Source organism: Bradyrhizobium sp. CAR08 (genome assembly GCF_052871955.1).
In genome coordinates, this window is record NZ_JBIXJX010000034.1 from 1 (window position 1) to 40,379 (window position 40,379).

33 protein-coding genes and 4 pseudogenes are annotated in these 40,379 nt (G+C 58.6%); 27 read left to right on the plus strand and 10 right to left on the minus strand.

The features are described 5' to 3' along the window. Together ACIPUD_RS37840 and ACIPUD_RS37845 are read left to right on the plus strand one after the other, a co-directional pair. On the plus strand, positions 1 to 467 hold a 467-nt coding region (locus ACIPUD_RS37840; RefSeq protein ID WP_446482750.1), incomplete at its 5' end, for a M16 family metallopeptidase. A 606-nt stretch (positions 468 to 1,073) separates the two neighbouring features. Then, positions 1,074 to 3,155, plus strand: a pseudogene (locus ACIPUD_RS37845) (prolyl oligopeptidase family serine peptidase). A 279-nt stretch (positions 3,156 to 3,434) separates the two neighbouring features. Here the strand turns inward: ACIPUD_RS37845 and ACIPUD_RS37850 are convergent. The 4 genes and pseudogenes from ACIPUD_RS37850 to ACIPUD_RS37865 form a co-directional block, all read right to left on the minus strand. After that, positions 3,435 to 4,463 (minus strand): aspartate-semialdehyde dehydrogenase, encoded by a 1,029-nt coding sequence (locus tag ACIPUD_RS37850; protein ID WP_446482751.1) that lies wholly within the window; start codon positions 4,461 to 4,463, stop codon positions 3,435 to 3,437. A 710-nt stretch (positions 4,464 to 5,173) separates the two neighbouring features. Then, positions 5,174 to 6,328, minus strand: coding sequence for a redoxin family protein (locus ACIPUD_RS37855; RefSeq protein WP_446482752.1), 1,155 nt, complete (start codon positions 6,326 to 6,328; stop codon positions 5,174 to 5,176). A gap of 775 nt (positions 6,329 to 7,103) precedes the next feature. Further along, a pseudogene (locus tag ACIPUD_RS37860) lies at positions 7,104 to 7,458 on the minus strand (transposase); the annotation flags it as partial. A 505-nt stretch (positions 7,459 to 7,963) separates the two neighbouring features. Next, positions 7,964 to 8,554 (minus strand): hypothetical protein, encoded by a 591-nt coding sequence (locus ACIPUD_RS37865; protein WP_377791392.1) that lies wholly within the window; start codon positions 8,552 to 8,554, stop codon positions 7,964 to 7,966. A 324-nt stretch (positions 8,555 to 8,878) separates the two neighbouring features. Here ACIPUD_RS37865 and ACIPUD_RS37870 point away from each other — a divergent pair, with 324 nt between their 5' ends. From ACIPUD_RS37870 to ACIPUD_RS37895, 6 genes are all read left to right on the plus strand, one after another. Further along, complete coding sequence (locus ACIPUD_RS37870) at positions 8,879 to 9,199, plus strand: iron-sulfur cluster assembly accessory protein (protein WP_446482753.1); 321 nt, start codon at positions 8,879 to 8,881, stop codon at positions 9,197 to 9,199. A gap of 39 nt (positions 9,200 to 9,238) precedes the next feature. Continuing rightward, the gene (locus ACIPUD_RS37875; RefSeq protein WP_446482754.1) at positions 9,239 to 9,532 is read left to right on the plus strand and encodes a NifU family protein; all 294 of its coding nucleotides are present in this window, start codon (positions 9,239 to 9,241) and stop codon (positions 9,530 to 9,532) included. Between the two features lie 18 nt (positions 9,533 to 9,550). Beyond that, entirely contained in the window at positions 9,551 to 10,744 is a 1,194-nt protein-coding gene (gene nifS / locus ACIPUD_RS37880) for a cysteine desulfurase NifS (protein WP_446482769.1), read from the plus strand. Continuing rightward, complete coding sequence (gene nifT, locus ACIPUD_RS37885) at positions 10,741 to 10,965, plus strand: putative nitrogen fixation protein NifT (protein WP_377791389.1); 225 nt, start codon at positions 10,741 to 10,743, stop codon at positions 10,963 to 10,965. Before nifS ends, nifT begins: the two co-directional genes overlap by 4 nt. 860 nt (positions 10,966 to 11,825) lie before the next feature. Then, positions 11,826 to 13,379 carry a nitrogenase cofactor biosynthesis protein NifB gene (gene nifB, locus ACIPUD_RS37890; RefSeq protein WP_446482755.1) on the plus strand — a complete coding sequence of 518 codons (1,554 nt, stop codon included), beginning with the start codon at positions 11,826 to 11,828 and terminating at the stop codon, positions 13,377 to 13,379. Positions 13,380 to 13,394: 15 nt separating this feature from the next. After that, the gene (locus ACIPUD_RS37895; protein WP_007600032.1) at positions 13,395 to 13,619 is read left to right on the plus strand and encodes a 4Fe-4S binding protein; all 225 of its coding nucleotides are present in this window, start codon (positions 13,395 to 13,397) and stop codon (positions 13,617 to 13,619) included. 717 nt (positions 13,620 to 14,336) lie between these two features. Here ACIPUD_RS37895 and ACIPUD_RS37900 read toward each other — a convergent pair. Then, on the minus strand, positions 14,337 to 14,561 hold the full coding sequence (locus ACIPUD_RS37900) for a hypothetical protein (RefSeq protein ID WP_446482756.1): 225 nt from the start codon (positions 14,559 to 14,561) through the stop codon (positions 14,337 to 14,339). A gap of 125 nt (positions 14,562 to 14,686) precedes the next feature. Here ACIPUD_RS37900 and ACIPUD_RS37905 point away from each other — a divergent pair, with 125 nt between their 5' ends. Genes ACIPUD_RS37905 through ACIPUD_RS37920 form a run of 4 tightly spaced genes read left to right on the plus strand, consistent with a single transcriptional unit; the run spans position 14,687 to position 15,891 of the window. Beyond that, positions 14,687 to 15,007 (plus strand): nitrogen fixation protein NifZ, encoded by a 321-nt coding sequence (locus tag ACIPUD_RS37905; RefSeq protein WP_446482757.1) that lies wholly within the window; start codon positions 14,687 to 14,689, stop codon positions 15,005 to 15,007. Beyond that, positions 15,004 to 15,243, plus strand: coding sequence for a nitrogen fixation protein NifZ (locus ACIPUD_RS37910; RefSeq protein ID WP_446482758.1), 240 nt, complete (start codon positions 15,004 to 15,006; stop codon positions 15,241 to 15,243). Before ACIPUD_RS37905 ends, ACIPUD_RS37910 begins: the two co-directional genes overlap by 4 nt. 11 nt (positions 15,244 to 15,254) lie before the next feature. Then, positions 15,255 to 15,614 carry a DUF3024 domain-containing protein gene (locus tag ACIPUD_RS37915; RefSeq protein ID WP_446482759.1) on the plus strand — a complete coding sequence of 120 codons (360 nt, stop codon included), beginning with the start codon at positions 15,255 to 15,257 and terminating at the stop codon, positions 15,612 to 15,614. Positions 15,615 to 15,624: 10 nt separating this feature from the next. Further along, the gene (locus tag ACIPUD_RS37920) at positions 15,625 to 15,891 is read left to right on the plus strand and encodes a hypothetical protein (RefSeq protein WP_085383482.1); all 267 of its coding nucleotides are present in this window, start codon (positions 15,625 to 15,627) and stop codon (positions 15,889 to 15,891) included. A 1,819-nt stretch (positions 15,892 to 17,710) separates the two neighbouring features. Here ACIPUD_RS37920 and ACIPUD_RS37925 read toward each other — a convergent pair. Next, positions 17,711 to 18,265, minus strand: coding sequence for a peroxiredoxin (locus tag ACIPUD_RS37925; protein ID WP_377791595.1), 555 nt, complete (start codon positions 18,263 to 18,265; stop codon positions 17,711 to 17,713). A gap of 534 nt (positions 18,266 to 18,799) precedes the next feature. Between ACIPUD_RS37925 and nifH the strand changes: the two genes are divergently transcribed. The 7 genes from nifH to ACIPUD_RS37960 all read left to right on the plus strand — a co-directional run bounded on the left by nifH (position 18,800) and on the right by ACIPUD_RS37960 (position 26,539). Continuing rightward, complete coding sequence (gene nifH / locus ACIPUD_RS37930; RefSeq protein WP_007600043.1) at positions 18,800 to 19,690, plus strand: nitrogenase iron protein; 891 nt, start codon at positions 18,800 to 18,802, stop codon at positions 19,688 to 19,690. A gap of 66 nt (positions 19,691 to 19,756) precedes the next feature. Then, positions 19,757 to 20,485, plus strand: a complete 729-nt coding sequence (locus tag ACIPUD_RS37935) for a nitrogen fixation protein NifQ (RefSeq protein WP_446482770.1) — start codon at positions 19,757 to 19,759, stop codon at positions 20,483 to 20,485. 698 nt (positions 20,486 to 21,183) lie between these two features. Beyond that, positions 21,184 to 21,516, plus strand: coding sequence for a nitrogenase stabilizing/protective protein NifW (gene nifW, locus ACIPUD_RS37940; protein ID WP_377791593.1), 333 nt, complete (start codon positions 21,184 to 21,186; stop codon positions 21,514 to 21,516). A 1,149-nt stretch (positions 21,517 to 22,665) separates the two neighbouring features. Continuing rightward, on the plus strand, positions 22,666 to 23,781 hold the full coding sequence (locus ACIPUD_RS37945) for an electron transfer flavoprotein subunit alpha/FixB family protein (RefSeq protein WP_446482760.1): 1,116 nt from the start codon (positions 22,666 to 22,668) through the stop codon (positions 23,779 to 23,781). Positions 23,782 to 23,792: 11 nt separating this feature from the next. Continuing rightward, positions 23,793 to 25,100, plus strand: coding sequence for an FAD-binding protein (locus ACIPUD_RS37950; RefSeq protein WP_204513351.1), 1,308 nt, complete (start codon positions 23,793 to 23,795; stop codon positions 25,098 to 25,100). 40 nt (positions 25,101 to 25,140) lie between these two features. Then, complete coding sequence (locus ACIPUD_RS37955; protein ID WP_085383486.1) at positions 25,141 to 25,437, plus strand: ferredoxin family protein; 297 nt, start codon at positions 25,141 to 25,143, stop codon at positions 25,435 to 25,437. 574 nt (positions 25,438 to 26,011) lie between these two features. Then, positions 26,012 to 26,539: a hypothetical protein gene (locus ACIPUD_RS37960; protein ID WP_446482761.1), complete on the plus strand. Its 528-nt coding sequence runs from the start codon at positions 26,012 to 26,014 to the stop codon at positions 26,537 to 26,539. Between the two features lie 823 nt (positions 26,540 to 27,362). On the opposite strand, the pseudogene ACIPUD_RS37965 reads toward ACIPUD_RS37960, so the two are convergent. Further along, a pseudogene (locus tag ACIPUD_RS37965) lies at positions 27,363 to 27,726 on the minus strand (RMD1 family protein); the annotation flags it as partial. A 375-nt stretch (positions 27,727 to 28,101) separates the two neighbouring features. On the opposite strand from ACIPUD_RS37965, the gene ACIPUD_RS37970 reads away from it, so the two are divergent. From ACIPUD_RS37970 to ACIPUD_RS37980, 3 genes are all read left to right on the plus strand, one after another. Further along, complete coding sequence (locus ACIPUD_RS37970) at positions 28,102 to 28,845, plus strand: energy-coupling factor ABC transporter permease (RefSeq protein WP_446482762.1); 744 nt, start codon at positions 28,102 to 28,104, stop codon at positions 28,843 to 28,845. A 67-nt stretch (positions 28,846 to 28,912) separates the two neighbouring features. After that, positions 28,913 to 29,308 (plus strand): hypothetical protein, encoded by a 396-nt coding sequence (locus tag ACIPUD_RS37975; RefSeq protein WP_446482763.1) that lies wholly within the window; start codon positions 28,913 to 28,915, stop codon positions 29,306 to 29,308. Then, the gene (locus ACIPUD_RS37980; protein ID WP_259217541.1) at positions 29,296 to 29,817 is read left to right on the plus strand and encodes a thermonuclease family protein; all 522 of its coding nucleotides are present in this window, start codon (positions 29,296 to 29,298) and stop codon (positions 29,815 to 29,817) included. The genes ACIPUD_RS37975 and ACIPUD_RS37980 overlap by 13 nt, the downstream gene beginning before the upstream one ends. Positions 29,818 to 30,290: 473 nt before the next feature. Here the strand turns inward: ACIPUD_RS37980 and ACIPUD_RS37985 are convergent, their stop codons facing one another. The 3 genes from ACIPUD_RS37985 to ACIPUD_RS37995 all read right to left on the minus strand — a co-directional run bounded on the left by ACIPUD_RS37985 (position 30,291) and on the right by ACIPUD_RS37995 (position 31,783). Further along, the gene (locus ACIPUD_RS37985; RefSeq protein WP_446482764.1) at positions 30,291 to 30,422 is read right to left on the minus strand and encodes a hypothetical protein; all 132 of its coding nucleotides are present in this window, start codon (positions 30,420 to 30,422) and stop codon (positions 30,291 to 30,293) included. Positions 30,423 to 30,485: 63 nt separating this feature from the next. After that, positions 30,486 to 30,800, minus strand: coding sequence for a quaternary ammonium compound efflux SMR transporter SugE (gene sugE, locus ACIPUD_RS37990; protein WP_219682360.1), 315 nt, complete (start codon positions 30,798 to 30,800; stop codon positions 30,486 to 30,488). A 92-nt stretch (positions 30,801 to 30,892) separates the two neighbouring features. Then, entirely contained in the window at positions 30,893 to 31,783 is an 891-nt protein-coding gene (locus ACIPUD_RS37995; RefSeq protein ID WP_446482765.1) for an SPASM domain-containing protein, read from the minus strand. A gap of 1,182 nt (positions 31,784 to 32,965) precedes the next feature. Here ACIPUD_RS37995 and ACIPUD_RS38000 point away from each other — a divergent pair. The 5 genes and pseudogenes from ACIPUD_RS38000 to ACIPUD_RS38020 all read left to right on the plus strand — a co-directional run. Next, positions 32,966 to 33,922 carry a hypothetical protein gene (locus ACIPUD_RS38000; RefSeq protein WP_446482766.1) on the plus strand — a complete coding sequence of 319 codons (957 nt, stop codon included), beginning with the start codon at positions 32,966 to 32,968 and terminating at the stop codon, positions 33,920 to 33,922. Between the two features lie 1,147 nt (positions 33,923 to 35,069). Beyond that, entirely contained in the window at positions 35,070 to 35,585 is a 516-nt protein-coding gene (locus tag ACIPUD_RS38005; RefSeq protein WP_446482767.1) for a hypothetical protein, read from the plus strand. Between the two features lie 151 nt (positions 35,586 to 35,736). Continuing rightward, positions 35,737 to 36,951: a TlpA disulfide reductase family protein gene (locus ACIPUD_RS38010; protein ID WP_446482768.1), complete on the plus strand. Its 1,215-nt coding sequence runs from the start codon at positions 35,737 to 35,739 to the stop codon at positions 36,949 to 36,951. Positions 36,952 to 37,490: 539 nt separating this feature from the next. Further along, positions 37,491 to 38,786 (plus strand): C4-dicarboxylate transporter DctA, encoded by a 1,296-nt coding sequence (gene dctA, locus ACIPUD_RS38015; RefSeq protein WP_377791592.1) that lies wholly within the window; start codon positions 37,491 to 37,493, stop codon positions 38,784 to 38,786. A gap of 1,149 nt (positions 38,787 to 39,935) precedes the next feature. Further along, positions 39,936 to 40,379: pseudogene (locus ACIPUD_RS38020) on the plus strand (transposase family protein); the annotation flags it as partial.

A 40,379-nucleotide genomic window follows, 5' to 3' on the forward strand; every position in this document is an offset into this window, starting at 1 on the left:
ATCGCGAGGTGCGCGAGAAGCGCGGGCTCGCCTATTCGGTGTTCGAATCGCTGCTTTGGATGGAGCATTCGGCGGTTTTCATCGGCAATACCGGCACCCGCGCCGACCGTGCCGGCGACACCATCGACGCCATCGACAAGGAAGTGCGCCGGATCGCCGAGGAAGGCCCGACGCAGAAGGAGCTCGACGAGGCCAAGTCCTACCTCAAGGGCTCGCAGATGCTGGCGCTCGACACCTCCTCGAAGCTTGCGCAGGCTTTGCTGCAATATCAGCAGGACAAGCTGCCGATCGACTACATCGAGAAGCGCAACGCCGTCGTCGATGCGGTGACCCTGGACGACGCCAAAGCGGCCGCCAAGCGCCTGTGGAGCCAGGGCTTGCTCACTGTCATCATCGGCCGCTCTCCACCGGCAGCAGCCGAGTCGACGACCGCCCCACCGGCCTCGAAGCCGGGGGCCCCCAATTAACTTTTCAATGAGTTCGGGCGGCGGAGCCGCGAAAGCGGACAGTGAAACTCCTGTGCTCAGTATCAAGTGTCACCTATGTCTCGGGCCGCTCAGAACAAGCGGCGGCCCCAGACCAAAAGTTCCGTTTAAGGGCGAGGTGGTCCGGCGCTGCGAGAAGCCCACATCATTCTCCATCTGGGCCCTAGCGTCGCCGGAGTCGGTTTGCTCGCGAAGAGCATGTCACTTCCCGCGGAGACTGCTGGAGTGAGAGATTAGGCGTTTGTGAGTGACGGCGAATTGGATCTGATGAAGCTTTTGTTGCCCGGCAAGCCGCGCGATGGAAAGGCCTTCCGTGGCGAGAGCTCGAACCCCTATTGAAGGCGGGCGTTTGGTTAGCACCTTTCGAACCTCTGGCAGCTCGCCCGCTGCATTCCAGTTGCGCAAGTCTTAACACCAATCGCCGCGACTGCGGCGCAACATTCAGTCGAGAGCCTCGAAGCTCGCGCGGCGTCGGGTTGTAGACGTAGAAGTCGTGATGCAACGTTCGTAATGCGAAGCCTTGAACCCTATCGAAAGTGCGCGTCAGCGCCAAACTTGGAGTGAATCGTGGTCAAGAAAGGTGTATCGTTGAAGTCGCGGATTGAAAGGCCAACGGCCTCGATTCCAGATGATGATCCCTATCTATGGTTGGAACAGATCGAAGGCGAGCGTGCGCTCGAATTCGTCGAACGGCAGAACCGGCTGACGCTGGACAAATTCGGTGGACCTGCTTTCGAACCCGATCGTGACACGCTCGCGGCGATCTACGACCGGCCGGACAACATCCCCTATGTCAGCCGGTGCGGCGGCCTGCTCTCCAATCTCTGGAAGGATGCCGGCAATCCGCGCGGGCTGTGGCGGCGGACCACGATGGACGAGTTTCGCAAAGGCGAGCCTGCCCGGGAAACCCTGCTCGACATCGACGAGCTCACCCGCCGGGAGGACGCAGACTGGCTCCTGAACTGGTCGAGCTCGCGGCCGGGCGCGGCGCAGGTGATCCTGGGCCTGGCGCGCGGCGGCAGCGACACCGTGAGCTTGCGCGAGTTCGACCGCAACACCAAAAGCTTTATGCCCAACGGGTTGGTAGTGGGGGAAGCCAAGGGCGGCGCAGCCTGGGTCAAGCCGATACCGTGCTGTTGTCCAGCGCCTTTGGCGAGGGCATGGTGACAAGTTCGGGCTATGCGCGGACGGTGCGGCCGTGGCGACGCGGCGAGCCGATCGAATGCGCACGCGTGGTGTTCGAAACGACGCCCCATCGCATGAGCGCCTATTGCCACGTCGACTTCACCGCTGAGACCCCACGGGTCTGGTTCATCGACCGGCTGGACTTCTTCAACTTCGACGTCTGGCTCGGCACCGAAGATGGGGCAACCGTCAAGCTCGATCTTCCCTCCGACATCTGGCTGCAGATTCGCCGCGACTGGTTCGTGATCAAGCTGCGCTCGGCCTGGACGATCGGCGGCGTGACGCACGCGCCGGACACCGTGCTTGGCATCTCGCTATCGGCCTTCCTCGCCGGCGACCGCAATTTGCGGTGGTGCTCGCACCAGACCCGCGCCGCGCTTTGCAGGGTTTCTTCTAGGCCCGACGGCAAGCTCCTTCTCTCCCTTCTCGACGAGTTGCGGCCAATGTTCGAGATCTGCACGCCGTCAGCGGCGGCCTGGAGTCGCGAGACGCTGAGCGAACTTCCCGGGATCGGCGTCATCGAGGTCAGGCGCTTCGATTCCCATGAGTCCGAGAGCAATGGCGACCCGCTCGCCAATGCCCAGGATCCGCTGACGCCCCCGTCCCTGATGCTGCTCGAGCGAGGCATCGCGAGCCCGACGGTGCTGAGGCCGGCGCCGAAGACATTCACGTCCGAGGGGCTCCTGGTCACTCAGCACGGAGCGATCTCGATCGATGGCGCGCGCATTCCTTATGTGCAGACCGGTCCCACTGGGGAGACAGGTGATGCGCCGGTCTACATGACCGCCTATGGCGGCTTCGGGCTCTCGGTGAAGCCCTTGCTACAATTCGTCGCTCGGCAAGCCGTGGCTGGAGCGCGGCGGCACAACGGTGCAGGCCAATTTGCGCGGCGGCGGCGAATTCGGCACGCGCTGGCACGATGCTGGCCGGCTCGCCGGCAAAAAACTGTCACACGATGATTTTGCCGCCGTGGCCGCCGATCTTGTTCGCCGCGGCGTAACCAAGCCGAAGCGCATCGGGGCGCAAGGCGGATCGAACGGCGGCATCCTCATCACCAACATGCTGAGACGATACCCGGAACGCGTCGGCGCGCTGTTCTGCACCATCCCACTGATCGACATGCGCCGCTACAGCAAGCTGCTCGCTGGCGCGAGCTGGATCGCGGAATATGGCGACCCCGATAAGCCTGCGCAGTCGGGAGTGGCTGAAGACTTATTCCGCCTATCACAACGCAAAGCGCGGCCAGCCCTATCCGCCAATCCTGATCGCGACCACGCGGCGCGACGATCGCGTCCGTCCCGGGCACGCGCGCAAGATGGCGGCAAAGCTCCAGGTCATGGGCTATGAAGCTTATTTCTACGAGCCGGCGGCGGCGGACACGGGTATGGCGAGGACAACAAGGAGCGCGCCGGCTTCGATGTGCTTGGCTTTGAATTTCTGAAGAGCAAGATTGGCTGGCAGAACGGGGAGGCGTCAGCGAGCTAACGCAATTTCTCAATGACGTGCGATATCGACCAGGGGGCAAACTGACCGACGTCCTCAACTCCCGCACGACCGATTCGAGATCCTGCGCGCTTAAACCAACGCATGGTGGAGTTCCGTTTCTCTTCACCAACTCTATGGCCTCACCTTGCCTCACGGATGACTGTTGCCGCTGTGCGCGTCGTATCGTTCGCGGCCCGCTCTAAGGATTGAGGTTCACGACGCTGCCCGAGGCGGTTGCGTCCATCTAAGCGTAGACCTGTCGGCTCGGCGTGCGCCTGATTACGGGGCCGGCAACAGCTCTGCAATCTGCACCGCGTTGAGCGCAGCGCCCTTGAGCAGCTGGTCCGCCGCCACGAACATCGAGATCGAATGCCCGGAGGGGTCACTGAGGTCCTTGCGGATGCGGCCGACCAGGACGTCGTCCTGGCCCGAGGCGTCGATCGGCATCGGGAAGTAGTTCTTGGCACGGTCGTCAACGACCTTGACGCCGGGCGCTCGCGCCATGATGGCACGGACCTGATCCTCGCTGATCGGCTTCTCGCATTCGAAGGTGATGGCCTCGCAATGAGCCCGCAGCACCGGCACGCGCACGCAGGTGACGCCGATCGCGATCTTGTCGTCCTCGAAGATCTTGCGGGTTTCGTTGATGACCTTGGTCTCTTCGTCGTTGTAGCCGGTGTCAGGGGCAATCGCGGTGTTGTGGTTGAAGAGGTTGAAGGCGTAGGGATGCGGCATCACCTTCGGCGTATAAACCTGCCCGTTGAGGTTGGCGCGGGTGGACTCGACCAGCTCGTCCATCGCGGCAGCGCCGGCGCCGGAGGCCGCCTGGTAGGTCGAGATGATCACGCGCTTGATGCGGTTGCTCTGATGGATCGGCCACAGTGGCACCAGCGCCGTGATGGCGGCGCAGTTCGGGTTGGCGATGATGCCCTTGTGGTCGCGGATGCGGTTCGCATTGATCTCCGGGATGACTAGCGGCACGTTCGGGTCCATGCGGAAGGCGGAGGAGTTGTCGACGACGACGGCACCCGCCTTGACCGCGATCGGCGCGTACTTCTTGGAGATGCTGCCGCCGGCGGAGAACAGGGCGATGTCGACGCCTTCGAAGGCGCGTTCGGTCAGCTCCTCGATGACGACGTCTTGCCCGCGGAACGACACCGTCTTGCCCGCCGAGCGGGCGCTGGCCAGTGCCTTGAGCTTGCCGACGCGAAAGCCGCGCTTGTCCATGGTGGCGATGAATTCGGCGCCCACCGCACCGGTGACGCCGACAATCGCGACGACGGGATCGTTACTCACTTTGTCCTCCATTGATTTGAGAATTCAGACAACAAAAAAGCCCCGGGCCAACGAGGGCGGGGCTTCGGTAGAGTGGATTGCGTTCTAGTCGACGACTACACGCGCACGCCTCCCTGGGCCCCGAAGGCCGTGGTGGTTTTAGTCGTGCGTTTGGTGATCGTGAACATGACGGCGACTTATGCGGTATCGTTGTCGCAACAATTGATGCTAAAGAGCCACGGATCAATGGTTTGAAGCATTCGAGAACGGACATTCTCAAGTCGCCTTCAGTACTATCTGAACCCCACCTCCATTTCAGGAACAAGAAGTTCTGTTTCGGTCTATCGTAGCCCAATAGTGCACTGGATCAGCATATGCAGTTGCGCAACCGTAAGAAGACGGGCAGATCGAATACCACGCCTGCTTGCATTGAAGAAGGGGACCGTTAGTACTGCAAGGCGAACATAACTGCGTGAGTAATGCGCGATGTGAATAACCGATTGAAGTCTCGAGCTACAAAATCGAGCATGTAAAACGGCCAGCGGCATCCCTTGAATACAAGCAGTAACGCGACACACCCAGCAAAGACGGGCCGTAGAGCGTCGCATCGCTTGTTGTGGGCTAGGCGTTCCTTGTGACTTGCGTTCGCAATCGCCTAAATGATCCTAGACGTTCTGCTGGTCGCGAGCGCTTCGAATGCGCTTACTTATCCTCGATTGTGCATCTTCGATTAACATCTCTCTTCATGTCTCCTCCTGGGGCTGTACTTTGGGTCCAGGAGACGCTTCCTGCGAAATCGAACAAGACCCGCTGCAAACCTTCTCACCCCTGTAGTTGGCCAAGCTTTGCAACAACTGCGGCATATGATACTTTTTCGCACCTTCCCTCATTTCGTTCGGCATTGCTTTCGGATCGTCTAGCAATGTCATTGCCCGCTCGATCAGCTCGATCGCGCGTTGCTCGTCACCACTCTCGTAATAGTACTGAGCGACCATCCTATAAGAAGAAACGGTGAGGCCGTCGCTGGCGTGCACAGAATTGAGGATATGTTCCGACACATCGCCGCCGAGCGCAAAGCGTTCCGCACGCGGAAGGTGGGCCCTATCGTTCTCCGGATCAAAGATTTGCGTCATCACGGCAATCAGCCAACGCACAGCCTCTGACTGTTTATCAATCGCATCTCGAACCAGTTGGCGTAAGACCTGGAACCCGGTCGCCGTGTCGTGCATTTTGTGAAGCAACAGATCCGCATGAATCTCCCGCAAGTGGAGATTGTCCGGCATCGCGGCAATGCCTTCTTCGATCGCTGAGAGCGCTGTCTGCCAATCCTTTGCTTCCATCGCCGGTCGAACTGTCCGAAGGATTGAGAGTTCGCGAGCTATGCGTTCGTTTTTTGCAATTCGTTTCGCATCAGCGGCTTTAGCTTGATAGCTGCCGCGCCAAGTGCCATTGATAATTTTCGGCAAGACGTCGTCCAGTTGGATCGGATGACCGATAAAGGCAATGTGGCCGTCACGGTCGACGACGAACGATGTCGGAACCCCAAGAGAAGAGCTGGCATCCATCCAAAGCTTGTTCATTTCGCCTGTACTGTCGAACCCGATTCGATAGTTCAGATTTGAGAACTTTTCAGTCAACCATGCGTCCAACTTGGTGCGAGCCTCATCCGCCGTTGGTGCTTGTTCCGTAGCTGCGACTCCGACGATCTCAAGACCTTCGTCTTTGTATTTTGCTTGCAGCTCTATGAGATGGGGCATCGCCCCCACACATGGGCCGCACCAACTTGCCCAAAATTCGACGATGTGCACTTTCCCTGGCCGGAAGTTCGTGAGGGGCTCGCCACGCAGCCAGTTCTCGACTTTGAGCGAAGGAGCCGGGGACGCCATGCACAGCACCATGATTGTCTCCAAAGTTAGTTGTTGCGCGACCTTGTCGCTGCATTGAGTTAGCAATCATCGTGCCAGGCTCTCCGCGCGCACTAAGCACATGAAAAATCGTTGAAAACATCATACGCCCAATAGGGTCCCCGGTATGTAACCTGACATGCTTTGTGTCAGCGTCACGGGCGCGCATCGCGTTCTTCGTCCCACCAAAACATTGTCATGCGAATGTGCATCCGTGAGCCGCGCCGTCGGCTCGCTTGCGGCTGCATTGGAGGAATACGCGCCACACAGCAGTATTCGCCTTGATGCTGTCGCCGCACTGCATGGCATCGCTACAGTAGAAGACGCACAAAAGAGCCTGTTCGTAAGGGTATTAGGTATGCACCGCTTGCGAAGCGGTTTGCGGCCGGTATCATTCGCAATGAAATTTGGCGACATCCCGGGACGTGGCTCAATGGTGCGAGGCCGCGTCGGCCGCCATCCCCTGCGGAGAAATTGCGTCTGGTATCAGGGGCTCGCGTCAATCGTGTAATCACTGCGGCGCGGCAATCAGGATTGAACTGCGTATTGCCTCTTGGAGGAATGTTCCCGAATTCGCGGATGGCGCCGGCTTTCTGCGGCACGGAGATCGGCCAGCCGCGGAGCGTCCGGATCGCCGGGCGGTCGTTCCTTTAACATCAGCATAGTGATCGCTCCTCGCGCGACATCTGAGCGCCGCCAGGCCGGCAAAGGCCTCGAGCGCAACGCCAAAGACGATCCACCACCGTGGATCAGCCCTCTGAAATGACCGCTAGAGCGTTAGCCGATCAGGTTGCAAGTACCCTGCGGCCTCGAAGTAGTTTGTGGATTCTGCGGGCGTGTAGGTGTCGACGATGCGACCAATAGCTTCCCAGAGACCATTGACCGTACTTCGGCGGCCTTTCGCAAATTTGCTTTGAGCTTGGCGAATGCGTTCTCGATCGGGTTGAGGTCGGGGCTGTAGGGCGGAAGATAGAGGAGCGTTGCGCCGGCGGCTTCGATCATCTGGCGTATGCGCGGCCCTTTATGGCTGGAGAGGTTGTCCATGATGACAATCGCGTCTTGCGGAAGTTCGGGGATGAGCACCTTTTCCACACGTAAGTCTCGAAGGCATCACGGTTGATAGGCTGTCACGCAATTCCTCGATGGTGATGTCAGGGGTTGCCTTGAGCAAGGCCATAATCCTCGTCTGATGGGCATCGATCCGATGGGACTTGCGATCGCCGCCCTGAGCCCTTGGCTGGGCATCCCCTTGCTCCCGCTGGCGTATCCGCCACCGGCTGACGCTCGCCGCGCTTACTCCAAACCGCTCGGCAGCATGCCGGCCGGAGACGCCGCCCGCAAGGGTGCCAAGCACTCGTTCACGAAGGTCCATCGACAGCGGCTTCGCCATGCCCGCCAGCGTCCCGTCCCGGCGGGTAGCTTGAATCACCGAAAACGCTGATTTGTGAATCCCCAACGATTCAGTCAGGTGGGCTAACGCTCTAGCAGAGTGGCCGCGTGATCCCCAAAACGTAGACCGAGAAGTGCATCACGAGGGTTTGTCAAAGCCAGTCCCACGCGATGCCGCTGCAGTGACTCTCTTTGCGGCAGACTCGTAGAGCTGGCGAGAGAGGGTCTTGAGGCGCTTTCTCAGACGGGGCGGTTTTCGCTTCTGTTCTTTACCGGTTCCATTTTAGTCAGCCCGTCCTCGTATGAGATCTCCTTGTATGATCCGCCGATGTCCTTGGCCGCGTCGAGCAAGTAATCGAGCCTACCGGCCGTACCGAGCTTCTTGATGTCATTCTTATCGACGCCGGCGAGGTCCATCATTTCTTTCCACACAGTGGATTCGTCGCAAGGCAGAATGCGGAAGGTGATGTCACCTATCTTGGTGCGGTACTTCGCGAGCAGATCAATGTTGTTGCAGAACATGAAATAGCTGCCGTTGGGGCTCAGCCCGCCATCCAGCACCTTCGCGGCCTCGGGTAGATACGCGAAGGAATGCAGATATCCGGCAAGCACTGGGATGGTCGGTTCACCTTCCTGCGCGATTGCAAGAACTTGTTCGATGGAATAGTCCGGCGGTCGCTTTTCGTCGGCAAGCTGGGCTTGGAACTTCAGCGCGATGTCGCCTCGAAATCCAAATCGCCCCGACTTCGTTGTTTCGCTCTTAAGCACCGCATTCAGCAACCGCCCCTCCTTGTCCAGCGGGCCAAGAGCGGTGTTGTCGATCGAGGTCATGGAAGGCTCCTCATCAAGTGTGGTGTGCACGCGTCGCCCAATGCGACGTGTCCGCGACCTTCATGCAAGTTGTTTGCCGTCCCCCTGTGTCTGCCGCGACGTAGAGCGTAAGCGGCGTTTGGGCGCGATGTGCATGGTTACGTGCTGGCAGCATCACGAGGTCTCGGCTGGATCACGTCGCGATGCTGGAAACCCGCCTGTCGCGAATCCGACAAGTCGCAAATCGAATGCTGGGTCCCGCAGAACAAGCTGATCCCAGCTGCATTTCGACTGGCATGGGATTTGCGATTTGTGCCTTGCGACAGAAGCGAGAGCGAGCCAGAGATGATCCACCTGACGGATAGCGCCATCAAGGCACTGAAGGCCGCAATCTCCTCGACTGCGCAGCCGACTAGCGGTTTGCGGATCATGATCGAAAGCGGCGGCTGCCAGGGATTCACATATAAAATGGGTCTTGCTCATGAGCCGAGCTCCGATGAGACAGTGTTCGAGCAAGGCGGGATAAAAGTGTTCGTCGACAACGCAAGCCGGGAGCATCTCAACGGCACCACAATCGATTTCGTGGTGTCCCTCGAAGGATCAGGGTTCCGCTTCGATAACCCAAATGCCAAATCGAGCTGTTCCTGCGGCAAATCATTCAGCTGAGTCGCCTTGGGACCATTGGCAATGGAAGGAGCATCGAACATGGGCCTGAAGGCTGAACGGACGAAGCAGTGTTCGACTATCGAGCCTGCCGATCGCGAGCGGATTGTCCGCGCCGTGCTCGATGAGAGTCGGCCAAGCCTCAGGCGTGATGGGGGAGATTGTGAGCTCGTCGCAATAGACGGCAATAAGATCATGGTCAGGCTCGCTGGCGCTTGCATGGTATGCAAGCTTGCGGGCACGACGCTCGCGACCATTCAGGCGCGCCTGATCGAGCGGCTCGGCGAGTTTGTCCGCCTGATCCCGCTCCCCGGAGCTGCGAAAGTGAGGCATTAAGTGCAGAGCGAACTCTCCGTGCGGCCGATTTACCTCGACAATAACGCCACGACCCCTGCACATCCCTTGGTGGTTGCCGCGATGCTGCCGTTCTTCTCTGGGCAATTCGGCAATGCGTCCTCCGGGCATGCATTTGGCATTGAGGTTGCGCCCGCATTGACGCAGGCGCGCCGAAATGTGCAGGCTCTCATTGGCGCGGCATTCGATCACGAGATCGTTTTCACCTCCGGCGCGACGGAATCTGACAACACTGCGATCCTGTCCGCGCTCGCCGTGCAGGAAGGACGCGACGAGATCGTCACAACGGCCGTTGAGCATTCGGCCGTGCTGTCTGTTGCCCAGGAGCTGGGCCGACGAGGAATCAAGATCCACGTCATTCCGGTCGATGCAAGCGGTCGATTGGACATCGAGAGTTATGGCAACGCCTTGTCGGAGCGTACGTCAATCGCCTCGATCATGTGGGCCAATAATGAGACCGGTACGATCTTTCCGGTGAAGTCCCTCGCCAAGATGGCGCGCTCAGTCGGCGCGCTCTTTCACACCGATGCAGTCCAGGCCGTCGGGCGCATTCCAATTGACCTGAAGACGACGGATATCGATATGCTGTCGCTCTCCGGCCACAAGCTGCATGGTCCGAAGGGCATTGGCGCGCTGTACGTGCGCAATGACATTAAGTTCCGGCCGCTGATCTTCGGCGGCGCGCAAGAGCGGCGTCGCCGCGCTGGCACCGAAAACGTCCCAGGCATTGTTGGGCTCGGCAAGGCGGCGGAACTCGCGGCGGCACACCTCATACAAGATCAGATCCAGATTTGCGCGCTTCGCGACCGGCTGGAACGTGGCATTCTCGCGCTCGGCGGTTGCATCGTGCTTGGTGATATCAAAAACCGCCTGCCAAATACCTCTAACATGGCCTTCGAGCGTCTCGAAGCGGAGGCCATCGTCCACCACCTGAATCGTGACGGAATTGCCACCTCACTCGGTTCAGCCTGCGCGTGCGGCTCGATGGAGCCGTCTCATGTCCTGCGCGCGATGAGAGTACCACCGACCTTTTTGCGCGGTGCGGTGCGCTTCTCGCTCTCGCGAGAGACGGCGCCGGATGAGATCGGTCGTGTGCTGCAAGTCCTGGCGCACATTATTTCCAAACAGAGAGCCTTGTGGCGCGCGTGTCAGGAGCGTGCGGGCGAGAGTTCGCAACCTGCAGAGCCCCTATGAAGGTTATGATTCGTCGTTCGCCCGAGACAGGCCTTTCGATTTATGTACCCAAGAAAGATCTTGAGGAACCGATCGTCGATTGGGAGCACGAGACGCTGTGGGGTGGTTGGATTAAAATCGCAAACGGCTGGGTGCTCGACCTACCGGAGATGGCGAGCGACACCACCCTACCAATCACCATAAACGCCAAGAAGCGCGGCGGCGAAGCAACCGAAAAATGAACGCTCCGTGTCTACGGACGTCGTCAAACTGGGATGTCCAGGGAAGTCTTGGCGGGCGCGGTGCGCGCGTACCGGTCAACGCGACAGCCCATGCAGCCTTGTTCGGAACCAAGATCGTGCTGCCGCGCGGGCCAAAGGCAGTATCTTGGCCGGGGCGCAGCATCGAGGCATCCGGCCAGCGCAATGGCGTTAATGGGGAGGCCTTCGCGACCTCCCCCTTTTCGGCGACCGCCAGGCCGCTCGTTGCATTCCGCGCGTCTTAACAGCGTCGGGCCAATGGCTGGACTCGATAAGGTTCAGCTTTGATGCTTGAGTCGCGCGCCGGCCCAGATCGCAGGCTCAGAAGTATCAACCTTCGTGATGATCGCTGACCCTGGCAAGCGGGCGTTTCTCTTCACCTGGTTGACAATGCCCTTCCGGAACATCACGCCGGGGGTCCGCGTGATCTTCCATGGCATAGGTCAGTCACAGGACTGCTTTCTCTGCTTCTAGGCTCGCCTTATCAACCTGTCCTTCAAAGCGCCCGGAACGTCTTTTGCGGATTGTGCTTTGCCTAGGCGTCACATTCTGACGGAAGATCAACTTTCAAACGACGCCACCCGCTTGCCGCTTGCCGAAGCCATAGCTGAGCAGCCTGCCGGGCCTCAAAACAATGGTGTCAGCGCTGTTGTGATCGCAATCCCTGTCAGCTTTCCAACATGAATTGGTAAAGCTAACAATCGACCAGCGCTTAGCTAAGTGCTTGAAAGCGAACTGTTAAATTCATTCTGCAGGAATGGCACGCCAGTTGCTCTTGGCTTCCCAGAAAGACTCTGGGGATGCTTGCCGAAAGGGTTCGGCTTGCGAAGAGAATTGGAACGATGAGTACTTCAGCGCAACACCAGGTATCCTGCGGCGGCGAGATCAGCGAGACCTTGCAAGTCATGGCGACGCACAAGGGCTGCGGTACGATCGGTGGCAGCGGTAAGGCAAACTGCGGATCTCAGGCTGGCATCGCCAATCTGCCAATTGAGATCTGGGAAAAGGTGAAGAACCATCCGTGTTACAGCGAGGAGGCGCACCACCATTATGCCCGCATGCATGTCGCCGTCGCACCCGCCTGCAATATCCAATGCAATTACTGCAATCGTAAGTACGATTGCGCCAACGAATCGCGTCCTGGCATTGTCAGTGAAAAGTTGACGCCGATGCAGGCCGCCAAGAAGGTGCTGGCGGTCGCTTCCGCGATCCCTCAGATGAGCGTGGTCGGCGTTGCCGGTCCTGGCGATCCGCTCGCGAACCCGGACAAGACATTCAGGACATTCGAGCTCGTCAATAGACTCGCGCCAGATCTCAAGCTGTGCCTCTCGACGAACGGCCTTGCGCTACCCGATCATGTCGACACAATCGCGAGACTCAATGTCGACCACGTGACGATCACGATCAACATGATCGATCCCGAAATTGGTGCAAAGATCCATCCGTGGATCTTTTACGGCCACAAGCGCTGCACCGGCATTGAAGCTGCAAGAATACTCAGCAATCGACAGCTCCAAGGGCTGGAGATGCTCACCGCGCGCGGCGTCCTGTGCAAGGTCAACTCGGTGATGATCCCCGGGATTAACGATCAGCATCTGGTCGAGGTTAACAAAGCCGTGAAGTCGCGCGGCGCCTTCCTGCATAACGTGATGCCGCTGATATCGTCGCCGGAGCATGGGACCGTCTTCGGCCTCAGGGGGCAACGCGGCCCGACTGCACAGGAAGTGACAGCATTGCAGGATAGCTGCGAAAGCGAGATGAACATGATGCGTCACTGTCGCCAGTGCCGGGCCGACGCCGTCGGACTGCTCGGGGAGGACCGTGGCGCGGAGTTCACCATGGAAAAAATCATGGCGATGGACATCAAATACGACGAGCAGGCCCGGAAGGAGTATCAGGCTAAGGTTGAGAAGGCGCGCACCGCGAACCTTGTGGCCAAGCAGGAGGCGCTTGCGCGGCTCGCCAGCGCGTCCAGCAAAATCAAGGTGCTGGTGGCGGTTGCAACCAAGGGCTCGGGATTGATCAACCAGCACTTCGGTCATGCCAAGGAGTTCCAGGTCTACGAGCTCTCGACTTCAGGCGCGAAATACGTTGGCCATCGAGCAATCCATTCCTATTGCCAAGGTGGTCATGGCGAGGACAGCAAGCTCGAAATCGCCATCGGCGCCATCAAGGATTGCCACGCCATATTCGTGTCAAAGATCGGCGGCTGCCCGAAGGCCGAATTGATCAAGGCCGGCATAGAACCGGTCGGTCGGTACGCCTACGAGTTCATCGATGGCTCGCTCACCGCCTGGTTCAAACTCTATCTCGATAAAGTCAATGAGGGGAAGATCAATCACGTTGAAAGGGTCGATGCGGCGGCCTGCTCCAACGCGCTGACTTCCGCCGCCTGAGGATGGGTTCAAATAATGCCGTTCAAGATCATCGCGTCGCAATGCACGGGCTGTTCGGCGTGCGAAACGCAATGCCCGAACCTCGCTATTTCCGAGCGAGCCGGCGTTTTCCTGATTGATCCTGAGAAATGCACCGAGTGCGCCGGCTACTTTGACGAGCCACAATGCGTGGCGGTTTGCCCCGTTGACAATACATGCGTGCTCGACGCGGCGCTGCCGCGTCACCAGGAGCCTGCTTAAGGGCCACGATGGATGTCATGACGACACTAGGGGTTCAGAAACTCGGGCGGTTGATGCTCCGCATTGACGGCCGGCGGCCGCGGCCGTTGCCTTCTCGAACCGGATGGAAGGCTCGCCCTGGTCGCCAAGCTATTCGCCAGCTACCAAGTCATACGCGGGCGTCGGCGGGACAGCGTCCTGTCCGCCCGGAGCCCGCTCTCCTGAGCGTCTCGGTTCGAATTCGCTGGAGGCGTCTTCCGCGACACCGATCCAGTCCCCTGCAGCCATCCTTGAACCGGCGACATTCATGCTCAAGTCGTTGTTCAGTCCGCCATTCGAGAGAAACGAGGGCGTCCTCACCGACTCCTGCGTTGGTCGTGCGGTGTCGAGCTGACCTAGCATCATCTCAGGGGCGGCAGGGTGATCCTATCGACGTGCCGAAAATCTACCTGCGCCAAGCCAACGCGTTCGCACCCGATCACGTGATGCGGAGAAGCTTTTTCCTGCCGAGTGGCGCTCTCGGCGCCAGCAAGCCCGGGTTTGGCCGCTATGGCCCTGGCGTGCGCCGTCCTGTTCTCGTTCAACGCTCTTGCGGCTGCTTGCGTCTCGCGCAACTCGAGAACCGATGCAGCTGTCCAGAGACTGGTGGGGCTCGCCTCGACAAGATCGGCGCCGAGGTGTTTTTATGGGATGCTTGTGCCCAGGACGGGACCGTGAATGGTGACGTCCACAATGCCCTCACTTGCCGGGGTAATCAGGCCGACTCCGCCGGCTGTGCGCATGGCGCTGAAACACGCGGCTCGCGGCCGGCTCAACCATGCCTCCGTCGATGACGGATCCGCGTGCCGCATCGAGCGCTTGTTCAACATCAACCATGGGCTCACGGATAATTATCTCGAGCATCTTGATTTCAAGTTGCGTGCGTCGATGCTGCTGCAGCGGAGTCTCGAAAGGTTCATGCAATCCGTGATCGCAAGTCGCGCCGCCGTGCGGGGATCGACGCGGTTGATCGGGGATAATGATAAGGGGGTCCGTGAGGCAGGGCGTTGGCGAGACGTTGTATCGAACTGTGGAACGGGGACGACAGCATGAGCAACATCGCCCGCGATAGTGAGATCGTCGAGCTGACGGACACCCCCTTGTTTGATTATGGCGACAAGGTGCGGGCCAACCGCACCATCCGCAACGACGGCACCTACCTGGGCAAGGAGATCGGTGAGGTTCTGGTCAAGAAAGGTGAGCTTGGCTATGTCGTCTCGATCGGCACGTTCCTACAACAATTTTATATCTATGGGGTCGAATTCCTCGGCTCCGGCTATCGCGTCGGCATGAAAGGCAAGGAGCTCGATCTAGTCAGGCGAAGCCACGAAGGCGAGGGGCCTTCCTTGCCAGGAGCGGCATCCCGATGATCGAACCAAGACTGCCAAGATACCACTCAGGCCAACGTGTCAAGGCGGCGATAGATCTGCTCAACGACGGTTCCTTTCCGGACGCGTCGCCGGAAGAGTGTCTGGTCAGCGTCGGGCACGTTGGTGAGATCGTCCAGATCGGTCGCCATACGGAAGCGAACCTATTCATTTATATGGTCGACTTCGGCAAGCAGTTGGTGGTTGGCGGCATCGAGGCAGAAATCTCTGCATTCTAGGGGGTTGCGGAATGAACGCGGCAATCATCAGAAGACATCATTCCGGCTTGCCTGCGCATCCCAACGAGCTCGATCGATGGCGAATCGTGCGCGCACTCACGAAGCGCGAGCGCTACCGATATGTCTCGCCAGAGGTGACTGCGGTTCCTGGCGGCTATCTGGTCGAGAGCTCGTGTTGCTCAGGCAATATCAATGCGGAGGGCGGCCTCGTCGAGGTCGCCCTGCTGCGCCACGACAGGACTGGGGCGGCATGGCAGCTGTTCCGCAAAGATCACCGTAAGGGCGTCTGGGAGTGGCATTCGACCCATCAACGGCTTGGCTTGGCGACAACGGTTCTGAATACCGATCCTGAACGTTTATTCTGGCGATGAGGATTTGTGGATGGTGCGCCAAGGCGAATTGACGATGATCGAGCAGACGCTCGCCGCTATTGACATAGGCTCTGAGCCCTGCCTGACGCTCCGGCAGAAATTTCCACATCTTGCCTGGATTTGTTGCGACGCCTCCGACATGACGCACACCCCGTTCCGCCGGTTTGGCCAATTCGACCTGCATTTACTCGACTGCGGAGATCAATGTGCACAGATCACGAATGATCCGCGGCGCGCCAGCGGCATTGTGCTGGCCAAGCGCTCTGCCATGTCATGATCAAGCAATCGCCTGCCGGTGCCAGCTCACAGGGCGCTAAGCCCGCGGGTTGTTTGCCATGCCGTCGTGCTAGGCCTGGCGAAATATCACGATCAGATCGCTCGCTCGCTCGCTCGTTCATCGGGTCCATGGCACGGGGCAGGCGATGGTCTCGCATCTTGTTCGCTGAGGATGGAATTGCCTGGCGATCTCTACGTGGCCTCTTCGATCAAGGATACTGCGGCGGTCAAATGAGGAAGAGCAAGCCGTGCTCGATCAGCTGACGAAGTAAACCTCAGCCGTCGCAGGATTCGCATTTGTGAGTACTCGACCTAGGTCCGCAGAAGCCCAGAAAGTATGAGAGGACGTTTATTCTTCGCGCGGTAACGCCGTACACGCGCGGTGAAGGCCGGTTCATGATGCGCGGGAGCACCACGATTGTCCTGGCCGATCCAGCGCTACTCCATCAATACTGGCGCCTGAATATTGCTCTACGAAACTTCTTGGTGAGTGAAGTTGATGTATTTAAGCAAGAAGCGCTTTCGAGTTGTTTTTTGAAGGACCGAATCGAGCATCCCTGTCTCGATAGCTTGCTTCCATGTTGAAGCGCCTGACGTGCGTCGGGAATCGGGTTTGTCACGCGGATAAAGATACAGAAGGACAGAGAACAAATTCGCGTGTAGTTCATGTTCTTATCTGGAAGATAAAAAGCCCGATTGAATAGTTGCCGATGGTCATTGATATGGTAATGGGAAGCAGTTGCGTCGTTTTTCAAAAACAAGGCGCTGCAGATAAATGCGCAAAGCGAAATCGGAGAACGTCACGTGGCGAAAAGCACCAAGCGCAAAGAATATAGTAAGGATGAGGTCAAGCTGCTCAAGGCGCACTCAAGGGCGCGCACCCCTGTAGCTAGGGTTTCAAAGCTTATGAAGCGATCCGAAGGCTCCCTAAGGCAGAAAGCGTCTACCTTGGGGATTGGCTTGGGTCACCAGCGCTGAGATGGGATTCAGCTTCGGAAATCGACCGGCGTGATGATCGAAACCGTCAGGCGGCGTGCGATTGCTGGCCAGTTGGTCGTCTCAGGCTCGGCGCCGACGGTTAGGTCGCGCGGCGAACGAGCTGACCGGCTTCTCCGTCGATCCGGTTACTTGACCTAAACCCAACCGATTGTCGTGTTCAATCAGCGACTCAAGCGAATCGCTCGTCGCAACGTGCTGCTTAGGCGCTGAATATAGATTTGCCGGGCCCGGAAAATACGGTGTGCGAGCGCGTCGACCGACGGCAGGCACACGTCGTTCGCGCTAAGCCATCTGCCGCTGCGTCCACCCTTCTCAAGGCGCGGCGACTGAAACCTAGAATGCCCCAAGAGGGAGAGATTGGTACCCTGTTTCTGACCTCGTGGGCGCTGGATCGGGCCCTTGAAGTTGCATGCCGGTAAGCCGCAGACAAAAGAGAACCGCGGTCCCGGCCTACGACGAAGTATAAGGAACTCCGGCGGGAGATGTGCGTCCGGCAGGCGCAGAAGCGTACAAGCGTTTGTATGTTCATGGTCAGCCGCGCCGGCATCCGCTTGTGTTCGGGATGATGTGAGGTCAGCAAAGCGGCCGTGAACGCTGTTCATCGTCGTGATCGAGACCGTGGATATCGCCGCCGCGACTGCCGCGCGGATATTCGCGGCGGCGGCGTCAGAGTTCATGACCGGTAAAGAGAACTGAATTGCGGGTCGCACTCGCTAGCAGTGTTTGCGGCAGCATCGTCTCACCTGAAATCATCAAGAACGATGGCGCGTGACCTCCCGCGGCCGCAAACGCTCGTCCAACTGCACGATCGATATGTTGCCTCAGGCAATTTTAAGCGTGTCGCCGCCGATTTCGCGGTTGCAAGGGCAGAGCTCATCAGTCTGTATCGCATCCAGAACGCGTAACGTGTCTGTGGGGCTGCGGCCGACATTGAGGCTAGTCGCATAGACATGCTGGATCGTGTTCTCAGGATCGACGATGAAGGTATAGCGATGTGCGATGCCATCACGCGAGCGCACTCCAAGGCCATCGACCAGTGTGCCCTTGGTGTCGGCAAACTGCCAGATGGATAGACGGTGCAGGTCCTTATGGTCACGCCGCCAAGCGAGCTTGCAAAACTCGTTATCGGTCGACCCACCAAGCACGATTGCGTCGCGATCGGCGAAATCCTTCGTCAGGCGGGCAAACTCGGCGATTTCGGTCGGGCAGACGAATGTGAAATCCTTCGGGTAAAAGAAGATGACTTTCCATTTGCCGGGGAAACTTCTCTCAGTCAGCGTCTCGAAAGCGCTTTGCCCGTCCTCCTCCTGCAGGTGAAAGCCGGGCTTCACGCCTATGATGTCGAACGGCGGCAACTTACTTCCAATTCCAAGCATATTGTCCTCACAACATCGGGTTACACGGAACAGCGTTCCGCGACTGACTGAGCAAGCAATATGCCACCCGATCTGGCGGCAAGTGCCCGCCATGCCCATCGTGGAACATTCGCCTTTGATGGTGGCGATGTCCTCGAGCCCGATCTGCAACATGTCGTCTCCTCAATCGTCTCGGGCGGAAGGCGCGGGATTTCCCGTTTGTGCTCCTTGGCCGGCGCTCGTAGTGGAATCGGAGCGCAGAGGCTTTGTCGGGTTTCTGTCATAGCCCTTGCGGCTGTCCGGTCCGCCACAGCACGCCGGCGTCCGAGGCCACGCTGTTAGTTGAGGGTAATCAAAGGCTTAACGCAGGTGCGAATGAAATGGCACGCCAGTTGCTAACTGGATGGAGCAACAACGAGCGAGGGCTGAGGGCACGCCGACGCTGATGGCGAGCGATGGCCTCCTTCCCGAAACTCGTGTGCCCATGGTTTCTACGAGAGAAACAGGCTCGCGCATTCGGCGCGAAAAATTGGTAATCGGTTGATGGAGAGCAACATGTCTTCGCTGAGACAAATCGCGTTTTATGGCAAGGGTGGCATCGGCAAATCGACGACGTCGCAAAATACGTTGGCAGCCCTTGCTGAGCTGGGCCAAAGGATTCTGATCGTCGGCTGCGATCCCAAAGCGGACTCGACTCGCCTCATCCTGCACGCCAAAGCGCAAGACACCATTCTGAGCCTGGCGGCGAATGCCGGCAGCGTCGAGGACCTCGAAATCGAGGACGTCATCAAGCTCGGCTACAGGGACATTCGATGCGTCGAGTCCGGTGGTCCGGAGCCGGGGGTCGGCTGCGCTGGACGCGGCGTGATCACGTCCATCAACTTTCTGGAAGAGAATGGCGCTTATGAGGACATCGACTACGTCTCTTACGACGTGCTCGGCGACGTCGTCTGCGGCGGCTTCGCGATGCCTATCCGTGAGAATAAGGCACAGGAAATCTACATCGTCATGTCCGGCGAGATGATGGCGATGTATGCCGCCAACAATATCTCCAAGGGTATTCTGAAGTATGCGAATTCCGGCGGCGTGCGTCTCGGCGGCCTCATCTGCAACGAGCGGCAGACCGACAAGGAGCTGGAGCTTGCCGATGCTCTTGCCAAGAAGCTCGGCAGCCGGCTGATCTATTTCGTGCCGCGCGACAATGTCGTGCAGCACGCGGAGCTGCGCCGAATGACGGTGCTGGAATACGCGCCGGACTCCAAGCAGGCGGATCACTATCGCAATCTCGCGACCAAGATCCACAATAATGCCGGACAAGGCGCTATCCCCACCCCAATCAGCATGGACGAGCTCGAAGATATGCTCATGGAACACGGCATCATCAAGCCCGTCGACGAGAGCCAGGTCGGCAAGACCGCTGCCGAGCTTGCCGCTATTTCGGCATAGTTCATGTTGTCGGCCTTCGCGATCCGGGAAGGCCGACATCGTCCACTCAGAAGCTGTGCGAAAGTTATGATCGGCACACAAGGAAAAACGGCCGGCACGATCTCATCTCGCGTATCGGTAGCTCACGTCGCCGAGCAGCGCGATGCGAGTGAGCTCTACAAGCTTCTGACCGGGCGCCATCCGGCAGAAGTCGACATCAGCGACAATGATGATTTCGATCGCCATGTGCTCGCTTGCATTCTGGCCACATCAGCTATGGATCGCGGCCAACTTCCCGGACGTGCTGGCTTGACCAACCAGGAGCTCAATGCGCTCGTGGTGCAATACTTCCCATCCGCCCCGGTCAGGAGCTGTACCTGGCGCGAACAGTCCGCCTTACTGGCTCTTGACGAGACAGTCATGGTACGCGACCTCCTGCTTGCGCAACGTTCCACTCATGGCGAGGTTGGCGGCTGGCTCGCGACGATGATCGCGCGGCGCGCCATGGAGCCTAATCACTTGTGGGAAGATCTCGGCCTGCGGAAGCGGGATGAATTGTCCCGTGTCCTCATGCGCCATTTCGGGCCGCTGGCGGCTCGCAACACGAAGAATATGCGCTGGAAGCGCTTCTTCTATCGCATGCTATGCGAAGATGACGGCCTGGTGATGTGTACCACGCCGGTCTGCACGGAATGCAATGATTTTGATCTTTGCTTCGGCGAAGAGAGCGGGGAGAGCCGGATGGCCGGACGTCGGCGGGATCATCTGCGCCGCCTTGATGACACCGTCCAAGCCGTCCCAAGCTTGAAAGGCTGAGTTCATTATTGATACCCTCTTTGGCGCCATTGCGGGAGTGTTCTACGAGCTTTCGGCCACCTGTCGCATGGGGGGGGGTGAAAACAGGCCGGGGCAAACGATTGCGCGCACCCGACCTAAGGCCGAGGCGGCGTCTGATGATCGCGGGTTGATATCTGGCGGAGCCGACAATGCGCCGCTGAAGGAAGTTGCCGTCGCAGCCAGACAGCTCTGTTGCGGTGATACCGGCATACTGCTATCCGAACTGGAAAAAGCCGCGGTCGTCGTTGCAGCCGCTGCGCCCCGTACCATCCCGCTCAACAAGGCGATTGTCGACGAGCATGTCTTTAGCAATGCACCCGGCATCCACGACCACGGGCTGTTAAAGGACCTGGCGCAGCTACGAAGGGCTAGACCCGGGGCTGCGCGCCGCTCCTCCCGGATTGTGATCGGAAAGCATTCAGGGTTTGCCGCGATCACCTTGCTGCTGTCGTGCAGCTTTCTTTCGGCGCCGAGCAAAGCGGAACCATCCCGGCGCCCGTCCGCAAGCATGCCATCGAGCACCAAGGTCTGGTTGCGCAGGAAACGGTGTTGGCGATCTGGCGCGACATTCACGAGAGCTCGCTCGTCAACAGCGAATCAGCCACGCGGGTCGCGCGATCGGGTTGAAACATTCCAGCCTGGTCGTTTCTGGGCGCGGATCGAGACGGAGGTTGAGAATGACGACGGATGGGATCCTTGCGCGATTGAACAAGGCCTCGGCCGCAGAGGATTTTTTTTCACTCCTCGGCGTCGAGTACGATGCGAAAATCGTCGATGTGGCGCGGCTTCACATCCTGCGTCGCATGGGCCAATATCTCGCAGGCGAGGAGTTGACCGGTGCATCTGATCCTGAGATCGCCGCGCGTTGCAAGGCCACGCTTGAGCGCGCCTATGCCGACTTCGTCACGTCCTCCCCGATCGAACAGCGCGTATTCAAGGTGCTGAAGGATGCGGCCGCACCGCAAGCGAACAAGCATCCAGCATTGGTCCAGCTCGATTTGTTGGACTGAATTGAGCTCATATGTCGTGCTCTGGACCGTGAAGGTCCCGAGAGCCTGACAGCAAGCCATGGTTTCGAATTCAAGCGGAAAGTTACAGTCGCGGCCTCGCGGATCCGCAGCTTGAGCACCTCGGCTCGTTAGAGGCCAATCACGACTCACCGCTGATATTTCCATCCTTTTAAGCTGGTACGCATGCTGTACCTATCTCCTGCAATCATGCGCCGGCAGCGGGACCGCACACGTCGCCAGGAAAGCTCAGCAAGGTTCAGATGAGTGTCTTCTGTCGCATTCCGGACACGGGTCAGTACGGCCTCGAATGTTTCGACCTCGTGAGAGGCCGCCAATCCGACTCGTTCTTCAGTAAGATCTGAAATAACGGTCAATTTTCATCGCCTGCGCAATTGGTACGACAATTGCTGACATATGCTCAGCTAGTCTGGAGAAGCGCATGCTCGTTTTGGTCCGCATCGATTTTATTTTTGAGGCCGCGCAGGTTCGCGCGCGCTGCCTGCCGGCACCATAATGCGTCGCGACGCCAAAGCGATCGTCGCATACCTGGCTGAGCTGAAAGGTGCCTTTGATTCGTGCGCCCCCGTTGGCCGATCCCTGGCCGAGGTTTCGCGGGGGGAGCCGTTGCTCAACAGCGCCGGCCGTGCGGCGCTGTTGACCGGGCGCCTTGAGCGCCGCCCCTCCTGTCCTCGCCAGGAGTTGCGGGCCTGTCGCTATGATCGGCAAGAAACAAGCGCACTCGGAGCAATGGGATCGCGCTTCCACCGGCAACGACGCGGCCGACAATCGTACCAGCCGAGCCCCTCGCAGGTCCTCGATCTGTTGCACCTCGGTTGCATCTCTAAGATGAGGAGGACCAATCGATCGGCACGCCTGACCGGCCCGGTCGGTGCCTTAGCAGTGCCCGAAACCAAACCGTCGTCCCAGAATGCCGCATCCGGAACGAACCCGAGGCGCATGCTTCCGGGCTCGTCGTCAAGGTCCAGCAACGGCTGTATCGGTCCGGCGCTGCTGCCAGCCGGTGCTGACGGGATGCCGGCCGGCTTGCGGCCCGACGCTTAACTGAAGAAATCTTCAAGCGCAAATTCCAACCTGGAGGCGGAGCATGCTGCCCTGGCGAGCCGCTACTGAATGCGAATGGGAGTACAGATGATGAGCACCGCACCGAAAAGTGCAGCTCCGGCCGCGGGTGGTGGTCGCGCGGCGACCAAGAGGGAGCTGCCCGCGCGATTTAAGCCGTATAAGCACGTCTGGGTTTTCATCGAGCAGGAACGCGGGGTTGTGCACCCCGTCTCATGGGAGCTGATGGGGGCCGGCCGCCGGCTCGCCGACAAGCTCAATGTTGACCTCGCCGCGGTTGTCATCGGCCCGGTCGGGGAGACAACGCAGCAGGCGGTCGCCGAATCCTTCTGCTACGGCGCCGACCTCGCCTATATCGTCGCAGACAATCTCTTGGCCGATTATCGCAACCAGTCCTATACCAAGGCCCTGGCAGAGCTGGTCAACACTTATAAGCCGGAAATCCTACTCCTAGGGGCAACAACACTCGGCCGCGACCTCGCCGGCTCAGTGGCCACCACACTGCTCACCGGCCTAACTGCGGACTGCACCGAGCTCGATGTCGATGCCGACGGCTCGCTTGCAGCGACCCGGCCGACGTTTGGCGGCTCACTGTTGTGCACGATCTACACACTCAACTATCGTCCACAGATGGCAACCGTCCGTCCGCGCGTGATGCCGATGCCCGACCGCGTGACAGGCGCCGTCTCGCGCGTCATCTCGCATCCGCTCGGGCTTGTAGAAGAAGATATCGTCACAAAGGTCCTGTCCTTCCTGCCAGACCGCGAGTCTACAAAGTCCAACCTCGCCTATGCCGACGTGGTCGTCGCAGGAGGGCTCGGTCTGGGATCGCCTGAAAATTTCCAACTTGTACACCAGCTCGCGGACGTGCTTGGCGGCGAATATGGCTGCTCGCGGCCGCTGGTCCAGAAGGGCTGGGCCACCTCCGACCGACAAATCGGCCAGACCGGGAAAACCATCCGGCCAAAGCTCTATATCGCGGCCGGCATTTCCGGCGCTATCCAGCATCGCGTCGGCGTGGAGGGCGGCGACCTCATCGTTGCCATCAACACTGACAAGAACGCTCCGATCTTCGACTTTGCCCATATCGGCATCGTCACCGACGCCATTCGACTGTTGCCGGCGTTGACCTCTGCATTCCGCGCGCAGCTATCGCCGCACTCGCACGACCGCATCGCTGGCTAGGGGAGCTTGTTATGATTCAGGAAAGATTCGACGCCATCGTCGTCGGTGCTGGCATGGGCGGGAACGCGGCGGCGCTTACAATGGCCGAGCGGGGTCTGAAAGTGCTGCAGCTGGAACGCGGCGAGTATTCCGGGTCGAAGAACGTGCAAGGGGCCATCCTTTATGCCGACATGCTGGAGAAGCTGATTCCGAATTTCCGAGAAGATGCGCCGCTTGAGCGGCATCTAGTCGAGCAACGCTTCTGGATCCTGGACGAGCGTTCGCACACAGGGATTCACTATCGATCCGATGATTTCAACGAGGAGAAGCCGAACCGCTACACCATCATCCGCGCCCAGTTCGATAAATGGTTGTCGCAGAAGGTCCGCGACGCCGGCGCTACCGTGCTGTGCGAGACCACGGTGACCGAGCTCCTCCAGGATTCCCATGGCAGGGTCGTCGGGGTGCGCACAGACCGCGATGGGGGTGAAATCCATGCAGATGTTGTCGTGCTGGCCGAGGGGGTGAACGGAGTGCTCGGGACGGGCGCGGGCTTAAGAGGGCGGCCGAAACCGGACAAGGTCGCACTCGCGGTTAAGGAGATGCATTTTTTGTCACGCGAGACAATCGACGCTCGCTTCAATCTCAAAGGCGACGAGGGGCTCGTCATCGAAGCGGTCGGAACCATCTCCCGCGGCATGACCGGTATGGGCTTCATCTATTCCAATAAGGAATGCATCTCGCTCGGTATTGGCTGTCTTGTTGCCGACTTCCAGCGTACCGGCGAGACGCCTTACGGCCTGCTCGAGGGTTTCAAGCGTCACCCATCCGTCGCGCCGCTCATCGAAGGTTCGGAGGTCAAGGAATATTCCGCGCACTTGATCCCCGAAGGTGGGTACAGGGCAATCCCGCAGCTTTGCGGGGAGGGCTGGGTGGTCGTCGGAGACGCCGCCCAACTTAACAACGCCATCCATCGCGAGGGGTCCAATTTGGCGATGACGTCGGGCCGTATCGCGGCGGAAGCGATCTGCCTTATCAGATCGCGAAAAGATCCGATGACGGCCAAAAATCTTTCGCTTTACAAGAAAATGCTAACTGATTCTTTCGTGATCAAGGACCTGAAGAAGTACAAAGATATGCCGGCACTCATGCATACCCACTCGCAGAACTTCTTTCTCACATATCCGCAGCTCTTCTCCAAGGCGATGCAGGATTACGTGCGCGTCGACGGCACACCAAAGCTCGAGAAAGAGAAGCTGATGCTGAGCTCGTTCATCAAGGCCCGGTCTTGGAGTGGGCTGTTTAGCGATGCCCTGCGCATTGCCCGGGCCTGGCGATGATCCAAACCTAAGACAATGACGAACGACGGAGCCAGAAACAATGCCGAGCGAGCCATCCCAACGTGTCGAGGATAAACTATTCTACAACCGTTATCTCGTTGATTCCGGCCGCGCCCACATCAAGGTACGTCCGCACACCACGCCATCCTCGCGGCTCTTGTCGATGCTGAAGGCCTGCCCTGCACGGTGCTACGAGCTCAACGATAAAGGTCATGTTGAGGTGACAGTCGATGGGTGTATCGAGTGCGGCACCTGCAGGGTGATCTGCGAAGAAAGTGGTGATATCGAGTGGAGCTACCCACGCGGCGGTTACGGTGTCCTATTCAAGTTCGGTTAAATCTTCAGGTGAGAGCCCTGCCACGGCGGCTACGTCGTTCTCGCGATGCAACGAGATCACGCGCGAAATCGGCGTTAACCCGGTCACGTTCAACCGGTGTCCCAATCTTCCATCTACCCGGCGGGCCCTTGCATGGTGGACAAACGCAGTTTCCGGTTTCCGCTATAATATTCCCGAAGATAGCCAAAGCGAGCGGATCCGAAGCAAGGGTGCAAACGCAACGTCGTCCGTCTCGGATCTGGTCCACGGTCTGGTTGTCTTCCGGAATATCTGGCCGGTTTCGTCCTCCCTGGAAGGTTGGCGGTGATCCGCCCGCCGCCACCGCCTCGCTACCTATCACCTACTGACGGAATGTTGGAAGCAGGCCTTCGCTCGGCCGTAGCCACGACCCGACAACATGCCATCCCGCGCCTTGTAGACGAGAAAAGCACGAGCGCATCACGAAAATAGCGCATTCTGAGTCCTTCGCGCGACCGCCGGTTCCGCGTTCGTCAGGCGGACTGCGCGCATGCACCACACAACTTTGCACTTTCATTCCGCTATCGCCGGGATATATCGTCCGCCGGAGAGCATGATGATGGTTCGGGTACAAAAGAGCAGGGCAGGAGCTAACGCGTGGCGAGCAGATGCAGGGCGTGAGAGTTCGATTGCCGACATCCAGGCTCGCATAGTCGAACTGAGAAGCTTGCCGCGCGAGAAGCTCGCGGATGCGGCGTTCATGCTCTCGATGAATGCACGAAGCCAGCGCGAGTTGATACGAGAGGCAATCGAGAAGCGCGCCGCGGTCGAGTTGGACTTTGATCCGCCGGCGAAAGGGGATTTGGCGACCTATCTCGCCAATGATGTGGTCTCGACCTTACGCGACCACGTTTCTGAACTTCCCACCCTGATGGACCTCTTGGTTCAGCGAGCGCCTGACGTCGGCTTCACCGTCCATCGGGAGGAGGCCGTTTCGCTGCTCGCCGCAATCGTTCGCGAACAGCGGCTCGAAGGTGTCCTTGAAGGCCTCAGGCTCGCCGGCCTTCTGAACGAGCCAGCTAAGCATCGCCATGGCGGGTTCTGTTCAGAAGTGGATTTGGGGGAAGTTGCCGCCCGCACGTGAGTGGCGAGGGCGCTTTGAGGACAATCCCTGCAGATGGAATGTCTACAGGCAACCGGGACGTCGGATATCTCGGCGCCTGCTTGCGAGGTCAAAACCGCTTGAAATTCGCGGCGCAGTTCCTTGTCGTCCGTTTATCGCTGACGCGGAGCTGCCATGCACGCTCCATGGCAGTACCGAGCGCGTATAGCTCGGCGACCGTCCCCTTAGTCAACCCGAGGACCGCGGTTCGGAGCTTTCATGTTCAGTTGTAGCACGCGCGGTGCGCTGCGCTCCTCGATCACGGAGCCTTTCGCTAGCAGCCAAGCAAGGGAAATCACCGAAGGCGACGTCGACCGAGCCGCGGCGATGTGTCAACGCGGCGAAAGGCGTTCGCTCTTAGCGAGGCGCTCTGGTGAAATCGACCGTCCTTGTTCCGGTCGTCACTGGCCGCGCGCTGGCGAACGACGGGGGAAGCGCAAGTATTCCGCGAGCTACTCGGCAACAGCGGACAAGCTCAGTTGCGGTCCGCCGCAAACTGACAAAGAGTCTTCTCGGATCACGCTGGATCGTCGGGGTGAACGCTCTGCCGCGCGTCTGCCATACACGCATGATCGTTGATCGATTTTCCGGAGAATTGCGCCGGAAGTCGCCTCGCCTATTTGCTCGGTCGCGAGCCGCACCGGGATTTCGTCGAACCTCGCGTGCACGAGCACGACGAAGGCTTCGCCAAAACACGCCGCCGCGTGCGCCGAACAGCGTGTTCCTCGCAACTAGCCGGCCTGATACGTTAGTGAGTCCGCTCAAAGGCCAGGAAAGCGCCTCGCCTGCTGTGACCAGCCGCACTTCACTGAGCTGCTGCAATAATCTGACCGCATCCGATCGCAACTTTCGTCGCGATCAGCACGACTATAACCTTCCAGACGCAGCGAGCGCCGTGTCTCGATGATGTCCGCCGGGGCGTTGGCCGTCCGGAATGGCCCGCAGTTTGCGCTGGAGCATCTCAAGACGCTCCTTCAATTCGTATTCGTCAGTCAGCCGCGAATAGAGCCGCTCCAGCGCCGGCTTGCCCCAGAGTGCGTCGGGCTTCTCGGCAATGGCTGCGCGGCCCGCCACACGCTGCTGGACCAGGAGCGCATCGCCGATCAGCTGGAGAATGCCCTTGGGTCCTCGCGCGGTCGGCCGCGCTCGGCTAGTTCGCGTGCAAAGGGTGTCTTCGCGCCGGCGGCCGCAGGATTTCCAATTCAAGAAGGGAGGTAGAACGATTGTTCGAAACGGCACAGGTTGAGCAAAGACGGGGCACCCATGTGTGTTCAATTTCATCCAGAGTATGTCAGCTAGCTCACACGGCGAGCCTTGTGGGGACGGAAACGTTTCAACGCGCAATCAGAGGCTTAAGCGCGGTGGCGGGGGTGGCATAGCTGTTGCTATCAAAGTCCCGCAGACCGAGCGGAGGCTGTGTGCACACCCGGTCCGATATGGCGGAAGCAGGACGTTAGCGGTCGACCGAGGTGCGGAAACTGAAATGCCGTTTCGAGCGGTCTACCACACAAGGCCCGAGTACAAAGGCAAGAGGGACCTGGACCATGCATATCGAACCGGGAATAGTAACAGGCGCCAAGCTTGTGCTAAGCTGCGTGCTAGGCCTTGCGACGTGCTGCGTCGCCGCCAAGATTCTGGTCGAGACTATGCGCGAGCGGGGCGCTCTGTCATTTGCCCTGCAAGCCATCGCCGCGACGCTTGTGTTCATGTTCTTCGAGAGTCTGCCGCACTTTGCGGTTGGGGTCTCCGAGGTGGGTTTCGTCCCCGGCTCGATGCTGTTTCTGTTGTTCGGCGCGGCGGCGGCTGCTTTTGGTCTTGCGCTCGGCCTGCTGCTGGAAAACATACTCTTTGTTCCGGCCGACCTGCCGCAATTTGGTATGAATGCCACGACGCTTCTGGTGCCGCTGTTTGCGATCCAGGCGCTCGCCAATCGGCTCATCCCGTCCAACACCGCGCATCGCGATCTGCAGTACAGCAAGGCGCTTGCCCTCTCGACGGCGTATCAGTCTGGTATCGTTGTCTGCGTCACGTTTTGGGTCCTCTACGGCGCGGGCTTCGGCGCCGCCAATCTTTATAACATCGCATGGTTCGCGGTTTCCTACGCACTTGTGGCCCTGGTCCAGCTAGGGGTTGAGATGGCTGTGCTGGCGCTCGCGAAACAAGTTGGGCGGCGTGACTACGGGCGGAGTCGTCGCCAACCGCCTGTAGAAGGCATGTTGCCGTTGATAACAACGATGGCCCTCGGAGCGCCCGTTTTGCTCCAGCGATGCATACACTTTCCCTTATAGTTGCCGTGAGCAGCGACCGCGGACGGCGCGTGCTCGCTGCTATCGGTGCCAGAAAGGCGGCGAGCTTATGCTCATTTCGGACAAGGCCATCAGGAATTCGTATGACGCGGACTTGCGGGCAGCGGTCTGCGCTTGCTTGATGGCTAATCAGCGTACGCGCACGACGGATTTCGTCCTGCCGGTGCGCGATGCAGTCGAGGCGGACTGCCGCAATGACGTGGAGCAATGGCCCCATTCGGTCAGCGCAGCAGGCGCGTCACAAACCATCGTTGGCGAGGTTGGACGCGAGGGAGGTGTTGCGCTGCTCATTCAGGGAGATTCATCTGTCGAGCGAGCTTACCTATTCAACATTAGCACCCTTCTGGGCACTGCGATCGAGCGCCTTTCGCCACTTGCCTATGCTCTGCTGCGCTCGGCCGGAATGTTCGCAGTTCGGAAAAGAAGATCGCTATGCCCGGATTGATCGTGGTGTTGACCATGTTCGCACTGTGCAGCATCGTGTTGGCCGGCCAGTTGACCGGGCGGGCAAAGGTCATCAACACCGACACCGTTGAAATCAACAGGACTCGCGTTCGGCTCTGGGGCATCGACGCGCCGGACAAGTCCCAAATGTGCAGAGATATCAACGGCAATCCATATCGATGTGGCCTCAGGGCCGTGCGCGACCTTGAAGGCTTCATTGCAGAGCGCGAAGTCAGTTGCCTGTCAGTGCTGCAGGATGAGTCTGGACGGACGATTGCGACCTGTTCAGCTGATGGCATGGATGTCGGAGAATGGTTGGTCCGCAATGGTCTCGCGTTCGATCAGACGCAATCTTCCACAGGGCCTTACCGGGCCGCGCAACGCGCCGCCGATCGTGCCGGACTGGGCTTATGGTCGGGCAGCTTTGCCGTACCTTCGTTATATCGAGCGTGCATTCGGTTGGGTGGTCGACCAGCCAGCTGTTCGGACGACGCGAATGCACATCCTTGATGGCTGGCCCCTACACCAGAATACGCCGCAATCGGCTCCCGCGTGAGGTGACAGTCACGAGCGAGCTGGCTCGATCGGGAGTAAGTCCTCAACACTGCCGCCCAACCATGCGACGAGTAGGATGGTCTCGTACTCTTAGGCGGGATGGTCGGAATCAGTTCGGAGCAAACGAAGACGCTCTGCCGGTCATATCGTTCTGTGATGCACCTTTTCCCCTGCAGCTCCGTAGAGCAGGCATCGCACGACTTGAGCAAGCGACCTTTCTTGGCCGCCCATGAGCATCAGCGGCATAGCTGGGTCCATTACTGTTCTGGTCGCATTGGCGAGCTTGGCACCCAGTTGTTCGTGCCGCTCCAGGTGGTGCCTCGGGCCAGAAGCAATGGCCGTCGGCACGCCGATTGGCGACGGGCGTATCGTCCGCACCACGTGCTTTCGTGTTGCGAGACTGAGGCTCGCGGTCAACAGGTCTCGGCCTAAAGGGCCTGCATCGGCATCTGGTTCACGGCGACTTTCTGCGGCCACAGTATCACCGTGGCCGTTGTCGGCGCCGCGCCCTCGGCGGTGCGCTGGAACGCGCCCAGCTCAAGTCCATGCCGGACAATCACGGCGGCAAGTCTCCGATCCTTGCGGCGCTGACCTGGTGGGGGGCAATGCTTTCGATGTTTTCGTCAGGACACGAGCTTCAGCCCGACAATGCCGGCCACGATCAGTCCGATGCTGGCAAAGCGAAACGCGGCGGCCGGCTCCTCGAACAGGATGATGCCGAGCGCTGCGGTGCCGACCGCACCGATGCCGGTCCAGACCGCATAGGCAGTTCCAATCGGCAGCGTCTTCAGAGCAAGGCCGAGCAGGATCACGCTGCCGGCCATGGCCGCGAGCGTGAGCACGGACGGAACGAACTTGGTAAAGCCCTCGGTGTATTTGAGCCCGATTGCCCAGGCGACTTCCAGGAGGCCCGCGACCAACAAAATGCTCCAGGCCATGGCAACCCTCCGTTATGGCGGGGTCGTCCCCCGCGGCTGATGTGATGATGAGCGGCAAGGCCGTCCTCGCCTGGGCTCCCGATTCGTTTCGATCAGTCAGGGTCAACTGCTCTCAAGGATGAGCATTCCGACCTCAGTGGCTCAGCGAATTCACACGATCGACAAAGTAGAAAACCGTCCGCGCCGTTCATGCGACTGGTAATCTTGCAAAAAGCCGCCCCTTCAAAGAGATCCTTGTGTCTGTCGCGGAGAAGGTTGCCCAGAACGTGGCGTCGCTCAAAATCCATGCAGCAGAAGGTAACGTCGCCGTTTGGGAGAAGAACATTCCGGTATTGTCGTTCGTCTGGACATCTCAACGCTCCAACGATTGGCTGTCGTGCTTCAACCATCCTAAGCTCGCCGCTCCCACGCCTGCTGCGCGGGGGACGCGAGCGAACGAGCGCTTCGTCAGGTATTATGTCGAGTAGTTCAGGATGCACCTCGCCCATGACTATGAAGAGCAGTGATGAAATGCCGGCATCGACAAGTTGGCGCATCAAATCGACATAGTTGCGCCTGACGAGACCACTGTCCATATGCGTGCCGTCGTCAAAAACGTGCACCAGGAAACCGCGGAACTGCAACGCACGCAAGCGTTTTAGATCCCGCCCATTCATTCCTACGAGGGTTGTGAAAATCCGGATTCCATGGCCACACGCGTAGGCATGCTCAACCATTTCGGTGCAAGCCGGATTGAGCCAAGGCTCCGAATACCCGGAAAAGCTGATGTCCACAGTCGCTGGTACGCGTGCCAGGCATCGCTTGAAATCTTGCAAAGAAAGATGCTTCACGTCGGATATAGCTCTTTGCCGTTCGGCGAACTTGTCCTGCGGGCAATAAGAACATCCGACGACACAGCCCGTTGTCGTGGTTACCTCCAAGACCCTGCCGCCACTAATTGCAGAGCGCAGCTCCTGGGCAGTCATCGATTGTATATTATCCACGTCCGCGCTCCGCCATTGGGAACAAAGAGATCTTGAGGGGGCACCCTCTCGTTGCATCCTTCATGTCGGTTCGCTCATGCATCATCCTCGGTTCGTCGCCCATCACCGCGACACTTCACGGTCGCAAGCCGCGGCCCGCGATAGATGAAGACAGCGCCGACGGCTCACTCACCCTAGCGCCCCAGTCCAGCAGGATCCGGTGGCTGCCGGGTGCACATGCATCGACGGCGTCGATCTAACCTCTCGCTTCTTCCAACAAGCATCACTCATGCCATTGGAGGTATTGTCCATAAGCCGACACATCCGCGATAACTGACTTCGCAATGGCACAACGGAGGCGCAACTGCGATCGATACCGTACACTATGACGCTACGTACGATTCAAGCTCTCTCGAAATGAGTTGAATGGCAGCCTTCCTATCAAATGTGAGGCCGTTGCCGCCGCCCCAAGGGCCATGTCATCATCATCGACGTGCATCGGGATCGGCCGCCCGAAGTGCCGACTGGGAGTGCACTTTGCCGCAGTCAAAGGTGCGAATTCTTGACCACGACTTCACACAGCAAGCCGAATTTCAATAGTTGGAAACGCTATACAAGGGAGCGTCGTCGTCATGCTCTTCGTACGCTCGGGAGGGCGGCTGGATAAATATCCGGGCGCCAGCGCTACGGTCGGACTTGCGAGGCGTCTTCTCGACGATGGGTCCAGAACAGGAGTGGGGGCGCTGGCCTTGCGTACGAATGTTCCGCCCTACTGACTTCCGACTTTTCTAAACCGCTGCAGCAAGTCGGCGGCGCTGGTAGGGCACGGGCGACTTCACCTATATCTACGGTATCGCGATGAGCAGTTTCAGGGTTGGCTCGGGCGCGGTTCGCTCATCGTCTTTCACGGGGGATCAGTTCACCGACAACCCCAATTGCGGTGTTCCCTGACAAAACTCGAGTGGCACGCGCAATTTCGCTTCGACTCCGAGCGTCCTGGGATGCGCTTCTCGCTCGGTGTCACATACAACGACATCCTCAACCAACTTCGATAGCCGCACGCTTGCCGCTTGGTCGTGTCCTCGATGCGCCGGCAGCTTAGTGTTTCGTTTACCAATCTCAGGTAAGAAATTGTGCGTTATGTAGGGTATGTGGGCTATGTGCCCCAATTGTGGAGGTCGCCATGGCTGCGGACGAGCCATCGTGGAAGATGTTGATCGCCTTCTTGACGGTAATCGCGCTCTCCACGGTTTTGCTTCACGCTGGGCACAAGCCGGAGATCGCGATCATGCCGTGCTTTCTGTTGTCGATGCTGATGCAGGGGCGGCTGACCGAGTGATGGCTTCGACCAAAAAGCCTACCGATCTCGCAGACAGGAGGCCTTCCGGTCCGGCCGATGTGATGCGCGCCCCCCGCATCCTAATCGTCGATGACGATAAGGCTGATGCAGATCGCATTGGAACGGCGTTAAAAAATCCCCTGACGAAAATTGGGCAGCTTGATTGCAAGATAGAGTGGGTCAACGACGTAGCAAGCGCTCGCCAATATCTCGAGAAAGATGATATCGACTTGTATTTCCTTGACCTTGATATCTCGGAATACTGGGAAAAGCCGACCGACAAGGAAACGGGCAAAGCTTTCGTGAAAGCTGTAATCAACAATACGAATGCTGGCATCATCGTATGTTCCAATCTGCCGATTGACGGGGAGGCGCCACCTCTCATCGAGTATGGAGCAGATGATTACGTCGAAAAATCCTACGGCTTCATGGCAATCGCACCCCGGGCAATGTCGGTCTGGCGAAGAACGCATACCGAGAGGCGTTCCAAGCAATCGCATTCCGGCCGGAGGTTTCGGATCGGGAATTGGATGTTCACGATTGGTGATCGTCAGATTACCGATCGTTTGGGGATCTCCAAGCGGCTTTCGATAACCGAACACATTTTCCTGCGCCATCTCTGTGCGGTGGAGGGTCATGCTATCGATAGCGAAGTCTTCAACATCGAGGTGCTGCGTAGAGAGAAAGGTGATAAGCACGTTCGACTGGACGTCTTCGTGCCAAGGCTTCGCGCCAAGTTGAACAACATGATCGACTTAGTTCCCCAAGGGCGAACGGGGATTTACAGGCTCTTGGACGTTGAAGAAGTGTTCTCCTTCTAGTTTGCTATGGCGCCTTGAGTGTAGTTTTCAATTTTTGAAAATCCCAATACGGATCGATGAACGAGCACTTGTAGTTGGGTCCGATATATTCCCTCTCGGCGTCATCAAAGAAGATCCGAGCCGCACCATGAGACTCCTCAGGTATGATCAGGAAAGCGGCGTCCTCTTGTATAAAGTTTAGGTCGCCGACGTGCCACCACTCTCGTTGCCATTCGAAGAAGTAGGTGGTTTTGCCTGGTGCCTAGCTGGCAGCCGACCACCTCGAACCCTCGCTTTCGCGAGCGTGAGCCGATTCTTTCCAAATCGGCCAGACACTTTTCGAGGTTATCCTTGGCTTCGCTTAAAGGCCTCTTCGTCTCGCCCAGTCGCTTGAAGTCAGGTTTCACCGGGCCGGCACCCACCGCGCTTAAGTGATGGCAAACAGTCGTGAGATCGCTCGACATACGCCTCGAGAACGAAAGCTATATTTTCGAGCGGCACTAGCCCCGAAAAAAAGGTGTTGGATACAGTGTCGTCCTGGCCGGTCGGCCCCTCGACCTTCACCTCGACGAGCGGGACTAGGACATCGCGATTGTCACGCGTAGCTCTGCCCATTCTTATGTAAGTCCTGTCGCACGTTGGGTTGTATGCAGGACCGCGGCGAGGCGCGGTGTATTCGGTCGCGCGCGTGAGCTGGTGCGCTTGGTATGAGGCGCATCACTCCCACAGGAACGACGCCGGTCAGTTCCCGTTCGCGCGATCACGGCGCGAGCGCGCCATCTAGATTGCGCCTGCGCCTGTTTTTGGGCTGGCAACTTTGCCGATTTCAAGCAAGGGTGCAGGCACCATCCGCGAAATCGCTCGTCTGTCGGCGACCCGACTGTCTAGAGGAACAAGAGACTACGAGAGGTCTGGCGCGGTGAAGTCCGCCGTTTCTTTCGTTCGGTACGCCAGACTGCGACACAGGATGTCCCCGCGGTTGACGCGGCATGCGGTTTTTCGGCCCTTTTGTCATGCGGCATCGCAGGGCGATCCATCCGTTTCGACCGGACCCCAGACCACGCGAGCAAGTGCGGGCGGTGTGCAGTCGCAGAGATAAGCAAGCTGGAGTATGCAGAGTGGCGGCGAGCGCCGGAAAAAACCGAGCTCAAGTCGGAATGAAGCTGAGGTGGACGCGCAGCTGAGCCCAAGCGAAGCTCAGCGGACCAGAAAGATAACGATTCAAGGTTCAGACAGCATTTTCCAGCGACTTGAAGCCGCGACTGACCGCCCGGGGATGCGCGAGAGCCTCGTCGCCCAGGCGGCTCTTGAGCGCTTTCTGGATCGGGCCGCTTATGGACGTTTTGTTTACGCGGCCATCGATCGGAATGAGCCGGTGCTCAACTTCTGCATTTCGGGTGGGCTTTTCTCGTCCAGTGCGGGACGGGGTGAATTCTCGAGCAATCGCCGGCAAAGGAAGGACACTATCCCACAATCCCCTTGGCTCAAAAAGTTAAATTGGAAATCTCAGATCGCACTCAAGCGCAAGTCGAGGCCAAAGCAGGTCAGTTCACGTCGTGATCGCGAGCGCCGAAATGGTCGTCCTGGAAGCCGATCAGGACGTGGATGGGTGAACTCGACCTTGCGCTGCCTGACTTTCCTCCTCGTCGCTCAACAGGCGCGTCAAGAACCTCCGACCGACTGATTGCCTGAGAAGCTCCAAGCAGCTGGTCGGATATGCGACATGCGTCGCAAGCTCGACAGAAATGATACAAAAAATGCGTAATTTCAATGAGCGCTGGCTGGCATGCGACTTGCTATTTTCTCCGCAGAGCCAGGTAAAGCGAATTTGAGCAATGACCAGTCTGACTGAGAGCGCAAGTCAAGTCGGTGCGGCGAACCTGCTGAGCGTGGGTTCGCGGGCCCCCTCGATCAAAGTGGAGAACTGGCTACGCGGCCAGCCGGTTAGAAAGTTCAAACGTGGGAAAGTATATATCCTCGAATTTTGGGCGACGTGGTGCGGGCCATGTATCGCCTCGATGCCAAATTTGGTGGTCCTGCAAGACAAACACAGGAGCAATGGAGTTGAGGTAGTGGGCATCGCGGCTCGCGAACAAGCTTCGACGGCGGATGAAGCGCGAGCCAGCCTGGACGCCTGGTTGACGAAGAGCCTCCCAAATCTGAACTTCGCGATCGCATTGGACTGCGCCGGAGAAATGAACAAGCTTTGGATGGATCCCAGCTTTTCTGTCGGGATTCCCACGTCATTCGTCGTTGACCGTGACGGCCGCATCGCCTTTATTGGCCATCCGACGCAGCTCGATCATGCCTTGCCCAAAGTTCTGAACGGATCCTGGGCAATGAGCGACGAAGCCAAAGCGCTGGATGCGGAAAGGATAAACATGGGCCGACGCAGAAAGCGTGAACTATCGCAGAAGAGAGCTCTGGTGGAGCCGATCTTTGCCAGACTTGAGCCCGCCATGAAGAGAAAGGATTGGCGGACAGCCCTTTCAGCTATCCAGGAGGCCCTCGCGGCGATGCCGGACGAGGTCACCTTCCGTGGGCTTCACGCGGAATTGTTGCTTCACAAGATACGCGACCTGGGGGCTGGCCTGCCGGTGTTGCGCCAATTAGTTCGCGACGCGATCGAGAAGAAGTCCGTGGTTTGGATGAGCGTCGCGATTCGCCAACTGTTCGACCCCGCGAAAGACTACTCCGATTTTCCACATGCGGAGCGCTTTGCCATGGGCAAGGAGCTCTCCGAACACATCCTGGCGGCGAATCCGCCCCGAGGCAGCGCCGGCGCGAAGTTCCTGTCGTATGGGGCGGTCGCTCAGTACTATTACGAGACCGGTAAGCGGGACCGCGCGATTGAATTGGTCGAGGTGGCGCTTAAGTGGCTGGATGCAGCGCCTGCCTCTGATCTAGCGAAACGGGACGTCATGCAGTGCTCTCTCCAGGCTTTGGCGAGCTACAGGAGTGAGAAGCTCTCTGCCGAGGAGTGCTGTTCAGCCCCGCAAAACACGGCTCTCGAAAAACCGGAACCGAGATCGCCAAGGGAGGCAGCGTGAGCAATGCTGCTTGGCATGTCTTTTCGGCCTCGTGGTTTTGCGATCGAAATCGGAGCCTCTTGGGAATGTCGGGCATTCACATGAAGTGAGGACAGGAGGCACGAGCCGGTGAACGCAGGCGAGGCCGCACCACCATAAGTTCTAGGGCGAATGTTTCCTCAAGGTTGGTCGCGCTCCGACGCGATAGCGGCGAGAGTGCCTGCTGAAGTGAAGAGTGGCCGGCGGCTGCTAAGATTGGCGTCCTAGAAGATGCTGGATGGCATCTTCGAACAACTAAAAAGATAGAAATGGGTGGTGACGCTGATGCTTTCCAGCTCTCAAAGAAGCTTTCTCAAGTTTCTATCGCTGCTGTCGGAAGCGGTTCAGAACTTCGTTCCGCTTGGCCAGCAAGCCGATTCGGGAGAGCCGCCAGTCCGTGGCTCTGGACTGTGCTGTTCGGAGCCGTCAGATTCCCCTGCGCCCGCCAGTGAAGGAACACTGAGCGAAGCTGTACCTTCATTGAGCGCCCTCTTTGCGAGCACGGCGCCGGGTCGAGCATGATGTACAATCAGCGCCAGCGCCGCTCTGTCAAAGCCGCCGCCCTGTTCCGGAAATCTGGGCCCTGGTACAAAGTGCTTTACGTCCAGGTACTCATAGCGATCCTGATTGGCATTCTCGTTGGCTGGCTATGGCCCGCTGTGGGGACGAGTAGCTGGATCAAAGCGCTTGGTGATGGGTTCATCAAGCTGATCAAGATGGTGATCGCGCCGATCATCTTCTGCACTGTTGTCTCCGGAATTTCGCATGTTCAGGATGCTCGAAAGGTCGGCCGAGTCGGCGTCAAGGCGCTACTTTACTTCGAGATCGTATCAACCTTCGCGCTCATCCTGGGTCTTTTGATGGGCAATCTCGCTCAGGTCGGTCATGGGCTCGCTCCCAAGGGGGATGCCGCGGCCGTAGCCAACTACGTCAAGACGGCGGAATCGCAGAAGACGGTCGATTTCCTCCTCAATATCATTCCGGATAGTGTAGTTGGCGCCTTGGCCCGAGGTGACGTGCTCCAGGTGCTACTGTTTGCCATCCTATTCGGGTTCTCGCTGATGGCGCTTGGGGAGGGGGGTGAGCGGATGCGCGGTCTGGTTGACGATGCTGCACAAGCGGTGTTTGGAGTCATTAGGATCGTAATGAAGGCAGCGCCAATCGGGGCGTTCGGCGCCATGGCCTACACTATCGGCGAATTCGGACCGTCCGCGCTCGGTAAGCTCCTCGGATTGGTTGCCCTGTTTTATGTGACAGCCGGGCTCTTCGTGATCATTGTGCTTGGCCTGATCGCGCGCTTGGTAGGCTTTTCTATTCTAAAGTTCATCAGGTACATCAAGGATGAGCTGCTGATCGTGCTCGGAACATCGTCATCCGAAAGCGCGCTGCCGCAGTTGATGGAAAAACTGGAACGGCTCGGCTGTTCGAAGGCGGTCGTTGGCCTGGTGGTGCCGACAGGATACTCTTTCAATTTGGATGGGACGAACATTTACATGACGTTGGCGACCTTGTTCATCGCGCAAGCGCTCGGGGTCGATCTCAATTTCGGCCAGCAGCTCACGATACTCATTGTGGCGATGCTCACCTCGAAAGGCGCAAGCGGTGTCACCGGTGCCGGCTTTGTCACCCTGGCCGCGACCTTGACTGTGGTCAGTCCTGAACTTGTCCCTGGCATTGCGATCGTATTCTCGATAGATAAGTTCATGAGCGAGGTGCGTGCGCTTACCAACATCATCGGGAACGGTATTGCCGCGGTGTTTGTGTCCTGGTGGGAAGGTGAACTCGATAATGTTTCGCTACACGCGCAGCTCAAGTAGGTGTGCGAGCGCAGCCCGGCCCTGCGACGGCCAATGCGGTCGCCAACAGAATGCTGCGGGCCAGCAAAGTCGCAGTTCAATGTTGTCCGGGAGCGCCCAGCGAAAGATGTTGAGATACCTTGTTGCACTTGCGGACGAGAAATCACGCCTTGAACTCCTGCATTTTGCGTTCGCAATTATCGTGCAGTAGTCGGCCCGCCTGTTTGGGAAGAAATGGTCCTGCAGGGAGGTCGAGTCGTTTTCAAAACGAAATCGAGTCGTTCTTAAAGCGGAAATCGAGTCGTTTTCAAAGTGTCCGCACATCCTTGAAGATATTAGTGGGCCCGGCAGGACTCGAACCTGCAACCAGACCGTTATGAGCGGGAAGGGGTCCTCGAAACAGGCTGAAAATGCCGGGGAATTCGAGGACGAGTGATGGCGTTTGTTCGTGTTTGGTTGCGCCGTAGTATTGGTTATTGATTTGGTTGGAAACGCCGCCAGTAGCGGCTCATCAAGTTCGCATTGGCTCGGGTACCGTACTCGGTTTAGCTAATTCGCCCGTTCGATTCCACGATTGATATTGCCAAGGCTGAATCATCTCCAGCGTGGTAATTCGGGGAGAGAACTTAAGTGGCTTGCCGAGGCTAATTTCATCTAAGCGTCGCAAAAGCAGCGGCACGAATTGCTCCGGAATGAAAAGCCAAGGCCGAACAGGCCAGTCCTTATTGAGATGAGAGTCGCGCGTTATCGCGCTGCAGACCTTATCCCAATCGTCGTGCCATCCCCTTAGCCGCTTCGTCAAGCTCGGGAGCCCTTTGCTGTAAGATATCTCACAAAGGAATATTGTCTTGTCTCTAAAATCTACGCCGACTGCGTCACAGTACCAATGCAGACCGCTGGTATCGGGATTGGCGCCCTCGTTTAGCTGAATGCAACATTCCGTATTGAGAAACATCGCTCGATCAGATCGCAAGTAATGCGTCATAACAGTTTCGTAGTAGTCCATGCTTTTGCCTGCCTAATTCAACGCCATTAGCGACTACTTCTATCATCAATCCGGCAGCGCACGCCGGTTTTTCGCGTGTCAATCGGCTTGCAAATTTGGCTCTGACTCACTTTTGATGAAGTTCAAGCGTCGGCTCGCGTTGGTTTCACAAAGGAATCAATATGATGCAGCGAGCCCTACGTCCGTCGGCCTTGGTCCCTCGCGGATTTGACGTGGAAAGCGCTTTTTGTGATGGCGCTACGACCGTGATCACCATACGCGCCACGAGGGGGACGAGTCTCTGTCCCAGCTGCGGGACCAGTTCTGGGCGGATCCATAGCCGATATCAGAGGCGCCTAAATGACCTGCCGCTGGCGGGGCGGCAGGTTCGCCTGGTGGTCGTGGCGCGCCGCTTCCGCTGCGTTACTGTTCTGTGCGGTCGGCGTATTTTCAGCTGAGCGCTTCGACGACGGCGCTCTGGCACCGTGGGCGCGGCGAACGACCCGGCTCGATCTGATCGTCCATCACCTTGGCCTTGCCTTGGGTGGCCGCCCGGCGGCGAGTTTTGCCCGTCGACTTATGCTGCCCGTGAGCAACGACACATTGCTTCGGGTGGTTAGAAAGCGCGG

Bases quoted from the DNA above. Each gene is read 5' to 3' on its own strand.
- ACIPUD_RS37850 (WP_446482751.1), bottom strand. From the start codon at position 4,463: ATGGAGGACAAAGTGAGTAACGATCCCGTCGTCGCGATTGTCGGCGTC.
- ACIPUD_RS37855 (WP_446482752.1), bottom strand. From the start codon at position 6,328: ATGGTGCTGTGCATGGCGTCCCCGGCTCCTTCGCTCAAAGTCGAGAAC.
- ACIPUD_RS37865 (WP_377791392.1), bottom strand. From the start codon at position 8,554: ATGACCTCGATCGACAACACCGCTCTTGGCCCGCTGGACAAGGAGGGG.
- ACIPUD_RS37870 (WP_446482753.1), top strand. From the start codon at position 8,879: ATGATCCACCTGACGGATAGCGCCATCAAGGCACTGAAGGCCGCAATC.
- ACIPUD_RS37875 (WP_446482754.1), top strand. From the start codon at position 9,239: ATGGGCCTGAAGGCTGAACGGACGAAGCAGTGTTCGACTATCGAGCCT.
- nifT (WP_377791389.1), top strand. From the start codon at position 10,741: ATGAAGGTTATGATTCGTCGTTCGCCCGAGACAGGCCTTTCGATTTAT.
- nifB (WP_446482755.1), top strand. From the start codon at position 11,826: ATGAGTACTTCAGCGCAACACCAGGTATCCTGCGGCGGCGAGATCAGC.
- ACIPUD_RS37895 (WP_007600032.1), top strand. From the start codon at position 13,395: ATGCCGTTCAAGATCATCGCGTCGCAATGCACGGGCTGTTCGGCGTGC.
- ACIPUD_RS37905 (WP_446482757.1), top strand. From the start codon at position 14,687: ATGAGCAACATCGCCCGCGATAGTGAGATCGTCGAGCTGACGGACACC.
- ACIPUD_RS37910 (WP_446482758.1), top strand. From the start codon at position 15,004: ATGATCGAACCAAGACTGCCAAGATACCACTCAGGCCAACGTGTCAAG.
- ACIPUD_RS37915 (WP_446482759.1), top strand. From the start codon at position 15,255: ATGAACGCGGCAATCATCAGAAGACATCATTCCGGCTTGCCTGCGCAT.
- ACIPUD_RS37920 (WP_085383482.1), top strand. From the start codon at position 15,625: ATGGTGCGCCAAGGCGAATTGACGATGATCGAGCAGACGCTCGCCGCT.
- ACIPUD_RS37925 (WP_377791595.1), bottom strand. From the start codon at position 18,265: ATGCTTGGAATTGGAAGTAAGTTGCCGCCGTTCGACATCATAGGCGTG.
- nifH (WP_007600043.1), top strand. From the start codon at position 18,800: ATGTCTTCGCTGAGACAAATCGCGTTTTATGGCAAGGGTGGCATCGGC.
- ACIPUD_RS37935 (WP_446482770.1), top strand. From the start codon at position 19,757: ATGATCGGCACACAAGGAAAAACGGCCGGCACGATCTCATCTCGCGTA.
- nifW (WP_377791593.1), top strand. From the start codon at position 21,184: ATGACGACGGATGGGATCCTTGCGCGATTGAACAAGGCCTCGGCCGCA.
- ACIPUD_RS37945 (WP_446482760.1), top strand. From the start codon at position 22,666: ATGATGAGCACCGCACCGAAAAGTGCAGCTCCGGCCGCGGGTGGTGGT.
- ACIPUD_RS37950 (WP_204513351.1), top strand. From the start codon at position 23,793: ATGATTCAGGAAAGATTCGACGCCATCGTCGTCGGTGCTGGCATGGGC.
- ACIPUD_RS37955 (WP_085383486.1), top strand. From the start codon at position 25,141: ATGCCGAGCGAGCCATCCCAACGTGTCGAGGATAAACTATTCTACAAC.
- ACIPUD_RS37960 (WP_446482761.1), top strand. From the start codon at position 26,012: ATGATGGTTCGGGTACAAAAGAGCAGGGCAGGAGCTAACGCGTGGCGA.
- ACIPUD_RS37970 (WP_446482762.1), top strand. From the start codon at position 28,102: ATGCATATCGAACCGGGAATAGTAACAGGCGCCAAGCTTGTGCTAAGC.
- ACIPUD_RS37975 (WP_446482763.1), top strand. From the start codon at position 28,913: ATGCTCATTTCGGACAAGGCCATCAGGAATTCGTATGACGCGGACTTG.
- ACIPUD_RS37980 (WP_259217541.1), top strand. From the start codon at position 29,296: ATGCCCGGATTGATCGTGGTGTTGACCATGTTCGCACTGTGCAGCATC.
- sugE (WP_219682360.1), bottom strand. From the start codon at position 30,800: ATGGCCTGGAGCATTTTGTTGGTCGCGGGCCTCCTGGAAGTCGCCTGG.
- ACIPUD_RS38010 (WP_446482768.1), top strand. From the start codon at position 35,737: ATGACCAGTCTGACTGAGAGCGCAAGTCAAGTCGGTGCGGCGAACCTG.
- dctA (WP_377791592.1), top strand. From the start codon at position 37,491: ATGTACAATCAGCGCCAGCGCCGCTCTGTCAAAGCCGCCGCCCTGTTC.